General features: G+C 62.8%; 51 protein-coding genes (1 of these 51 only partly in view). 31 read left to right on the forward strand and 20 right to left on the reverse strand.

Going from position 1 to position 50,588, the window contains the following annotated elements:
* The 5 genes from phaC to sthA form a co-directional block, all read left to right on the forward strand.
* Positions 1-1,120, forward strand: partial view of a poly(3-hydroxyalkanoate) polymerase subunit PhaC gene (gene phaC / locus ACFHWW_RS23875; protein ID WP_379941188.1) — the 3' portion only. The gene continues 716 nt to the left of window position 1, outside the view; only the last 1,120 of its 1,836 coding nucleotides appear in the window; the start codon falls outside the window, past its left edge; its stop codon occupies positions 1,118-1,120.
* Between the two features lie 20 nt (positions 1,121-1,140).
* Positions 1,141-1,860 carry a DNA/RNA nuclease SfsA gene (gene sfsA, locus ACFHWW_RS23880; RefSeq protein WP_379941190.1) on the forward strand — a complete coding sequence of 240 codons (720 nt, stop codon included), beginning with the start codon at positions 1,141-1,143 and terminating at the stop codon, positions 1,858-1,860.
* Between the two features lie 28 nt (positions 1,861-1,888).
* Positions 1,889-2,728, forward strand: a complete 840-nt coding sequence (gene map, locus ACFHWW_RS23885; protein WP_379941192.1) for a type I methionyl aminopeptidase — start codon at positions 1,889-1,891, stop codon at positions 2,726-2,728.
* On the forward strand, positions 2,725-3,513 hold the full coding sequence (radC, locus tag ACFHWW_RS23890; protein ID WP_379941194.1) for a RadC family protein: 789 nt from the start codon (positions 2,725-2,727) through the stop codon (positions 3,511-3,513). Before map ends, radC begins: the two co-directional genes overlap by 4 nt.
* Positions 3,514-3,654: 141 nt before the next feature.
* A complete protein-coding gene (gene sthA / locus ACFHWW_RS23895) occupies positions 3,655-5,058 on the forward strand; it encodes a Si-specific NAD(P)(+) transhydrogenase (protein ID WP_379941196.1) in 1,404 nt (467 codons plus the stop codon).
* Between the two features lie 81 nt (positions 5,059-5,139).
* On the opposite strand, the gene sufA is transcribed toward sthA, so the two are convergent.
* The 7 genes from sufA to ACFHWW_RS23930 all read right to left on the reverse strand — a co-directional run bounded on the left by sufA (position 5,140) and on the right by ACFHWW_RS23930 (position 12,198).
* A complete protein-coding gene (sufA, locus tag ACFHWW_RS23900) occupies positions 5,140-5,532 on the reverse strand; it encodes a Fe-S cluster assembly scaffold SufA (protein ID WP_018095040.1) in 393 nt (130 codons plus the stop codon).
* Between the two features lie 94 nt (positions 5,533-5,626).
* The gene (locus tag ACFHWW_RS23905) at positions 5,627-6,007 is read right to left on the reverse strand and encodes an SUF system Fe-S cluster assembly protein (protein ID WP_379941198.1); all 381 of its coding nucleotides are present in this window, start codon (positions 6,005-6,007) and stop codon (positions 5,627-5,629) included.
* Between the two features lie 10 nt (positions 6,008-6,017).
* Complete coding sequence (locus ACFHWW_RS23910) at positions 6,018-7,262, reverse strand: cysteine desulfurase (protein WP_338282945.1); 1,245 nt, start codon at positions 7,260-7,262, stop codon at positions 6,018-6,020.
* A 12-nt stretch (positions 7,263-7,274) separates the two neighbouring features.
* Complete coding sequence (gene sufD / locus ACFHWW_RS23915) at positions 7,275-8,552, reverse strand: Fe-S cluster assembly protein SufD (protein WP_100673174.1); 1,278 nt, start codon at positions 8,550-8,552, stop codon at positions 7,275-7,277.
* 22 nt (positions 8,553-8,574) lie between these two features.
* Positions 8,575-9,330 carry a Fe-S cluster assembly ATPase SufC gene (gene sufC, locus ACFHWW_RS23920; RefSeq protein WP_003531483.1) on the reverse strand — a complete coding sequence of 252 codons (756 nt, stop codon included), beginning with the start codon at positions 9,328-9,330 and terminating at the stop codon, positions 8,575-8,577.
* A gap of 77 nt (positions 9,331-9,407) precedes the next feature.
* Positions 9,408-10,877 carry a Fe-S cluster assembly protein SufB gene (sufB, locus tag ACFHWW_RS23925; protein WP_003531481.1) on the reverse strand — a complete coding sequence of 490 codons (1,470 nt, stop codon included), beginning with the start codon at positions 10,875-10,877 and terminating at the stop codon, positions 9,408-9,410.
* A gap of 154 nt (positions 10,878-11,031) precedes the next feature.
* The gene (locus ACFHWW_RS23930; protein WP_379941201.1) at positions 11,032-12,198 is read right to left on the reverse strand and encodes a cysteine desulfurase family protein; all 1,167 of its coding nucleotides are present in this window, start codon (positions 12,196-12,198) and stop codon (positions 11,032-11,034) included.
* Positions 12,199-12,416: 218 nt separating this feature from the next.
* Here ACFHWW_RS23930 and ACFHWW_RS23935 point away from each other — a divergent pair, with 218 nt between their 5' ends.
* A complete protein-coding gene (locus ACFHWW_RS23935; RefSeq protein ID WP_018095045.1) occupies positions 12,417-13,094 on the forward strand; it encodes an alpha/beta hydrolase in 678 nt (225 codons plus the stop codon).
* A gap of 456 nt (positions 13,095-13,550) precedes the next feature.
* On the opposite strand, the gene ACFHWW_RS23940 is transcribed toward ACFHWW_RS23935, so the two are convergent.
* Positions 13,551-14,753, reverse strand: coding sequence for a GGDEF domain-containing protein (locus ACFHWW_RS23940; RefSeq protein ID WP_379941203.1), 1,203 nt, complete (start codon positions 14,751-14,753; stop codon positions 13,551-13,553).
* A gap of 87 nt (positions 14,754-14,840) precedes the next feature.
* Positions 14,841-15,989 (reverse strand): anhydro-N-acetylmuramic acid kinase, encoded by a 1,149-nt coding sequence (locus ACFHWW_RS23945; protein WP_379941205.1) that lies wholly within the window; start codon positions 15,987-15,989, stop codon positions 14,841-14,843.
* 144 nt (positions 15,990-16,133) lie between these two features.
* Here ACFHWW_RS23945 and tyrS point away from each other — a divergent pair, with 144 nt between their 5' ends.
* Positions 16,134-17,387 (forward strand): tyrosine--tRNA ligase, encoded by a 1,254-nt coding sequence (gene tyrS / locus ACFHWW_RS23950; protein ID WP_275597870.1) that lies wholly within the window; start codon positions 16,134-16,136, stop codon positions 17,385-17,387.
* A gap of 50 nt (positions 17,388-17,437) precedes the next feature.
* Here the strand turns inward: tyrS and ACFHWW_RS23955 are convergent, their stop codons facing one another.
* Positions 17,438-20,854, reverse strand: coding sequence for a DUF3971 domain-containing protein (locus tag ACFHWW_RS23955; RefSeq protein WP_379941207.1), 3,417 nt, complete (start codon positions 20,852-20,854; stop codon positions 17,438-17,440).
* Positions 20,855-21,239: 385 nt separating this feature from the next.
* Here ACFHWW_RS23955 and ACFHWW_RS23960 point away from each other — a divergent pair, with 385 nt between their 5' ends.
* The 5 genes from ACFHWW_RS23960 to ACFHWW_RS23980 all read left to right on the forward strand — a co-directional run bounded on the left by ACFHWW_RS23960 (position 21,240) and on the right by ACFHWW_RS23980 (position 26,118).
* A complete protein-coding gene (locus tag ACFHWW_RS23960; protein WP_379941209.1) occupies positions 21,240-21,707 on the forward strand; it encodes a peroxiredoxin in 468 nt (155 codons plus the stop codon).
* Between the two features lie 17 nt (positions 21,708-21,724).
* Positions 21,725-22,552, forward strand: coding sequence for a ferritin-like domain-containing protein (locus ACFHWW_RS23965; RefSeq protein WP_338282935.1), 828 nt, complete (start codon positions 21,725-21,727; stop codon positions 22,550-22,552).
* A 45-nt stretch (positions 22,553-22,597) separates the two neighbouring features.
* Positions 22,598-24,001 (forward strand): M23 family metallopeptidase, encoded by a 1,404-nt coding sequence (locus ACFHWW_RS23970; protein WP_338282934.1) that lies wholly within the window; start codon positions 22,598-22,600, stop codon positions 23,999-24,001.
* Between the two features lie 199 nt (positions 24,002-24,200).
* Complete coding sequence (locus tag ACFHWW_RS23975; RefSeq protein ID WP_100673166.1) at positions 24,201-25,700, forward strand: DEAD/DEAH box helicase; 1,500 nt, start codon at positions 24,201-24,203, stop codon at positions 25,698-25,700.
* Between the two features lie 10 nt (positions 25,701-25,710).
* Positions 25,711-26,118: an NUDIX domain-containing protein gene (locus ACFHWW_RS23980; RefSeq protein ID WP_100673165.1), complete on the forward strand. Its 408-nt coding sequence runs from the start codon at positions 25,711-25,713 to the stop codon at positions 26,116-26,118.
* Positions 26,119-26,133: 15 nt separating this feature from the next.
* Here ACFHWW_RS23980 and ACFHWW_RS23985 read toward each other — a convergent pair whose 3' ends face one another.
* Genes ACFHWW_RS23985 through ACFHWW_RS24015 form a run of 7 tightly spaced genes read right to left on the reverse strand, consistent with a single transcriptional unit; the run spans position 26,134 to position 31,916 of the window.
* Entirely contained in the window at positions 26,134-26,451 is a 318-nt protein-coding gene (locus tag ACFHWW_RS23985; RefSeq protein WP_100673164.1) for a TfoX/Sxy family protein, read from the reverse strand.
* 3 nt (positions 26,452-26,454) lie between these two features.
* A complete protein-coding gene (locus tag ACFHWW_RS23990; RefSeq protein WP_338282933.1) occupies positions 26,455-28,071 on the reverse strand; it encodes an NTP transferase domain-containing protein in 1,617 nt (538 codons plus the stop codon).
* Positions 28,068-28,775: an XdhC family protein gene (locus ACFHWW_RS23995; protein ID WP_100673162.1), complete on the reverse strand. Its 708-nt coding sequence runs from the start codon at positions 28,773-28,775 to the stop codon at positions 28,068-28,070. Before ACFHWW_RS23995 ends, ACFHWW_RS23990 begins: the two co-directional genes overlap by 4 nt.
* Positions 28,776-28,778: 3 nt before the next feature.
* Positions 28,779-29,111 (reverse strand): XdhC family protein, encoded by a 333-nt coding sequence (locus ACFHWW_RS24000; RefSeq protein ID WP_018095058.1) that lies wholly within the window; start codon positions 29,109-29,111, stop codon positions 28,779-28,781.
* Between the two features lie 55 nt (positions 29,112-29,166).
* Positions 29,167-30,429 (reverse strand): VWA domain-containing protein, encoded by a 1,263-nt coding sequence (locus tag ACFHWW_RS24005; protein WP_338282932.1) that lies wholly within the window; start codon positions 30,427-30,429, stop codon positions 29,167-29,169.
* 5 nt (positions 30,430-30,434) lie between these two features.
* On the reverse strand, positions 30,435-31,364 hold the full coding sequence (locus tag ACFHWW_RS24010; protein WP_100673160.1) for a MoxR family ATPase: 930 nt from the start codon (positions 31,362-31,364) through the stop codon (positions 30,435-30,437).
* A gap of 24 nt (positions 31,365-31,388) precedes the next feature.
* Positions 31,389-31,916 carry a flavin reductase family protein gene (locus ACFHWW_RS24015; protein ID WP_018095061.1) on the reverse strand — a complete coding sequence of 176 codons (528 nt, stop codon included), beginning with the start codon at positions 31,914-31,916 and terminating at the stop codon, positions 31,389-31,391.
* A 159-nt stretch (positions 31,917-32,075) separates the two neighbouring features.
* Between ACFHWW_RS24015 and ACFHWW_RS24020 the strand changes: the two genes are divergently transcribed.
* The 7 genes from ACFHWW_RS24020 to ACFHWW_RS24050 all read left to right on the forward strand — a co-directional run bounded on the left by ACFHWW_RS24020 (position 32,076) and on the right by ACFHWW_RS24050 (position 38,029).
* The gene (locus ACFHWW_RS24020; RefSeq protein WP_338282930.1) at positions 32,076-33,164 is read left to right on the forward strand and encodes a branched-chain amino acid ABC transporter substrate-binding protein; all 1,089 of its coding nucleotides are present in this window, start codon (positions 32,076-32,078) and stop codon (positions 33,162-33,164) included.
* A complete protein-coding gene (locus tag ACFHWW_RS24025) occupies positions 33,161-34,168 on the forward strand; it encodes a P1 family peptidase (RefSeq protein WP_338282929.1) in 1,008 nt (335 codons plus the stop codon). The genes ACFHWW_RS24020 and ACFHWW_RS24025 overlap by 4 nt, the downstream gene beginning before the upstream one ends.
* 62 nt (positions 34,169-34,230) lie before the next feature.
* Positions 34,231-34,911 carry a ribulose-phosphate 3-epimerase gene (gene rpe, locus ACFHWW_RS24030; RefSeq protein WP_275597864.1) on the forward strand — a complete coding sequence of 227 codons (681 nt, stop codon included), beginning with the start codon at positions 34,231-34,233 and terminating at the stop codon, positions 34,909-34,911.
* Complete coding sequence (locus ACFHWW_RS24035; RefSeq protein WP_275599837.1) at positions 34,908-35,645, forward strand: DUF2259 domain-containing protein; 738 nt, start codon at positions 34,908-34,910, stop codon at positions 35,643-35,645. Before rpe ends, ACFHWW_RS24035 begins: the two co-directional genes overlap by 4 nt.
* Complete coding sequence (locus ACFHWW_RS24040) at positions 35,645-36,202, forward strand: hypothetical protein (protein WP_379941215.1); 558 nt, start codon at positions 35,645-35,647, stop codon at positions 36,200-36,202. Before ACFHWW_RS24035 ends, ACFHWW_RS24040 begins: the two co-directional genes overlap by 1 nt.
* A gap of 63 nt (positions 36,203-36,265) precedes the next feature.
* Positions 36,266-37,573, forward strand: a complete 1,308-nt coding sequence (gene purB, locus ACFHWW_RS24045) for an adenylosuccinate lyase (RefSeq protein ID WP_018095067.1) — start codon at positions 36,266-36,268, stop codon at positions 37,571-37,573.
* 150 nt (positions 37,574-37,723) lie between these two features.
* Entirely contained in the window at positions 37,724-38,029 is a 306-nt protein-coding gene (locus tag ACFHWW_RS24050) for a PilZ domain-containing protein (RefSeq protein WP_100673155.1), read from the forward strand.
* Positions 38,030-38,093: 64 nt separating this feature from the next.
* Here ACFHWW_RS24050 and ACFHWW_RS24055 read toward each other — a convergent pair whose 3' ends face one another.
* Positions 38,094-38,903: a DUF2189 domain-containing protein gene (locus tag ACFHWW_RS24055; RefSeq protein ID WP_100673154.1), complete on the reverse strand. Its 810-nt coding sequence runs from the start codon at positions 38,901-38,903 to the stop codon at positions 38,094-38,096.
* Positions 38,904-39,067: 164 nt separating this feature from the next.
* Here ACFHWW_RS24055 and ACFHWW_RS24060 point away from each other — a divergent pair, with 164 nt between their 5' ends.
* A complete protein-coding gene (locus ACFHWW_RS24060; protein WP_100673153.1) occupies positions 39,068-39,622 on the forward strand; it encodes an alpha/beta hydrolase in 555 nt (184 codons plus the stop codon).
* 26 nt (positions 39,623-39,648) lie between these two features.
* Here the strand turns inward: ACFHWW_RS24060 and ACFHWW_RS24065 are convergent, their stop codons facing one another.
* Complete coding sequence (locus ACFHWW_RS24065; RefSeq protein WP_379941218.1) at positions 39,649-40,887, reverse strand: LysR substrate-binding domain-containing protein; 1,239 nt, start codon at positions 40,885-40,887, stop codon at positions 39,649-39,651.
* A 112-nt stretch (positions 40,888-40,999) separates the two neighbouring features.
* Here ACFHWW_RS24065 and ACFHWW_RS24070 point away from each other — a divergent pair, with 112 nt between their 5' ends.
* The 7 genes from ACFHWW_RS24070 to ACFHWW_RS24100 are packed head-to-tail and all read left to right on the forward strand — an operon-like array spanning position 41,000 to position 47,449.
* Positions 41,000-41,734, forward strand: a complete 735-nt coding sequence (locus tag ACFHWW_RS24070; RefSeq protein ID WP_100673241.1) for a PIG-L deacetylase family protein — start codon at positions 41,000-41,002, stop codon at positions 41,732-41,734.
* Entirely contained in the window at positions 41,731-42,405 is a 675-nt protein-coding gene (locus ACFHWW_RS24075; RefSeq protein ID WP_100673151.1) for a 4-carboxy-4-hydroxy-2-oxoadipate aldolase/oxaloacetate decarboxylase, read from the forward strand. Before ACFHWW_RS24070 ends, ACFHWW_RS24075 begins: the two co-directional genes overlap by 4 nt.
* A 41-nt stretch (positions 42,406-42,446) precedes the next feature.
* Positions 42,447-43,331 carry an NAD(P)-dependent oxidoreductase gene (locus tag ACFHWW_RS24080; protein WP_275597858.1) on the forward strand — a complete coding sequence of 295 codons (885 nt, stop codon included), beginning with the start codon at positions 42,447-42,449 and terminating at the stop codon, positions 43,329-43,331.
* Between the two features lies 1 nt (position 43,332).
* The gene (locus tag ACFHWW_RS24085) at positions 43,333-44,850 is read left to right on the forward strand and encodes a tripartite tricarboxylate transporter permease (protein WP_100673149.1); all 1,518 of its coding nucleotides are present in this window, start codon (positions 43,333-43,335) and stop codon (positions 44,848-44,850) included.
* Between the two features lie 24 nt (positions 44,851-44,874).
* Positions 44,875-45,864: a tripartite tricarboxylate transporter substrate binding protein gene (locus ACFHWW_RS24090; RefSeq protein ID WP_379941221.1), complete on the forward strand. Its 990-nt coding sequence runs from the start codon at positions 44,875-44,877 to the stop codon at positions 45,862-45,864.
* Positions 45,861-46,367 (forward strand): tripartite tricarboxylate transporter TctB family protein, encoded by a 507-nt coding sequence (locus tag ACFHWW_RS24095; RefSeq protein ID WP_127710039.1) that lies wholly within the window; start codon positions 45,861-45,863, stop codon positions 46,365-46,367. The genes ACFHWW_RS24090 and ACFHWW_RS24095 overlap by 4 nt, the downstream gene beginning before the upstream one ends.
* Positions 46,368-46,390: 23 nt before the next feature.
* Entirely contained in the window at positions 46,391-47,449 is a 1,059-nt protein-coding gene (locus tag ACFHWW_RS24100; RefSeq protein ID WP_379941223.1) for a 4-oxalomesaconate tautomerase, read from the forward strand.
* 65 nt (positions 47,450-47,514) lie between these two features.
* On the opposite strand, the gene ACFHWW_RS24105 is transcribed toward ACFHWW_RS24100, so the two are convergent.
* Positions 47,515-47,829, reverse strand: a complete 315-nt coding sequence (locus ACFHWW_RS24105) for an ATPase inhibitor subunit zeta (RefSeq protein WP_018095079.1) — start codon at positions 47,827-47,829, stop codon at positions 47,515-47,517.
* 229 nt (positions 47,830-48,058) lie between these two features.
* On the opposite strand from ACFHWW_RS24105, the gene purC reads away from it, so the two are divergent.
* From purC to ACFHWW_RS24125, 4 genes are all read left to right on the forward strand, one after another.
* Entirely contained in the window at positions 48,059-48,823 is a 765-nt protein-coding gene (gene purC, locus ACFHWW_RS24110) for a phosphoribosylaminoimidazolesuccinocarboxamide synthase (protein WP_003531407.1), read from the forward strand.
* A gap of 18 nt (positions 48,824-48,841) precedes the next feature.
* Positions 48,842-49,084, forward strand: coding sequence for a phosphoribosylformylglycinamidine synthase subunit PurS (gene purS / locus ACFHWW_RS24115; RefSeq protein WP_003531405.1), 243 nt, complete (start codon positions 48,842-48,844; stop codon positions 49,082-49,084).
* An 81-nt stretch (positions 49,085-49,165) separates the two neighbouring features.
* Entirely contained in the window at positions 49,166-49,837 is a 672-nt protein-coding gene (purQ, locus tag ACFHWW_RS24120; protein ID WP_338282921.1) for a phosphoribosylformylglycinamidine synthase subunit PurQ, read from the forward strand.
* A gap of 105 nt (positions 49,838-49,942) precedes the next feature.
* Positions 49,943-50,350, forward strand: coding sequence for a hypothetical protein (locus tag ACFHWW_RS24125; protein ID WP_324761824.1), 408 nt, complete (start codon positions 49,943-49,945; stop codon positions 50,348-50,350).
* The last annotated feature ends 238 nt before the right edge of the window (positions 50,351-50,588 follow it).

Below are 50,588 nucleotides of genomic sequence, written 5' to 3' on the forward strand. Positions count from 1 at the left end.
CGCGATCACTCCGGGCAAGGTGATCGCGCAGAACGATGTCTGCCAGGTGCTGCAATACGAGGCGAGCACCGAGACCGTGCTGAAGCGGCCGTTGCTCATTTGCCCGCCCTGGATCAACAAATTCTACGTGCTGGACCTCAACCCGGAGAAGTCCTTCATCAAATGGGCGGTCGACCAGGGCCACACGGTCTTCGTCATCTCCTGGGTAAACCCGGACGAACGCCATGCCTCCAAGGACTGGGAAGCCTATGCACGCGAAGGCATAGGTTTCGCTCTTGATATTATCGAGCAGGCAACCGGCGAGCGCGAAGTCAATTCCATCGGCTATTGCGTCGGCGGGACGCTGCTCGCCGCCACCCTGGCGCTCCATGCCGCGGAAGGCGACGACCGCATTCGCTCCGCGACGCTCTTCACCACGCAGGTGGATTTCACCCACGCCGGCGATCTCAAGGTCTTCGTGGACGACGACCAGATCCGCCACCTCGAAGCCAATATGAGCGCCACCGGCTACCTCGAAGGCTCGAAGATGGCGTCGGCCTTCAACATGCTCCGGGCTTCGGAACTGATCTGGCCCTATTTCGTCAACAATTACCTCAAGGGCCAGGATCCGCTGCCCTTCGACCTGCTTTACTGGAACTCCGATTCGACGCGAATGCCCGCGGCCAACCACTCTTTCTATTTGCGCAACTGCTATCTCGAGAACAGGCTCTCCAAGGGCGAGATGGTGCTTGCCGGCCGCCGCGTCTCCCTCGGCGACGTAAAGATTCCGATCTACAATCTCGCGACGAAAGAGGACCACATCGCGCCGGCAAAGTCGGTTTTCCTCGGCAGCAGCAGCTTCGGCGGCAAGGTGACCTTCGTGCTCTCCGGCTCCGGCCACATCGCCGGTGTCGTCAACCCCCCCGCCCGAAGCAAGTACCAATACTGGACGGGAGGCGCGCCGAAGGGCGACCTCGAGACCTGGATGGGTAAGGCAAAGGAATCGGCCGGGTCGTGGTGGCCGCATTGGCAGGGCTGGGTCGAACGGCTCGACAAACGCAGGATCCCGGCGCGCAAGGCCGGAGGTCCGCTCAATTCCATCGAGGAAGCGCCCGGCTCCTACGTGCGCGTGCGCGCCTGACCGCAGAGAGTGCAATCCCCTTGAATTTCCCTCGCCCGCTCGTCCCTGCGACGCTTGTGCAGCGTTACAAACGCTTCCTCTTCGACGCTATTCTGGCCGATGGAACGGCAATCACGGGTTCATGCCCGAATACCGGCTCGATGCGTGGCCTGACCACACCGGGCTCGCAGGTCTGGCTCTCGGAACACGACAGTCCGACGCGCAAGTATCGCCACATGCTGGAGATCGTCGAGGCGGACGGCACGCTGGTCGGCATCAACACCGGATTGCCGAACCGGATCGCCGAAGAGGCAATCATGGCCGGACAGGTGGGCGATCTTCACACCTACGGCACGCTCCGGCGCGAGCAGAGATACGGCCGCAACTCCAGGATAGACATTCTGCTCAGTGATGCGGAAAAGGGCCTCGCCTATGTCGAGGTGAAGAACGTCCATTTCAGTCGCGTCCGCGGTCTCGCCGAATTCCCGGACAGCCCGACCCAACGCGGTGCGAAACATCTCGAGGAACTGGGCGATATGGTCGAGGCGGGACACCGCGCGATCATGCTCTATCTTATCCAGAGAGGCGATTGCAGTCGCTTCCGCATATGCCGTGAGCTCGACCCGGTCTATGCTCGTGCTTTCGAAAGGGCGAGCGCACGCGGCGTCGAGGCCTATGCGGTCAAATGCGCGGTATCGCCGGCGCAAATCCTGGCGGCAGGACCGATCGTAGTGGACGAACCGGTCCCTGCTGTTTTATGAAAATCGCCTGAAACAACGGAAATCTGGAATGGTAACTTACATCGAGGCCGACGCGGCTCCCTACAAGAACACCGGTGTCATTCGACTTTACGGGCCGGAGGGGTTTGAAGGCATGCGCAAGGCCTGTCAGGTGACCGCGCGCTGCCTCGACGAGCTCGTCGCGCGCGTGAGCCCGGGCGTGACCACGGACGAGATCGACCGCTTCGTCTTCGAGTTCGGCATGGACCACGGCGCGCTCCCTGCAACCCTCAACTATCGCGGCTACACGAAATCCTCCTGCACCTCGATAAATCACGTGGTCTGTCACGGCATCCCCAACGACAAGCCGCTGCGCGAAGGGGACATCGTCAACATCGACGTGACCTATGTGGTCGATGGGTGGCACGGCGATTCAAGCCGGATGTATCCCGTCGGAGAGATAAAGCGTGCCGCCGAGCGCCTGCTGGACGTAACGCATGAATGCCTGATGCGCGGCATAGCGGCGGTTCGCCCGGGCGCGCGCACGGGGGCAATCGGCGAGGCGATCCAGGCCTATGCGGAAGCCGAGCGTTGTTCGGTGGTTCGCGACTTCTGCGGTCACGGCGTCGGCCGGCTCTTTCACGACGCGCCCAATATCCTTCACTATGGCAGCGCCAATGACGGGCCGGAGCTCAAGGAAGGCATGATCTTCACGATCGAACCGATGATCAATCTTGGCCGCCCGCATGTGAAGGTCCTCTCGGACGGATGGACGGCGGTTACGCGCGATCGATCCCTGTCGGCCCAATACGAACACACGGTGGGCGTCACGGCGGAGGGCTGCGAAATATTCACGCTCTCACCGGCCGGCCTCTTCAAGCCCGGCATTCACGTCGCGGGCGACGCGTGACGAAGACCCCGCCCGCCGAACCCGACGACCTTTTCGACGCCGCGGACGAACGCCGGTTTTTCCCGCAGAAGCCGACCCGCGACAGCCACGCAACTGCGCCGGCGCCGTCAACCAATACGCACTATCACGGCCATCGGGACCGCCTGAGAGCCCGCTACCGCGAACACGGGGATGCGGCGCTGGCGGATTACGAACTCCTCGAGCTCATCCTCTTCCGCCTCATACCCCGTCGCGATACCAAGCCGATCGCCAAGGCGCTGCTCGACCGCTTCGGCACGCTGGCGGCCGTCTTCGGCGCTCCCTTGCACCTCCTTCAGGAAGTCAAAGGCGTCGGAGAGTCCGTTGCGCTCGATCTCAAGCTCGTCGCGACCGCCAGCCACCGCATGCTCAGGAGCGAATTGCGCAACAAACAGGTTCTGTCCTCCTGGAGCGCCGTGATCGACTATTGCCACGCTGCGATGGCGCATGAGACGAAGGAGCAGTTCCGCATCCTTTTCCTTGACAAGCGCAACACGCTGATCGCCGACGAGGTTCAGCAGCAAGGAACGATCGACCACACGCCCGTATATCCCCGCGAGGTGGTCAGGCGCGCTTTAGAACTTTCCGCTACCGCCTTGATTTTAGTGCACAACCATCCCTCCGGCGACCCGACGCCGTCACGCGCCGACATCGACATGACCAAGCTCATCGCCGAGGCCGCCAAGCCGCTCGGCATTGCGCTTCACGATCACGTCATCATCGGCAAAGACGGCCACGTCAGCCTCAAAGGGCTTCGATTGTTCTGATGGAAAATATGCAGCAGACGCATCCAGAACAGGGCGCTGCGGCATTGCACGTCATCAAACGGTGCGATTGACGATATAGCTGTGCCTGCGCGAAAGATGCCGCATCGCACAACGATTCTCACACGAGCAGGGGAAGCGTTCATGAACCAGTACGATCTCATCGTTGTCGGCAGTGGTCCGGCCGGGCGCAGGGGCGCCATCCAGGCCGCGAAGCTGGGCAAGAAGGTGCTCGTCATCGAACAGGGAAAACGGGTCGGCGGCGTTTCCGTCCACACCGGTACCATTCCGTCGAAAACGCTGCGTGAAACGGCGCTCAACCTGACCGGCTGGCGCGAGCGCGGCTTCTACGGCCGCTCCTATCGGGTCAAGCAGGAGATCAGCGCCGAAGATCTGCGCCGTCGTCTCATCATAACGCTCAACCACGAGGTGGAGGTGCTCGAACACCAGTTCGCGCGAAACCGCGTGCAGCACATCCGTGGCAGGGCGAGCTTCGTCGGGCCGACGACGCTCGAGATCTCCAAGGATGACGACGAGAGCATGCTCGTTTCCGGCACCAGCATCCTGCTTGCAGTGGGAACGAAGCCCTTTCGGCCTGACTACATGCCTTTCGACGGCAGGACGGTCGTAGACAGTGACGAACTGCTCGACATCCGTGAACTGCCCCGCTCGCTTGTGGTGATCGGCGCCGGCGTCATCGGCATCGAATACGCCACCATCTTCAGCGCCCTCGACATCCAGGTAACGGTCATCGACCCGAAGGACACCATGCTCGATTTCATCGACCGGGAGATCGTCGAGGACTTCACCTATCAGTTGCGCGACCGCGCGATGAAACTGAACTTGGGCCAGAAGGCGGACAAAGTGGAGCGGCTCGACAACGGCAAGGTGCTGCTTAGCCTCGACAACGGCCGCAAGATCACGACGGACATGGTGCTTTTCGCCGCCGGCCGGATGGGCGCGACGGATGCGCTCAATCTTCCTGCGGCAGGTCTCGAGGCCGACGCCCGCGGTCGGCTGACCGTCAATCCGGAAACGTTCCAGACGACCGTTCCGAATATCTACGCCGCCGGCGATGTCGTCGGCTTTCCGAGCCTCGCCTCGACCTCGATGGAACAGGGCCGCATCGCGGCCCGTGTTGCGGTCGGCGCAATCGCCAAGGAGCCGCAGAAATATTTCCCCTACGGCATCTATGCCGTGCCGGAAATATCCACCTGCGGCCTATCCGAGGAAGAAGTCAAAGAGCGCGGAATTCCCTACGAATGCGGTATCGCCCGGTTCCGCGAGACTTCGCGCGGGCACATCATGGGCCTGGATTCGGGACTCTTGAAGATGATCTTCTCGCTCAGGACGAGGCGGCTGCTCGGCGTCCATATCATCGGCGAAGGAGCGACCGAACTCGTCCATATCGGCCAAGCCGTCCTCAACCTGAAGGGCACCGTCGAATATTTCGTCGAGAATACCTTCAACTACCCTACCCTGGCCGAAGCCTACAAGATCGCGGGCCTCGATGCATGGAACCGCATGGGAGAGATCAAGACGGAATGACGGCGGGACTAAGTCCCTTCTTCCCGTCAAAACGGGGAGAAGGGCCGGCAGGCTGGATGAGGGGCGGATACGCCCACGGAATCAGCTGGCGCGGACCACCGCGTCGCCGCGCTCGGCAAGTGCCGCGAGATCGGCCGGCTTCAGCTCCACCGACTCGCCGCAGCCGCAGGCAGAAGTTTGATTAGGATTGTTGAAGGTGAAGCCCGAGCGCAGCGTGGTGGTCTCGAAATCCATCTGCGTGCCCAGAAGGTAAAGCACGGCCTCTGGGGCCACCCAGACCTTCGCCCCCTGGTGCTCGACCAGGTCGTCCTTCGAATTGGGTTCGCTCACGAGATCGACGGCATATTCCATGCCGGCGCAACCGCCCTTCTTGATGCTGACGCGGATGCCTTTGGCCTCGCCTCCGGCATTTTCCACGATCGACCGAACCCGGCTGGCGGCGGCATCGGTCAGGCTCATAACGGCAAAGCCCATAGGCTCCATCTCCTTCGTATCGCCGGGTTAAAGGCCCGGCGCTTCCAGACTGAATGTAATGCCCGCGTGCCGACGGATCAATATCGGCAGGTGCTCAATACCAACCGAGCGCAACCTGCGCCTCTTCCGACATGCGGTCAGGCGTCCACGGCGGATCGAAGGTCATCGACACTTCGACGCCCGAAACGCCCTCGACGGCGCCTACGGCATTTTCGACCCAGCCCGGCATCTCACCGGCAACGGGGCAGCCTGGCGCGGTCAGCGTCATGTCGATCTTCACCATACGGTCGTCTTCGATGTCGATCTTGTAGATGAGGCCGAGTTCGAAGATGTCCGCCGGTATTTCCGGGTCATAGACGGTTTTGAGCGCCGCGATGATGTCATCGCTGAGGCGCGCCAGTTCCTCCGGCGCAATGGCCGAATGAACGATGCCTTCGCGGACGTCGACTTTTTCTTGTGTTTGCTCGAGACCCATGTCCGTCTCCCTAAGCGAAAAACTTGCGTGCGTGTTCCAGGGCGTCCGCCAGCGCATCGACCTCGGCCGGGGTGTTGTAAAGACCGAAGGACGCCCGGCATGTGGAGGTGACGCCGAACCGTTTCAAGAGCGGCTGCGCACAATGCGTTCCGGCGCGCACGGCAATGCCGGCACGATCGATGACCATCGACACGTCATGGGCATGGATGCCGGCGATCTCGAAGGAAAAGATACTCCCCTTGCCGGGTGCGTCGCCGAAAACCCTCAGCGAATTGATCGAGGACAGGCGCTCGCGGGCATAGGCCGTCAGGCTCGCCTCATGAGCCCTGATCGCCTCGCGGCCGACCTTCTCCATGTAATCGAGCGCATAGCCGAGCCCGATCGCCTGGACGATCGGCGGCGTACCGGCCTCGAAGCGATGCGGCGGATCGTTGTAGGTGACGCGGTCCTCGGTCACCTCCTCGATCATCTCGCCGCCGCCCATGAAGGGGCGCATTTCCTTCAACCGTTCGGTCTTGCCATAGAGCACGCCGATGCCGGAAGGACCGTAGAGCTTGTGACCGGTCATCACATACCAGTCGCAATCGATGTCCTGGACGTCGACGGGCATATGCACCGCACCCTGGCTGCCGTCGACAAGCACCGGAATGCCGCGCTCGCGGGCAATGCGGCAGATCTCCTTGACCGGAACCACGGTGCCCAGCGCGTTCGACATGTGCGTGATGGCGATGAGCTTGGTCCGCTCCGTCAGGCATTTGACGAAGTCTTCGATGTGGAACGCGCCGTCGTCGTCGATCGGCGCCCAGACGAGCTTCGCGCCCTGTCGCTCGCGAATAAAGTGCCAGGGAACGATATTGGAGTGATGCTCCATGATCGAGATGACGATCTCATCCCCCTCGCCGAGCTGCGGCATTCCATAACCGTAGGCGACCGTGTTGATCGCCTCCGTCGACGACTTGGTGAAGATGATGTTGTCGACCGAGGGCGCATTCAGGAAACGGCGAACCTTTTCGCGCGCCTGTTCGTAGGCTTCCGTCGCGGCATTCGACAGGAAATGCAGGCCGCGATGGACGTTGGCGTATTCGTTGGAATAGGCATGGGCAACGGCGTCGATAACGAGTTGCGGCTTCTGCGCCGACGCGCCGTTGTCCAGATAGACGAGCGGCTTGCCATAGACCGTCCGTGAAAGGATCGGGAAATCCTTCCTGACCGCTTCGACGTCGTATGCCGCTACCGGCGGCGCAGGATGTTCCATGTCTCTATCCAATCAGGCGTGCTTTTCGAGCCAGGCCGCGACTATGCCTTCCAGCGCCTCGACCAGTGCCTCGTCGTCTTCCAGTTCCTCGACGATCTCGGCGACGAAAGCATTGACGAGCATGGCGCGCGCCTTGTTTTCCGGAATGCCGCGAGCGAGAAGGTAAAAGAGCTGCGTGTGATCAATATCGATGACCGTTGCACCGTGGCCGCACTGCACGTCATCTGCAAAGATTTCGAGTTCCGGCTTCGCAGAGAAATCCGCGTCGTCGGACAAGAGCAGCGTGTTGCACGACATTTTGGCGTCGGTCTTCTGCGCGTCCTGTGCGACCAGGATCTTGCCCTGAAACACGCCCTTCGCCCGATCGAAGACGACGTTGCGGATGATCTCGCTCGACGTCGTGTGCGGCACGTTGTGGCTCAGCGTGAACGTCAGATCCGTGTGGCTGTCCCCGCCGAGCAGGTTGATGCCGCGCAGCGTCAGGTCGGAGCCCTCGCCGCTCGCACGGCCATGCAGTTCCTGACGGACCAGCTTGCCGCCGGCGTTGATGACGAAGAGGTGCAGCTTCGCGTCCTTGCCGAGATCGAAGCGTATCTGGCCGAGATGCGTGTCCGCCGGACCCTGCTGCTGCAGGATGATCCAGATCACGTCGGCGCCGTCTGCGAGCGTCACGTCGCTTACCGAGGAAACGAAGCTCGGCTCCGCATTCGTCGAAAGATGGCGTTCGATTACGGTCGCTTTCGCGCCAGCGCCGAAGGAGACCGGAAAGCGCGTATGCGCCTGACCATGACTCTGAACCACCTGGATTTCGATCGGAGCTTCGATCTGCGCGCCGGCGGCGACGGTGATTTCCAGTCCGCCGCGCACGAGGCCGCCATTGATCCGGCCGATCGCATCATCCGAGCCGAGCACGGAGAGCCCGGCTACCGCCGAGCCATCGAGCAGGCTCTCGGTATAGGAGCGAGTGGTCAGCTCTTCGGGAACGCTCTTGATATCCGCCTGGCCGTTGCGCACGGACAGAACAGACGAGCCCGGGACGACCGGCTCGACGCGCTCGGCAAAGGCGGCCGGATCGGCCGCCGGCACCGCCCGCAGCAGCGTACGCAGGTCGGTATAGTGCCAGGCTTCGACGCGGCGCGTCGGCAGACCTGCCGTCTTCAACTCGTGAACCAGCGTGTCGCGAAGCGACAGCACAGCCCCGTCGCCCGGCAGATCACCGATCTGCGCCGTATAGGCATCGACGAGCGCCGTTTCGGCCGCCGTCATCTTAATGGCCTGTTGCATATTCATTCGAACACTCCTTCGACAGGCGTCAGGCTGCCGCCTCGATGATATCCGCGTAGCCGTTGGCCTCGAGTTCGTGCGCCAGCGTCTTGTCGCCGGACTTGATGACCTGGCCCTTGTAGAGCACATGGACGGTGTCCGGAACGATGTAGTTGAGCAGGCGCTGGTAGTGCGTAATGACGACGACAGCGCGATCAGGCGAGCGCAGTGCGTTGACGCCATCGGCAACGATCTTCAGCGCATCGATGTCGAGGCCGGAGTCGGTCTCGTCGAGAACGCAGAGCTTCGGCTCGAGCAGAGCCATCTGCAGGATTTCCGCGCGCTTCTTCTCGCCGCCCGAGAAGCCGACATTGAGCGGACGGCGCAGCATTTCGGGCGCGATCTTCAGCTCGGCGGCAGCTTCCTTGACGCGGCGCATGAATTCCGGCGTCGTCAGTTCCTCTTCGCCGCGGTATTTGCGCTGTTCGTTCATCGCCACCTTCAGGAACTGCATGGTAGCGACACCCGGGATCTCGACCGGATACTGGAAGGCGAGGAAGATACCCTTGGCGGCTCGCTCCGAAGCGTCGAGCTCCAGGATGCTTTCGCCGTTATAAAGAATGTCGCCTTCGGTCACTTCATAATCTTCGCGCCCCGAGAGGATGTAGGAGAGCGTCGACTTGCCGGAACCGTTCGGCCCCATGATGGCCGCGACTTCGCCGGCCTTCACGGTCAGGTTCAGGCCGCGGATGATCTCGGTGCCGTCCTCGGCGATGCGTGCGTGCAGGTTCTTGATTTCAAGCATGTGTGTTCGTCCTCTTGGGAAACGAAATCTTCTATCGCGCACAAATTCCGTGCGCCGGTTCGGTATTCGGACGGGCCTTAGCCCACGGAGCCTTCGAGCGAGATGCCGATCAGCTTCTGCGCCTCGACGGCGAATTCCATCGGCAATTCCTGGATAACTTCCTTGACGAAGCCGTTGACGATCAGAGCGATCGCCGCCTCTTCCGGAATGCCGCGCTGCAGGCAGTAGAAAAGCTGGTCCTCGGAAATCTTGGACGTCGTCGCCTCGTGCTCGAACTGCGCAGTCGAATTCTTCGCCTCGATATAAGGCACCGTGTGCGCACCGCACCGATCGCCGATCAGAAGCGAATCGCACTGGGTGAAGTTGCGGGCGTTCTCGGCCTTGCGGTGCGCCGAGACCTGACCGCGATAGGTGTTTTCCGAAACGCCGGCTGCAATGCCCTTGGAGATGATGCGGCTCGACGTGTTCTTGCCGAGGTGGATCATCTTCGTGCCCGAGTCGATCTGCTGGTGACCATTGGAAACTGCGATCGAGTAGAACTCGCCACGCGAACCGTCGCCGCGCAGGATGCAGGACGGATATTTCCAGGTGATCGCCGACCCGGTCTCGACCTGGGTCCAGGAGATCTTCGAGTTCTTGCCGCGGCAATCGCCACGCTTGGTCACGAAATTATAGATGCCGCCCTTGCCCTGCTTGTCGCCCGGATACCAGTTCTGCACCGTCGAGTACTTGATTTCGGCATCGTCGAGCGCAATCAGTTCGACCACTGCCGCATGAAGCTGATTCTCGTCGCGTTGCGGCGCCGTGCAGCCTTCGAGATAGGAGACATAGGCGCCTTCGTCGGCGATGATGAGCGTACGCTCGAACTGGCCCGTATTCTTCTCGTTGATGCGGAAATAGGTCGAAAGCTCCATCGGGCACCGAACGCCCTTCGGCACATAGACGAAGGAGCCATCGGTGAAGACCGCGGAGTTCAGCGTCGCATAGAAATTATCCGACTGCGGCACCACCGTACCGAGATACTTCCGCACGAGGTCCGGATGCTCCCGCATCGCCTCGGAGATCGACATGAAGATGACGCCGGCCTTCTTCAGCTCTTCCTTGAAGGTGGTGACGACGGAGACCGAATCGAACACCGCATCGACGGCGATCTTCGACTTCTCGACCCCGGCGAGAATCTCCTGTTCCTTCAGCGGAATGCCGAGCTTCTCGTAGACCTTGAGGAGTTCCGGGTCTACCTCGTCGAGCGACTTCGGCCCGGTCGTGCCCTTCGGCGCCGCGTAATAATGGATGTCGTTGAAGTCGATCTTCGGATAGCGGACGCGCGCCCAGGTCGGCTCCTCCATGGTCTGCCAGCGGCGATAAGCCTCGAGGCGCCATTCGAGCATCCATTCCGGTTCGTTCTTCTTGGACGAGATCAGGCGGATGATGTCCTCGGACAGCCCCTTCGGAGCAAGGTCCATCTCGATCGTCGTCTCGAAGCCGTATTTATACTGGTCCACGTCGATCTGGCGGACCTGATCAATGGTTTCCTGCACGGCAGGCATGTCGTTCTCCAATCTCGCCGGATCCAAGGTCCGGCAGCTTGTCAATACGATGCAAGTATTCGCGCACCGCTTATGTAATGGCTAAAAGGCGCTTTTCACCCCATTTGCCAAGCGGAAAATTGCTTTTCCGCAATTTCATTCAATGCTCTCCGCTTCACGCCGCCTGTCCGGCCGAGCGGCGCCGCGCCGCCACTTTCGCGAATGCTGCCGCGCAGCGCTCGATTTCCGCTTGCGTCGTCGCCTCGCCGATCGAAATCCTGAGCGCACCCTGGCGGGGATCGTAGCCCATGGCGGTCAGGACGTGACTTTGCCCGACCTTTCCGGACGAGCAGGCCGAGCCCGCCGACAAGGCGACGCCCTCGAGATCGAAAGCGATTTGCCCGGTCTCGGCTTTCAGCCCCGGAAGCGTGAAGAAGCAGGTATTTGCCAGGCGGGGCTCGTCGCGCCCGTGGATCACCACATCGGGGGCGCAGGACTGCATTTCCGCCTCGAGGCCGTCGCGCAGCGCGGCTATGGCGGCCATGCGCCCGTCGATATTCCCAGCCGCGGCGCGTGCTGCAGCCGCAAAGCCCGCAAGCGCGGCTGCATTCTCGGTCCCCGAACGATGGCCCCTCTCCTGTCCGCCGCCGCGAATCAGTGGAGAAGGCATCATGATCTCGCCGCGGGCGACGAGTGCGCCCGCCCCCTTTGGGCCGCCGATCTTGTGCGACGACAGGATCAGAAAGTCCGCGCCGAGCGATGAGATCGAAAGCGGCAGCCGGCCGGCCGCCTGGACCGCATCGACGACCAGGATACCGCCATGCGCGCGCACGATCGCCGCAACCTCGGCGACCGGCTGAATGATGCCCGTTTCGTTATTGGCAAGCATGACGGCCACCATCGGCAGACCGGTCTCACGGTCATGGGCCTGAAGCAGATCGTCGAGCGCTGCGCAGTCGACGATCCCGGCATTTGTCACCGGTATCTCGCAAACATCCTCGCGCGCGAAACGCCCGCCCTCGCGCACGGCCGGATGCTCGATCGCCGAAACATAGAGCTTGCCTGCCTTGAGCGGCGTGCGCCCCATGCGCAACTGCGGCGTCAGCACCATGTTCGCCGCTTCCGTCGCGCCGCTGGTAAAGACGACCGCTGCGGGTTGCGCGCCGCACAGATTGGCAACATCGCGTCGGGCGCTCTCGACAAGGGCGCGCACCGCACGCCCTTCGCCGTGGACCGAAGAGGGATTGCCGAGCTGATCGAGCGCGTACAGGAGCGCCTCGCGCGCTTCCGGCAGAAGCGGCGCCGTGGCGTTCCAGTCCATGTAGATGCGCGATCCCGACATCGATTCCTTCGCTAGGCCTGCTGCGACCGCTTCGAACGGCCCGTTGCATTTTCCTTGAATTTTCCGCGCCGCTTGCCTTAAGAGACGAAGCTTATGCGGAGGTCCGCACCAAAGTTTTGAACGGTTCTAAAGTAGGTTCTAGAAAAGCTGACTGGTTTAGTCAAGACAGATCGGCACCAAGAACGACGGAATTGAACCAAAGCACTCCCGGAGAGCCAATGCCCGAAATCATTTTCAACGGACCGGCCGGTCGCCTTGAGGGCCGCTATCAGCCTTCGAAGCAGAAGAGCGCACCGATTGCGATCATCCTGCATCCGCACCCGCAGTTCGGCGGCACGATGAACAATCAGATCGTGTACCAGCTCTTCTACATGTTCCAGAAGCGCGGCTTCACCACCTTGCGCTTCAATTTTCGGGGCATCGGCCGCAGCCAGGGCGAATTCGACCATGGTGCCGGTGAGCTTTCCGATGCCGCGTCCGCGCTCGACTGGGTACAGAGCCTGCACCCCGATTCCAAGAGCTGCTGGGTCGCCGGCTACTCGTTCGGCGCCTGGATCGGCATGCAGCTGCTGATGCGGCGTCCGGAAATCGAGGGCTTCATGGCGGTGGCACCGCAGCCGAACATCTACGATTTCTCCTTCCTGGCGCCCTGCCCCTCTTCCGGTCTGATCATCAACGGCGATTCCGACAAGGTCGCGCCGGAAAAGGACGTCAATGGGCTCGTCGAGAAGCTCAAGACGCAGAAGGGCATCCTGATCACGCATAAGACGGTACCGGGCGCCAACCACTTCTTCAACGGCCAGGTCGAGACCCTCATGGCCGAATGCGAAGACTATCTCGACCGCCGGCTCAACGGCGAACTGGTACCCGAGCCCGCGGCAAAACGCATCCGCTGAACCGCACCATTCCATGAGGCAGCCCGGGAATCCTGCACGTTCCCCGGGCTGTCGCTTGCCGTGCGTCTAGTGCCTGTTGAGATTCATTTTGAGTTTATGACGGCTGCGAGATGGATAATGGCGTTGAAGCTCGGGTCGGTTTTGTCGGCACGCATGGCAATGCGCTTGAATTCCTTGAGTACCGAGCGTGCTGTTCCGTTGATCGTAGCCGATCAATGGCAAAAAGATGCAGCAACTCAAAGTGCTACAGCGACCTTTGCGCGTCTGATAAGACGCGCGGCGCTGTAGGAAAATTTTTCGGCGGACTGCAATCTCTCCTCGCCTCATCCCTGTGCTTGACACAGGGATCCAGCAGCGCCGCGTCTGCGGCGCGGAAGAGCCTTTTCAGCCCAAGGACTTGGTCTGGCTGGATTCCTGTGACAAGCACAGGAATGAGGGACCGGGGATGTGCGGCCCCTACAACTTTCGCTTGATCCACTGGGAAACAGCGGGGGTCACGACACGCGCGGACGGCTCTGCGGATTCGACACGATTGCGCCCCGCGGCTTTGGCAGCGTACAGCGCCTTATCCGCCCTCTGTAGCGCCGTTTCCAGCGGCTCTCCCGGTTCGATCGCCGCCACACCGAAGCTTGCGGTGATCGTCGCCGTCTCCGGGAGCCCGGGGATAGGCGTTGAGGCGGTGGCGGCACGCATTCCCTGAGCAACGACACGCGCATCGCTCAGGCCCACGCCGGGAAGAAATACCGCAAACTCCTCGCCCCCCAGGCGTGCCGCCGCAGCACGGCTGGGCATGAGTTCGAGAAGCACACGCGCGAACTGGCGGATTACCTCGTCGCCCGTGTGGTGGCCATAGGTGTCGTTGACGCCCTTGAACCGGTCGAGATCCGTAAGGATCAGCGCGCCCGGACCCTCGGCGTTGCGGGTCGGCAGCAAAGGGGCGACGCGCTCGATGAAGCCGCGCCGGTTCAGGAGACCCGAAAGGGCGTCGGTCTCGGAGCTGGCGCGTGCCTTGTCGACGATGTCCTTGACCATGACGCCCAACATCGCGACGCCGGTCCCGACGATCAGCGCGGCGCCGAACGCCTGCGAAATCAAGGCGAAGGGGCTCTGAAGATAGTCCGAAGCCGTGGCGCCCGCCCCCGCGGCGACGGCCGCATAGATCTTGACGAGGAAATGGAGCGCATTCATCGCGAGGAAGCCAATTAGGATCCAGTCCGCGTAGGAGCGGCGCCGGGAACGGATAACCGCGGCTGCGGTCCAGGCCTGGATGAGGAAGAACGGCGCCTGGTAGAAGAAGGCGTGCCGCAACGTTCCGCGCGGAAGATCGTAGATAAACAGATCGAGGATTACCGAAGCGGCGAAGAAAGCCGCAAGGGCCCACGGCTTTGACGGTACGCCATAAAAGAGCCCGAGGCCGAAACGCAGGAGACAAAAGCCGGCAAGGACACTTGCGAAAGCCCCGACGGCGAAGAGCTTGGGTACAGGCGTAAACGGCAGAACGGCTTCACAAATCGCAGCCAGAGAGGCTATGGCAAATCCAGCGGCGCACCAGGCTGCCGGCCGCCCCGGACGTCGTTTCGCGGCGATGACGAGAAAAGCCGCCGCGAATATCTGGGCAATGACGAAATTCACCGCCAGAAGTGAAAGTGCACCACCCATCGAAGTTCCGAAAGTCCTTCCGCGGTCAACGAGCCCACGGCTCTCCGCTGTCGTGGCGTAGATTAGCGAAGGCGCGCGAAGAAATCATTAAGCCGACTCGGCTTGTGCGGGTTTTGCGGCCTGCCGACCTCCGCTTACCGGGCGGCTGACGCCGGTCGTCCCCGGATAGGTCAAAGGCAATCCGTACCGCGATCTCACGGCGAGGTAGGCCCAGGCCTCCGCTTCCATCGAATCCCCGTTGAGACCCGCCGCTTCCGCGGCAAGCACGCGCGCGCCCTCCGCTTCCGCAAGCGCGCGAAGGTCGCTCATGATTACGGAATTCAGGCGGCCGCCGCCGCAGACAACGTAGGTTGCCGGACTTGCCGGAAGATGGCGTGCGGACCGGACGATGCCGGCAGCCGTCACATGAGCGAGGGTACGCGCGCCATCCTCGAGGCTGGCATCGCTTGCCGCCGGAGGCGCGAAGTCGTTACGGTCGAGCGAGCGGCGTTTCTCAGCACTGAAGAACGGGTGAGAAAGATAACGGTCGGCGAGTTCCGGCAGGACGCCGCCCTCGCTCGCGATCATGCCGCCCTGATCGTAGGGAATGCCGGCGTGAGCCTCTACCCACTGATCGATCAGCGTATTGCCGGGTCCGCTGTCATAAGCGACGATTTCTTCGCCTGCGCCTATGTAGGTGAGATTGGAAATGCCGCCGATATTGACGAAGACGACGGGAGTGGCGAACGCCCCGATCTCGGAGAGACCGCGCGCCAGGGCGGCGTGATAGGCGGGAATGAGTGGCGCGCCCTGGCCTCCATTGGCCATGTCATTGGCCCGCATGTCATAGACCACGTCGAGCCCGGTCTCCCGCGCCAGCAGATCGCCATCGCCAAGCTGTACCGTCAAGGCTTGGTCAGGGCGATGCAGGACGGTTTGACCGTGAAAACCTATTACATCAACATTATCGGGTAAAATATTGTTTTCATGCAGAAACATCCGGACGGCCAGTGCGTGCCGCAACGTCAGGTCGCGCTCAAGGTCTGCGAGAGTACCCGGCCGCTCTTCTCGTTTGACAATCGACCGGGCATCTTCGAGGCCCTGTTTCAGGCGTTCCCGGAACTGCGGATCATAGGCATATCCGGCGGACGGGCCGCGATCGACGATGGTGTCACCGTCCGTTCGCACGACTGCGATATCTATGCCGTCCATGCTCGTGCCGCTCATCAGGCCGATCGCCGCCAATACCTTGCCCATGCATTATCCTCCGCCGAACGCGCGCCGCTTCCTACCCGCGTCTGCGTTCATAGCAAAACACCCGCCAAGCAAAAACGTGCACTTTCGAAGAAACAGTGATAAAGGCCCGGCGCACACGTTCTACCCAGCCGAAAGAGACAGGTTATGTCCGAGTTCAAGTCCGATTTCCTTCATACTCTCAGCGAACGCGGTTTCATCCATCAGACATCGGATGATGCCGGCCTCGACCAGCTGTTCCGGACGGAAACCGTGACCGCCTATATCGGCTTCGACCCCACGGCTGCGAGCCTGCACGCCGGCGGGCTCATTCAGATCATGATGCTGCACTGGCTGCAGGCGACCGGACACCGTCCTATTTCGCTGATGGGCGGCGGCACGGGCATGGTCGGCGACCCGTCCTTCAAGGACGAGGCGCGGCAACTGATGACGCCCGAAACGATTGCCGCCAACATAGCGAGCATCAAGACGGTCTTTTCGAACTACCTGAGATACGGCGACGGCCCCAGGGACGCGCTGATGATCAACAATGCCGACTGGCTGCTCGGCATCAATTACCTCGAATTTCTGCGCGACGTCGGGCGGCATTTCTCGGTGAACCGCATGCTGTCTTTCGACAGCGTCAAGATGCGGCTCGAGCGCGAGCAGTCGCTGTCCTTCCTTGAATTCAACTACATGATCCTGCAGGCCTACGATTTCGTCGAGCTCTATGAGCGCACCGGATGCCGGCTCCAGATGGGCGGTTCGGATCAGTGGGGCAACATCGTCAATGGCATCGATCTCGGCCACCGGATGGGAACGCCGCAGCTTTACGCCCTCACCTCGCCGCTGCTGACCACGGCCTCCGGCGCGAAGATGGGCAAGTCCTTGAGCGGTGCCGTGTGGCTCAATCCGGATATGCTCGGACCCTACGAGTTCTGGCAGTACTGGCGAAACACCGAGGACGCCGACGTCGCACGCTTCCTCAAACTCTACACGACGCTGCCGATGGCTGAAATCGACCGGCTGTCGAAGCTCGGCGGTTCCGAGATCAACGAGGTCAAAAAGGTTCTGGCAACCGAGGTCACCGCCATGCTGCATGGGCGGGCGGCGGCGGAGCAGGCCGCCGAGACGGCGCGCAAGACCTTCGAGGAAGGTGCGCTTGCCGAGAACCTGCCCTCGGTCGAGGTCCCGGCTCCCGAACTCGAATCGGGGCTTGGCCTGCTGACGCTTCTGGTCCGCGCCGGTCTGGCCGCTTCGAACGGCGAGGCGCGCCGCCATGTTCAGGGCGGCGCCGTCCGGATCAATGACGATCAGGTCAGCGACGAACGCCGCATCATCGGAAGCGGCGACGTGACCGGCGACGGCGTCATCAAGCTCTCGCTCGGCAAGAAGAAGCACCTGCTCGTTCGGCCCGTGTGAGCGGGTGACAAGGCAATGGGAACCTGAGGCCGGCCGCAGCGCCGGCCTTTTTATTGAAACTCGAAAATGTTGCGGAAGACGCCCGGCGCTATGATCGACAGCGGGTTGATCGTCAGATTCGGCTGGCTGAACGGACCGGTGAGTTTGAACGTGATGCCGAGCAGACCGCGGTCACGGCCATTTCCGAGCAGGACACCGATCAGCGGCAGCTCGCCGAAGAGCCGGTTCAATCCATAGGCCGGCATGAACGTTCCCGTCATGTCCATGCGGCCGTTTGAGTCGCGGACGGTACCCTGGAACGTCGCGCCGACGTCGACGCCGCGGACGACCCCGCTGCCGACGCGGATCGCGCCCTGATCCAGCAGGAGTTGCGCGTAACCACGCTCGAACTGAGCCGTACTCACATCGATATCGCGCCGGACCGCCTCATTGAGGCTGCGCCCGTCCTGCCCCGCCCGCGTCGAGACCATCGATTGCAGCCTCTGCTCCCCGACGAGCGAGAACTTGCGGATATCCACGGTCCCACGCCAGGAATTTGCCCCGCGATCACGCAGTCGCAGATTGAGGAGGCCGCCGCGCATATTGCGATAGATATCGATGAAGCGCGCGAAAGCCCCGGCATCGCTTGTCGTCAGTTCCAGTGTGTTGTCCGCCCCGGCCTTTACCAGTCTGGCGACGACGGCCTGACCGCTTGCAGTCAATGCAGAAAGATCGACATCGTCGATCTGCTGGCCGCGGCTCGAATAGGCCAGGTTTACATTCGAGAGCACTTCGCCATTAAAGCCGGTAACCCGATCGAGCCGCGCATTGATCTTCACATTGCCCGACCCTTTCGACCCCGATCCGCTCTTCACGCGGGCGAGCGCCGGCCGGATGTCAGCCGCAGTGCCGGTCAGGTCCACCGAATAGCCTCCATTGCTGCGCCCGACCGTGACGGCGAAATCGTCTCCGCTTGCGAGGCGCACGCCGCGCAGCCGCGCAGCCGCAAGACCCGATTCGTCGACGCGCAATTCGCCGGTGCCGCCAAAACCCTCACCGGTGAGCCGGAGGTCGTTTATTTCCGTGATGCTGCCGACGGGCCGGATTGTGAACGCCGCCTGTGCGGCGATGCCCGCCCCCTTGCTCCAGCCGATCCAGGGAAGCGACAGGACGGCCTTGCCGAGATCGGCCTTCACCGCCTGACTGCCGTCTTCCGCAAGCGATACGTCGATGCCGACGGGCCCCTTGACGATGCCGGACAGCGCCGGGGCGATTTTCGCCCGCGCCGCATCGTCGAGCGTCCCCGAGATTTCTCGCGTTCTCGTCACGCCGGCCGAGCCGTCCACCGGTTCGGTGAGCGCGACACGCATCTTCGCACCGTCGATGAGGGCATTCGCCTGAAGCACCGCACGCTCGTTGTCGATCCGCATCTTACCGTCGAGATTGGCGATCGATCGTCCCGCTATGGGCCGCTTTATCGTGACGTCCTCAAGCTGCATTTCCACCTGCCACAGCGGTGGCGGCGGCGTCTGGTCGGATATGAGGCCAAACCGCGCGCCCACCAGTGCCGTCATCGGCCCGGCGAAATCCTCCGGCGCGAAGGGCGTCTTCTGAAGGGCCTGGATGGGCTTGTAGCGAACGAGCTCCGCTATCGCGTCCGCCTGTCCGGCGACCTCGATCTTCATTTCCGCCATCAGCGGCTTCTCATAGACGTCGGCGATAACGAAATCCCCGCCGTTCAAGGCGACGGACCGCCCGGACGGGAAAAAGGCGGCACCCTTCCGGACCGCAACGGACATGCGCTCGCCGCTCAGGCTGAAGTGCCCGGCCGTGTCGCGCAGCGGCGGGATCTCACCGGCGATGTTGATGCGCGTCTCGTCGATCGCGAAGTTGATGTTGAGCTCCTTTTCGTCGAGCCTCAACTCACCGCCGCTGCTGGCGATGCGCCCCTCTGGTATCGAGACCTCGATGCGTGCATCGCTCACCGTCCCGCCGAAGAGATTGCCGATCGCCCAGCGGCGAGCCCCCTTCGCGAGCCACCATGGCCACAGCTGCTTCACCGCCCGGGCATGCAGCCTGTCGCTGAGTGCGGCGAAACTGATCCTTGGCGACGTCTTGCCGAAGGCGACCGAGAGCGAGCCCGCCATGGAACCGAGCGGGCTCGATATTGCCAGCTGATCGAAGATCAGCCGGTGCGCGTCGGACTCGAATCGGCCGCTCGCCTTGGCGTCAAAGGCAAGCGGCCGCTCCTGAATGTCTTCGGGATCGGAACTGGCGTTCTTGAGCAGAAGATCGACCGCAAAGCCCTTGCGATCGGCGCCGGCGATCTTGTCGAGGTCGATCAGGGCGCCGGTAAAAGGGAAGCTCGAACGGCCGATCCTGATCATCGACGATAGAATTTCGACGGAGGCCCGCTCGAAATCGTAGGAGAGGTTCAGGTCAGAGGAATTGAGAGTCGAGACGAGACCGCCGGCGTGGAATGAACCCTTGGAAGTCTTGACGGTTGCCGTAAGTGCAGGCTTCCTGCCGTCCGTCGCGCGAGACGCGTTGAGCGTCACATCGGCGGTGGTCTCGATGCCGAAGGCCTCCTCCCTGGCCGATTTCCCGTGATAGAGGAACGGCGAGAGCGAGAGCGCGTCGAGGCGGGCCTCGAAGGCAGCAATGCGCCCATTGTTGCCGAGAGCCTTTGCCGTCAGCAGCGACTCTGTCCCATCGACTGCGATCGTACCGGCAACGCGCATCGAACTGTCCGGATCGTGGCTGAATTCAAGCGTCTTGATCTCGACGGGAACAACGCGCCCCCGGACGCCGCTGACTTTCAGGCTGAAATCCGAGAGCACGACGGTCTGCGTCGCCCGCCCCGCGGTCAACCGTGACATCCGGTCGCCCTGCGCGAACAGCTCCTCAAGCGCGTTACCCACATCTGCGATGCGGATGGCGGTGAGATCGATCGGCTCGCCGCGCGGCAAGAGGCCGGTGTCGAGTTCGCCTCCTTCCGCTTCGAGCCTTGAGACGTCGATGCGGCCGGTCGCCAGCGCGAAGGGATCGAGGGCGATCGAGATCGCACCGAGCTTGGCGAGGTGCCGGCCCGAACCGCTCTCCTTCAGAGTCACGCCGCGCGCCTTGAGCGCAATTGCGCCGCCGCCTGTCAAGCGGATGACCGTGCTTTCGACATCGGCGCGGTAACCCTGGCCGAGCGCGGCGTTGAGCGCGTTGCGTGCCCGGGCATTCAACGGTCCGTCGACGACCCCGCTTTCTATGATGGCGACGAGCGAAGCAACGGCGATGAAGACAAGGAGGGAACAGCACAGGAAAAGCCGTGCGCAGAAGCGCCACGCCCCGCCCGGGCGGGGCGTGTGCACAATGACCGGGTCGTGCGCCTGGGCCGAGGGCAACGCGTGCAGCGCGACGATGTCCTCTCTGCGAAAGTCGACTTTTTCGCCGCGGATTTCAGTCATCGGCCCGAGCGTCCGACCTGATCGCCCCATTGCGTGTTTCCCATCGGGCCGCTGCCACGTGAGCGATGGCCGGGTCTTTCATTCGCCCCATTTAGATCGATACTCGTCCAACCAAATCAACATGCTTCGTCTCTCGCGGGAGCGAGAGGACTAGTCATTTCCCCTTTCGCGCAAGATCGCTTGTGGCATTGAGCCAGCACGATTTCACCTCCACTCGAATCCGAGTTAAAGGATCATACAGTAGCTACGAAGCCGTCCGGCACCTGTCAAATCTATCACAACTCTTCTGGACGGACTTCGGCGATCTCCGATATGCCTCAAGCGCACTGCATTCGATCCCGAAGACGCTGCACGATTTTGGGACATGCATTAACCGCGGAATGCCCACAAAACGTGACGTAAGAAAGGTTTGATCATGGCAGGATTGGGACAAGGCGATATCGCCCCGGAGTTCGAACTTCCTCGTGATGGCGGCGGTTCGATCTCGCTCGCTGCGCTGCGCGGAAAGCCGATCGTTCTGTTCTTCTACCCGAAGGACGATACCAAAGCCTGCACGGAGGAGGCTATCGCCTTCTCGGCTCGGCAGAAGGAATTCCAGGAAGCGGGGATTGCGCTCGTCGGCATATCGCCCGATTCGGCCAAGAGCCACGATCGTTTCACCAAGAAACACGACCTTACGGTCGCCCTTGGCGCCGACGAGGACAAGGCTGTGGCAAACGCCTACGGCGTCTGGGTCGAGAAGAGCATGTACGGCCGCAAATACATGGGCGTCGAGCGGACCACCTTCCTGATCGATCGGCAGGGCGTGATCAGCCGCGTCTGGGAAAAGGTCAAAGTCCCCGGCCACGCCGACGAGGTTCTGGCCGCCGCAAAGGCGCTTTGAGCAGATACGGCAAGACCATGACGCGACTTCCGCAATTCCACAGCCTGCGCGGCGCCGCCGTCGAAGCGATCCGTGCCGCCGATCTTACCGTCAAGACCGAGCTTGCGCAGGAGGCGGCGCGGCGCTGGCAGGCGCGAACGCTGTCCCTGCGCTCGCCTTTGGACCGCGCCGTGCCCGAACGGCCCGGCCGCCCGGAAAGACCCGTTCTGACGCCACCGACCCAGGTCAAGCGGCGCTCGCTCGGCTCGCTGAAAGGGCGGATCGCTCTGCTGCACGCCATCGCCCACATCGAACTGAACGCCGTCGATCTGGCCCTGGACATCATCGCCCGCTTTGCATCCGAGCCGGTGCCGAATTCCTTCTTCGACGGTTGGATGCAGGTTGCCTTCGAAGAGGCCAAGCATTTTCGCATGGTACGGCAAAGGCTGAACGACCTCGGCGCAGATTATGGCGACCTTCCCGCCCATGACGGCCTCTGGCAGGCGGCGCACGACACGCGCAACGACCTGACCGCCCGCCTGGCCGTCGTTCCGCTGATTCTCGAAGCCCGCGGCCTTGATGTGACTCCGGCACTGCGTGCGAAGATGCGGGAGACCGGCGACGATGAGAGCGCTGCCGTCCTCGACGTCATCTACGAAGACGAGAAGGGCCACGTCGCGGTCGGAGCGAAATGGTTCCGCTTTCTCTGCGCCCGGCAGAAGAAGGACCCCGCGGCCACCTTTCAAACGCTCGTGCGGGCGAATTTCCGGGGACCGCTCAAACCCCCGTTCAACGACATTGCCCGGGCGGAGGCGGGATTGACCCCCTCCTTCTACCGATCGATGACCGCCTCCACCAACATCTGAGATAGCGTCTCGCACACACGCTTTATTAACCCTAACAAAGTGTAATTGCCGTCGAGCAACGCGAACTACGGCGCAGCGCGTCTACTGACGCGCAAACTGGGGCGCATCGGCGGGGGTGATGTGGTGTCTGTTGGTTCGGTAAACGCCTTCGGCAAACGCAGGCAAAGTCACGTCCTGATCCTGGCGAGCGGCGACAGGGTCCGGCACATGACTGTCCGCCCATGGATGGCAACCCTGGCCATCTGTTTCCTGGGAATGTTCGGCACAGGATATCTTGCCGCAACCACGTATCTGGTGCTTCGCGACGATCTGATCGGCGGAACGATCGCACGGCAGGCGCGCATGCAGCATGAATACGAGGACCGGATCGCTGCACTGCGAGCGCAGGTTGACCGTGTCACGAGCCGGCAATTGCTGGATCAGCAGGTTGTCGAGCAGAAGGTCGAGAAGCTTCTGCAGCGGCAGCTGGCACTGACCTCGAGAAGCGGCCAGTTCGGCGCACTCCCGGAAAACGGTACGGCCCTTGATCATGCCGGACAGCAAAACACTTTGCCGGCGACGGAACCGCTGGCCTATGACGGGCGCGCAGAAGCTCGGAGCGGCGTCAAGGCCATCGAGACGATCATGGGCATTGCCGGCAAGGATGATGACCGGCCTCCCCGCTCCGCCGTACTCGGCTATGCACCCGTCTCCTCCGGGAATGTGGATGGCGAAAGCGCTTCCGACCGGGCCGACCGGGTGTTTTCCAATGTTACGCTTTCGCTTAAGGGCGTGGAGCGCGAACAGATGGCGCATCTCCGGCAGATGACGGACAGCGCACTAAGGACGTCCGCGACGATCAGGGCTATCGTGGAGGATACCGGCTTCACGCTTCCCGCAGCCGACGAAGCGCTCGCCACGGATACGGCCGCGGAAGCCGGTGTCGGCGGTCCCTTCGTCGAACCGCAGGACGGAGACGTATTCGATCGGTTCCTGGTCGGTCTCGACACTGCTCTCCTTGAGCTCGAGCAGACCCGTGACGCAGCAAAAAGACTTCCTCTCGCCAGCCCGGCACCGGCAGCCGATGTCTCCAGCGGCTTCGGAAATCGGCTGGATCCGTTTCTCGGCCGTCCGGCGCTGCACGCGGGGACGGACTTTCGCGCACCGACCGGCACGCGAGTCCGCGCGACCGCCGATGGCACCGTAACGGCCGCGGGTTCTGCGGGCGGCTATGGAAACATGATCGAAATCGATCACGGCAACGGCGTCTCGACCCGCTACGCACATCTGTCGGCAATTCTGGTCGATGTCGGAGATGTGGTGAAGGCAGACGCGGTCATTGCCAAGTCGGGAAGTACCGGACGGTCGACGGGACCGCATCTTCACTACGAGGTTCGCCTGAACGGGCACGCCGTCGATCCGGCGCGCTTCCTGAGGGCCGGAACGGAGCTCGCCGGCTATCTCGATTGACAATGGGCGTGCGGGCCGCTACCTCTCCCGCGCCTGACGCGAAAAGCATGAGAATCGGGCGGATTCAACTTCCAGTGTTTCAACGTGCTGGATTTCTTGACTTTCGGCGCCTTTGGTCGTATGAGCGCCGCCACATGCTGCTGCATTTTCCAACGATCGATCAGAGTTCATCAGAACCGGAACGGAAACAGTTTCCCCTTTGACCAATTTCGCTGACCTTGGCCTGAGCCAGAAAGTTCTCTCCGCAGTTACCGATGCGGGCTACACGATACCGACACCGATTCAGGTTGGTGCCATCCCGCCGGCGCTTCAGCGCCGCGACATTCTCGGCATCGCCCAGACCGGAACCGGCAAGACCGCATCCTTCGTGCTGCCGATGCTGACCCTTCTGGAAAAGGGACGCGCACGCGCACGCATGCCGCGTACGCTGATCCTCGAGCCGACGCGCGAACTCGCTGCGCAGGTTGCCGAGAACTTCGACAAATACGGCAAGAATCACAAGCTCAACATCGCGCTTCTGATCGGTGGAGTTTCCTTCGACGAGCAGGACCGCAAGCTCGAGCGTGGCGCCGATGTGCTGATCTGCACGCCCGGCCGCCTGCTCGACCATTGCGAGCGCGGCAAGCTCCTGATGACCGGAGTCGAGATCCTCGTCATCGACGAAGCCGACCGCATGCTCGACATGGGCTTCATTCCCGACATCGAGCGAATCGCGAAGCTCATTCCCTTCACGCGCCAGACCTTGTTCTTCTCCGCGACCATGCCGCCCGAAATCCAGAAGCTTGCGGATCGCTTCCTGCAGAATCCGGAGCGGCTCGAGGTGGCGCGCCGGTCCTCGACGGCCATAACCGTTACGCAGCGTTTCGTAGCCGCACACGGCAAGGATTACGAGAAGCGCGCGGTGCTTCGTGAACTCATTCGGTCCCAGGAGGACCTGAAGAACGCGATCATCTTCTGCAATCGCAAGAAGGATGTCGCCGAACTCTTCCGCTCGCTCGATCGCCATGGCTTTTCGGTCGGCGCGCTGCACGGCGACATGGATCAGCGTTCACGCATGGCCATGCTCGCCAATTTCAAGGACGGCAACATCAAGCTTCTGGTCGCCTCCGACGTCGCGGCGCGAGGGCTCGACATTCCCGACGTCAGCCATGTCTTCAATTTCGACGTGCCGATCCACGCTGAAGACTATGTCCACCGCATCGGCCGAACGGGCCGTGCTGGCCGCTCCGGCGCCGCTTTCACGATCATCACAAAGCGCGAGACGAAGTTTTCCGATGCCATCGAGAAACTGATCGGCCAGAAGGTCGAATGGTTCAACGGCGACCTTTCGGAATTGCCCGAGCCGATGGAGAGCCACGACAGCCGTCGCGACCGCGGCAGCGACGGGCGCAAGGATCGGAAGAGGGAGCGTCCCGGCAAGGTTCACGCCGATCGCAAACCTGTCACGGCTTCAGGCAATAATACAGAAGAACTCGAAACAGTCCCGGAAAGGGTCGACGCGGTGAAGATCGAACGCAATGCCGACAGCAAGGATCGTCATAACGGCCGTAGCGACCGTCCCGGCCGCGCGCAGAATGCAGCCAATGACGACAATCGCGACCGTCGCCAGCGCAACCGCCGCGATCATGACGACGGTCCGACGCCGGTCGGTTTCGGTGACGACATTCCGGCCTTCATGCTGATCATGGGCAAGGCCTGATTCTCCGCTGATGGCACTGCCCGGTATCGATTTCCCCGGTCTCGGCTGCGGTCTGGCAATCCTGCGGGATGGAAAGATCCTCCTTTGCCGACGCCTGAAGGCGCCGGAAGCCGGTCACTGGAGCATCGTCGGCGGTAAAGTCGATCATATGGAGCTCGCGCAGGATGCGGCTCGACGCGAGGCGGAGGAGGAAAGTGGCCTTTCCATCCATTCGACCCGCTTTCTATGCATCAGCGAACAGATGATCGAAGCCGATCGGCAACATTGGATCTCGCTGATCTATGTGACGGAAAATTTTTCCGGCGAGCCGCGTCTCACCGAGCCGGACAAGCTCTCCGACATCCGCTGGTTCGACCTGACCGCCCTGCCCCAGCCTCTCTCCCGATTTGCGGCTGATGCGGTGCGGGCGCTCGCCTGAACCCCGCCACTCACCCTACTTTTTCGCCCTGAGCGCGGCCGCATAGGCAAGTCCAACCCAGCGCGCCATTTCATCCGGGTCGTCCCAAGCCGGCTCGGGGATGCTCCAATAGGGCATTTTCACCGGCTTGCCCTTGCCTTCATAGGTCCACTGCCGCGCGCCTGCTTCCTCGAGCGCCGGCGCCGATTCGGCATCGCCCTTCAAAAGAATTTCGCCGTTCACTTCCAACGCAAGAATGATGCCGTCGAAATAGATGCCCTTGCCGCCGAACATGCGGCGAATCTTGACCGGGCCGAGTGTTTCGAAAATCTCCTCGATTGCCGCATTGTCCATCGCTCAATCCCTCAATAGCCCGCCGGCAGCCACTATCGCCTCCGGCGTGTCGAGATCAAGACGCGCCGCAGCACCGAGTTCGACGTCGATCACCGGCAAGCCGCAGCGCTCGACGATGTGCCTCGCCCCGACGTCGCCGACGAGCTGACGGACGGCATGGAAGGTCTCCTTCGGCAGAATGACCGGGTTGCCGCGCTGCCCGTCGGCGACGGCACGCACCACGGCACGGCCGGATTCGGATTCAAAGGCAGCGATCAACTTCGCCAGGTGTGCCGAAGTGATGCCCGGCATGTCGGCAAGCATGACGAGCATCCCGCCGGCGTCGGCATCGAGGGCGGAGAGACCCGCAATCAGCGAAGCCGCCATCCCGCTCGGGTAATCGGGGTTCGAGACGAATGTGGCCTGCAGCCCCGCGAGTGCCGCCCGGATCTCCGCCTCCCGATGCCCTGTTACCACGATCACTCTGCCCGGAGCCGCGGCGATGGCGGTTTCCACCGACCGGCGCACGAGCGGCATGCCCTCGAACTCCGCAAGCAGCTTGTGGCGGCCATCCGGCCCCATCCGGCTCGCCTGGCCGGCTGCGAGCACCACGATCCAGACGGGACCCGGCCGCTTGCCGCCGGTGCCTTCCCGAGGCTGCGGACGCGTCGGGATTTCCTTGAGCAATCCGCCGACGCCGAGCCCGGTAATGTCGGCATTGCTCGGCCACTCGCCCGCGATCAATCGATCGAGAATCCAGTCGAAGCCGTTTTCTCGCGGGCTTCGTGCACATCCGGGAGCACCCAGGACCGGAATATCCCCTAGCCGCCCGAGCACGAGCAGATTGCCCGGGTCGACCGGCATTCCGACGTGTTCTACGACGCCGCCCGCGCGCCGGATGGCGGCAGGGATCACATCGTCCGGATCAGCCACGGCCGAAGCGCCGAAGACGATGATCAGGTCGTGCGAAACGGCAGCGTCCGAGATCGCGGCGGCGACCGCTTCGGTGGTGTGGGCCACGCGTTGCTCGCTATCGAGGCGGCTGCCGGATTGCAGGAGCCTTGCGGTGAGAACGGCGCGCGTCTTGTCCATCACCTGGCCCTTCAACGAAGGCAGCTCGGTCGCCACCAGGGCCGCGCGCCGCGGCGTGAACGGCTTGACTTCGAAGGCCAGATCCGCCCGAAGCAGTGCCTGCGCTCGCTCCACGAGCGCTTGCTGTACCGCCAGCGGGATGATCTTGATCGTAGCCACCATGTCGCCCGCGTCGACGGCAACATGATCGGCAAGGCAGGCGAGCGTGATCGCCGGATCTATACGGTTCAGCTGATCGACGACGGCGCGATTGGCAACGAAAAGACCGGCAACGGTAGCATAGACGTTGACCCGGCCCGTGGCAGCCCGCGAGAATCGCAGATGATCCGGGGCGATTGCCGCAGCTATGCGCGCCGCGGCTTCGTCCTCCGCCAGGTCGTCCGGCTCGAGCCTCGCGACAATGACTTCCGTAAGATCCGCTTCGGCAAGTGCCGCGACATCGTCGGCGCTCAGGCGATGCCCCTTCGCCAGTTTCATGGTGCCGATCTTTACCGAATGGCCCAGGAGAGCGCCTTCGGCATCGGCGAGCCGCACGGGTCCGAACCTCACTTGGCCCCCTCCACCGGCAGGTTCACGTCGCGACGCCGCAGCGCCCCGATGATTTCCGCCAGCACGGCAACCGCAATCTCGGCCGGGCTCGCGGCACCTATATCGAGGCCGATCGGGGCCTTGATACGTGCGATCGCCTCCCCCTGCACCCCTTGCGCCTGCAGGCGTTCGGTCCGAGCCGCATGGGTTTTGCGGCTGCCAAGCGCGCCGACATAGAAGCATCCCGCTTCCAGCGCCGCGCTGATCGGATAGTCATCGATCTTCGGATCATGCGTGAGAGCGGCGAGTGCCGTATAGCGGTCGAGCGGTCGAGCGGGCAGAACGTCTTCGGGCCAGTCTGCAAGAAGCTCGACGCCATGGAAACGCTCGGCCGTTGCAAAGGCGGTACGCGGATCGATGACCGCCATGTCGAAACCTGCGACCGGCGCCAGACGCGCCAATGCCTGCGAAATGTGAACCGCGCCGATCGCGACGATACGTGGGGGCGGCAGATGAACGTTGATGAAAAACGCCCTTTCCTCGACCTTCAGAAGACGGGGCCGGCCCGAGTGCAGCGCTTCGGAGACGGACGCGACCCATTCGGGCGGAATGCGATCGCCTTCGACAAAAGCCTGACTGCTGCCGTCCGAAAGATCGCCGACGACGACGGCGGCGCGCCGCGACGCACGGGCGAGATTAAGTGTCTGCAGTGTGCTCAGTTCCATCGTTCAGCCGTCAATTCGTTCGACATAGACGCGGATTCGGCCACCGCAGGAAAGGCCGACGCGCCAAGCCGTCTCATCGGCCACTCCGAATTCGAGAACCCGCGGCGTACCGGACGCAATCACCTCGGCCGCCTCCGCAATAACCGCGCCCTCGACGCAGCCGCCGGAAACGGAACCCTGAAAATTGCCTTCGCCGTCGATCACCAGATGGCTGCCGACGGGACGGGGCGCCGAACCCCAGGTTTCGATCACGGTCGCGAGAGCCACGGAGCGACCTTGGCCGTGCCAGGTCTCGGCCACCTCCAGAGGATCGAGGATGTTCGGCTCGTTCTGCATGCTGCAACTCCGAAAATTGCACTCAGGCGATGATCCTGCATCGGATCAAGTCACATCACTGTGACGCATTCGCCGGCGCGCGGTCAACGGCCGGCCGTCCATGGTTCAGGAAGCGCCGCGGATCGGCATCGCGCGCTCCGCGCCCGGACAGCGATTTCACCAGATCGGCGACGGATTCCAGGTTGTGGATCGGGCGGAACTCGTCGACATGCGGAAGCATGGCCCTGACGCCTCGGGCGCGCGCCTCGAAACCGTCGAAACGCAGCAACGGATTGAGCCAGACGAGACGGCGGCAGGAGCGATGCAGGCGATCGATCTCGATCTCCAGTTCGGCCGTATCGTCGCGCTCGAGCCCGTCGGTCATCAAGAGGACAACGGCCCCCTGCCCGAGCACCCGGCGCGACCAACGGCGGTTGAATTCGTGAAGCGTCTCTCCGATACGCGTGCCGCCCGACCAGTCCTTGACCGCCGCGATGCAGTCGTCCAGCGCCTCGTCGGGGTCGCGGTTGCGCATCTGCCTCGTGACATTCGTCAACCGCGTCCCGAAAAGGAAAGTATGGACGCGATGGCGCTGTTCGGTCAGGGCGTGCAGAAAATGGAGGAATATCCGGGTATACTTGCTCATCGATCCGGAAATGTCCGCAAGCACGACCAATGGCGGATGGACGAGCCGCGGCTCGCGAAAGCGCGGCAGGATGAAGTCCCCGCCGAACCGCATGGCATCTCGCATGGTGGAGCGCGGATCGATCCGCACCGGGCGGTGGGACCGTCGATAGCGGCGCGTGCGTACCCGGTCGAGCGGCAGCAGGATTGCGGACAATGCCTTTCTTGCCTCCGCGATCTCCGCGGCCGTCATCTGGCCGAAATCCGCCTTGCGGAAGAGTTCGCGCCCCGAGACCGTGTAGCGTGCGTCGACCTCCACCTCCGGCGCTTCGCTTGGCTGCTGCGCGCCATCCCGGCCGGCAAGAAGCGCATCACGGACGCGTTCTTCGCCGGCGCGCCGACGCCGATCCTCCCCGGAACGGGGCATGGCAATGGGGGACATGAGCGCGATCATCTTGTTCACCAGATCCGGCGAGCGCCAGAACAGCCGGAAAGCCTCGTCGAATACGGCCTGGTCTTCATGCCGCTTGACGAAGGTGCATTGGAGCGCTGCATAGAATTCGCCGCGGGAGCCGATGCCGATCAGCTTCACGGCACCGATCGCATCGGCGATGGCGGCCGGACCGATCCGCAGTCCCGTCCGCCTGAGGGCACGGGCGAAGAAGACGATATTATCGGCGAGCCTTCCATCATTCGCATGGGCTCCGGCGGTCATCCTGCTCAGCCCTGCGCCAGCAATTCGGCCTTCACCTCGGCAAGCAGGCGGCGGCCTTCGGCACCTTCGATCCGGGCGATGTCGTCCTGATATTTGAGGAGCGTCCCGAGCGTATCGGCGACCGTCTCGGGATCGAGCGCCAGCGCGTCGAGCTCCGTGAGTGCCGTGGCCCAGTCGATCGTTTCCGCGACGCCGGGGTTCTTGAAGAGGTCGAGCGCCCTCAACCTCTGAACATAGGCAACGATCTCGCGCGAAAGCGCCGCGTTGCAGCCCGGGACCTTGCGGCGGATGATCTCCAGTTCCTGCGCCGCCCTGGGGTAGTCGACCCAGTGATAGAGACAGCGCCTCTTCAAGGCGTCGTGGATTTCGCGCGTCCGGTTGGTGGTGATGATGACGATCGGCGGCTCGTCGGCCCTGATCGTCCCGAGCTCGGGGATCGTGACCTGGAAATCGGAAAGCACCTCCAGGAGAAAGGCCTCGAAAGCTTCGTCGGTGCGGTCGAGCTCGTCGATCAGGAACACCGGCGCCCGCCCGGCCGTCGTCGATATCGCCTGCAGCACCGGCCGTCTTATGAGGAACCGCTCGGAAAAGATGTCCCTTTCCACTCTCTGGCGGTCGACGGTGCCCGCCGCTTCCGACAGGCGGATTTCCAGCATTTGGGCGGGATAGTTCCATTCGTAGACGGCCGAGGCGACGTCCAGTCCCTCGTAGCACTGAAGCCGGATAAGGGGTCGGTCGAGGGCGCGCGCCAGCACCTTGGCGATCTCGGTCTTGCCGACGCCGGCCTCGCCTTCGAGGAATAGCGGGCGCTTCATCCTGAGGGCCAGGAAGAGAACGGTCGCAAGCGCGGTTCCGGCGAGATAATCCTGCGCCTCCAGCATCGCCCTCGTCTCGTCGATGGACTGAGGCAGCTTTCCTGTCACCTGTCTCGCCATGCTTCCTCCCGCGTGGACGAAAACCTATAGCGTGTGATATCCGCGGTCCACATAAATGAGCGGTGGCTGCTTCGGGCCGAGCTGCACATCCACGACCTCGCCGATAAGGATGAGATGTGTGGCCACTTCCTTGACTTCGATCAGGCGGCAGTCGAAGGCAGCGATCGCCTCGACGAGGATGGGTGCACCGGTCGTGCGCTGCGTCCACCGGCCGAGGGCAAAACGTCGTTCCATGTCGAGCTGGTCGCGGCCAGAAAAGGCGTGAGCCAGGGCGTGATGCTGGGAGCCGAGCAGGTTCAGCGCGAAACTGCCGCCACGCGAAAAGATGTCGTTGCGCCGGTTGGCTGCGTTGAGGCAAGCGAGCACTGTCGGCGGATCGTCCGATACCGAACAGGACGCGGTGATCGTGACGCCACGCCGCTCCTTGCCATCGGCCGCCGTGATCAGCTGCACATGCGACGACATGCGGCTCATCGCATCACGGTAGGTTATCGGGTCCAGCCGGGTCTTCTCCAACACATCTCGCTCCGGAACGATATCTCGCACATACATAGACTCTCGCGGAAAATATGAAACCCGGCGATGCGAGAATCTTGCGGATCAGCGGCGCTTGCAATCGATGCGGCGACAAAGCCTCGTTATACCTCGATCTTTTCCTTTGACGGGCGCGCCCACATCCTTAAAACATGGCGGTCGATAGCGGGAAATGACATGCCTAGATCAATCGCCACCAGCCTCTTTGTCGCTGCACTTGCGCTGACCGGTCCTGCTTTCGCCGCCGGCGTTAAGGTCGCGGTCGTGGCTCCCGAGGAAGGGCCTTTCGCCTCCCTCGGCAGGCAGATTTCTGCCGGGGCAGCATTCCAGGCCGGCGACCGCGGAAGCCAGGTGATCCCGATCAACGAAACCTGCGATCCTGCCGGCGGCGAGGCGCTGACGAAGGCCCTGCTCGCAAGCGGCGCTGAAGCGGCGATCGGCTTTCTGTGCACCGAGAGCCTTGAGGCCGCGCTCCCGGCCCTGGCCGAAGCCGGCATTCCAGCGATCACCGTCAGCGTCCGTTCCGACATCCTCATGGAGGACGCACTCAAGAAGGAGTGGCCGTTCTATCGCCTGGCGCCGGGCGGCAACGCTGAAGCGGCGGCGATCACCGATGCCATCGTCGCGAACTGGAAAGGCAGGCCGCTCGCTCTGATCGACGACGGGACGATCCACAGCCGCGAGCTTGTCGAAAGCGTGCGCAACGGGTTGGCCGAGATCGGCATAACGCCGGTTTTCACCGACACCTACCGCCCCTCGCAGGAGCAGCAGGTGAGCCTCGTTCGGCGACTGGCGAAGAGCGGTGCAACGCATGTCTTCACCGGAGGCGATCGCAACGATACGGCGGTGATTGCGCGTGACGCGAAAGCGGAAAACGTCCCGATAACCCTTTTTGGCGGCGACACGCTGAACGCTGCCGATCTCGACGTGCCGCTCGAGAACGGCGTCCTTGCCATGACGATACCCGACCCCGCACGATCGTCGGAGGCTGCGGCGGTGGCAAAGGCCATGCGCGCCGCCGAGATCGAGCCCGAGGGATATGTTCTGCCCGCCTTTGCCGCAGTGTCGCTCCTCGAGCAGGCAAAGGACCAGGCGGCAAAAGACGGCAGCTCGCTTGCCGATGCCCTGACGAAAGGACCCTATTCGACGGTGCTCGGGCCGATCGGGTTCAACAATGCGCACGAGCTTGCCGAAACCCCTTACAGGCTGATGCGATGGCAGGACGGGCGTTTCGTCGATGCAACCGCTACGGACAATATGGAATGATGCGGAAAGGGGCCAGAAATCTCATCACGGACGTGCCCGGATTGCTGGTCGGCAATGCTGAGGATGTCAGGCTGAAATCCGGGGTTACGACCGTGCTTTGCGATCCGCCGGCGACGGCCGCCGTTCAGGTTCTCGGTGGCGCTCCCGGTACGCGCGAGACCGAGCTGCTTGCGCCCCACAATACGGTCCAGGTGGTCGATGCGATCGTGCTCTCCGGTGGCTCGGCCTTCGGCCTCGATGCCGCCTCGGGCGTTCAGGCGGCGCTGCGCGAGATGGGGCGCGGTTTCGCCGTCGGCCCGCATCGTGTGCCGATCGTGCCCGCGGCGATCCTCTTCGATCTGGCAAATGGCGGCGACAAGGATTGGGGACGCTACGCTCCGTATCGCGATCTCGGCTACGAAGCGGCGCGAGCGGTATCGGCGGACTTCGGCACCGGCAGCACCGGCGCAGGCACGGGCGCGCTTACGGCGACCTTCAAGGGCGGTCTCGGCTCCGCGTCGACGGTGCTGGCCAATGGGATCACTGTCGGCGCCCTCGTGGCCGTGAATGCCGTCGGCTCCGCGACCGTCGGCGACACACCTCATTTCTGGGCTGCACCCTTCGAGATGGACGACGAGTTCGGCGGGCTGGGCCAGCCCACGCCCTGGCCGCAGGACGCCGCTACCCCGCGCTTCAAATTTCGGGAGCGGCAAGCGTCGGGGACGAACACGACCATCGCAGTCATAGCCACCGATGCGCTGCTCACCAAGGCGGAGGCCAAGCGTCTGGCGATCGCGGCCCATGACGGCTTTTCGCGTGCCCTGTGGCCGTCTCATACGCCCCTTGACGGCGATCTGGTCTTCGCGCTTTCGACGGGCACGAGCGGAAAGACGCCGCTGCTTCAGGACTTCATCGATCTCAGCGCCGCGGCAGCCGCCACGATGGCCCGTGCGATCGCGCGCGGCGTCCATGATGCACGAGATGCCGGAGACGATCTGATACCTGCCTGGTCCTCACGCTCCTGATCTTCGCGCCGGTTGTTCGGGAGGCCCGAGAATGCTATGGCGCGGGAAAGAGCCGGAGCCCGATGATGACCCACCCAATTCGCATTGCCCCGTCGATCCTGGCGGCCGACTTCTCCAAACTCGGCCAGGAGGTTCGCGACGTCGCCGAAGCCGGCGCAGACTGGATCCATCTCGATGTCATGGATGGACATTTCGTACCGAACATCACCTTCGGGCCCGACGTCATCAAGTCGCTGCGCCCGCACACCCGGGCCACCTTCGACTGCCACCTGATGATCGCGCCGGCCGATCCCTTCCTCGAAGCCTTCGCGAAGGCCGGTTGCGACATCATAACCGTCCATGCCGAAGCAGGCCCGCATTTGCACCGCTCACTGCAGACTGTGAAGTCGCTCGGAAAGAAAGCCGGCGTCTCCATCAATCCGGCGACGCCGGAAAGCGCCATCGAATATGTCCTCGACACCGTCGATCTCGTTCTCGTGATGACGGTCAATCCTGGCTTCGGCGGCCAGAAGTTCATCGGCGCGACGGAGGAGAAGATCCGGCGGATCAAGGCAATGATCGGCAGTCGCCCGATCGAGATCGAGGTGGACGGCGGTATCGCGCCGGATACGGCCGGCGTCGCAGCGAAAGCGGGCGCCAATGTGCTGGTCGCCGGCTCCGCCATCTTCAAGGGCGATTCCGTCGATGCGTATCGAAGCGCCATCGAATTGCTCCGCACACAGGCGGAGAAGGCACGCGGATGAAGGCGCGCGCAGCCACTGCCGGCATCATGGTGGCGATGCTTGCCGCGTCCGGTGCCGCGGCCGGTGACTATGCCGCCTTCCAACCGATCGGCTTTTCATCGGATGGCGATGTCTTCGCCTTCGAGGAATACGGTATCCAGGACGGCTCCGGCTTTCCCTATTCGACGATCTACGTTCTCGACACCAATACCGACGCCTTCCTGCCAGGCGCTCCCGTGCGCGCCGTTGCGGAAGAGGACGGAGCCGATCTGCACACGGCGCGCGGTGAAGCGCACAGGCGCTCTGCGCCGCTCATCGATGCCTATCGTCTCCACCACACGCCGGGAGTGCTCGCCGCCTATAATCCTGTGACCGAGCTCGATGCAGAGCCGCGCACACTGACCTATTCCTCATTTCCCGCCGATGCATCGTTCCGCAAGGTTTATACGCTGAAGCTCGAAGAGAAGGTCTTCGAACCGGAAGGGATTTGCGAGGGCTTTCTGAAAGAGGTCAAAGGCTTCCGTCTGACGATGACCGAGAAGGCCGGAAAACCCGCAGCGGAAATACTCGAAGACGATCAGCGGATCCCACTGAGCCGGCGTTGCCCGACGAGCTACCGCATCGGCGGCGTCGTGACCCATGTCAAGGCCGATGGCTCCGAGGTCCATGCAGTGATGATCCTGGTCGAGTCGCTCGGCTTTGAGGGCACCACCGACGGCCGCTGGATCGCGGTACCGGTGCGGATTCCCGGTTGATGGAGGGGAAGGCCGCGGTCCGGGCAAAGGTGCTCATAGCAGACCTGGACCGGCCCAAGCGCTTCCGTCTCGCGCATTCGGTTCCGAGCCTGCGGGAAGCGATCCTGGGCGCGCTCTGCTGGGGCTTCGCGATGGCGCTCTCGGCGTGGCTTGCACTTTGGTGGCGGGAAAATGACGCCACCTTCCACCTGAAAAGCATCCTCGCGCTTTACGCGTGGGGCGGCCTCATCGCATGGCCGCTCTCGCTATTTGCCGCCCGTTGCCTGTCGCAGAACCGACCGGTCGAGACACGCTTTTCGGCCTTTTTCCTGTGTCTCACCGCCGGCACGATCGGAACGACGGCATTCCTGTTCGCGCTCGACTACCGCGCTTTCTATGCGCAGTGGCATGCGACGACCGGCACTCCCACCTGGATGTTCCAGTTCGCGTTCACGTCGCTGGCCGCCTTCTACCAGTTTCTGGTCCTTGGCGTTCGCCTTTATCTGCCGCTCGGTGCCGTCGCGCTCGTGGCAACGAGTCTGCTGCTCGCGCGATCGGACGCGCGGCAACGGCGTTGAGCTTCACCGCCATCTTTGATAGAGGCACAGCCATCCTCCACTCTCGACGAAAGCTTGAAGCCCATGATCTCCCGTTACTCCCGGCCGGAAATGGTGGCCATCTGGTCGCCGGAAACCAAGTTCCGCATCTGGTTCGAGATCGAGGCGCATGCCTGCGACGCCTTGGCCGAAATCGGCGTAATCCCCAAGGAAGCTGCAAAGACCATATGGGAAAAGGGCGGCGCGGCAACCTTCGACGTCGCCCGCATCGATGAGATCGAAGCCGTCACCAAGCACGATGTCATCGCCTTCCTCACCCATCTTGCGGAATTCGTCGGCCCCGACAGCCGCTTCATCCATCAGGGCATGACCTCTTCCGACGTGCTGGACACCTGCTTCAACGTTCAGCTCGTCCGCGCGACCGATCTCCTGCTCGCCGATCTCGACAAGCTGCTCGAGGCGCTGAAACGGCGTGCCTTCGAGCACAAGGACACGGTAACCATCGGCCGTTCGCACGGCATTCACGCCGAGCCGACGACCTTCGGCGTCAAGCTCGCGCTTGCCTATGCGGAGTTCGACCGCTGCAAGCAGCGCCTTCTCGCTGCACGCGAGGAGATCGCGACCTGCGCCATTTCCGGAGCGGTCGGCACCTTCGCCAATATCGATCCCCGCGTCGAGGAACATGTGGCAGAAGCACTCGGCCTCAAGGCTGAACCCGTCTCGACCCAGGTGATCCCGCGCGATCGCCACGCGATGTATTTCGCAACGCTCGGCGTCGTCGCCTCCTCCATCGAGCGTCTCGCAACCGAGATCCGGCATTTGCAGCGCACCGAGGTCCTGGAGGCGGAGGAATATTTCTCTCCGGGCCAGAAGGGCTCTTCCGCCATGCCTCACAAGCGCAATCCGGTGCTGACGGAGAACCTGACGGGACTCTCCCGCATGGTCCGCGCCTTCGTCGTTCCGGCCATGGAAAACGTCGCCCTGTGGCACGAACGCGATATCTCGCATTCGTCGGTCGAGCGCATGATCGGTCCGGATGCGACGGTCACGCTCGATTTCGCGCTGGCCCGGCTGACCGGCGTCATCGACAAGCTTCTCGTCTACCCGGACAATATGTTGAAGAATATGAACAAGTTCCGCGGACTTGTTCACTCGCAGCGTGTTCTTCTCGCCCTCACCCAGGCCGGTGTTTCGCGCGAGGATGCCTACCGGCTCGTACAGCGCAATGCCATGAAGGTCTGGGAACAGGGCAAGGACTTCCTCGAAGAACTGCTCGCTGACACGGAAGTCCGTGCAGCTCTTTCCGAAGAGGACATCCGGGAGAAATTCGACCTCGGCTATCATACCAAGCACGTCGACACGATCTTCCGGCGGGTTTTCGGTTCCGTCTAGGTAGAACGGAAACCGCTGATCCCGGAATGGCGCACGTTTTCCATGGCCCGCATTTGACGTCCTTCGTTCAAATGCGGGCGAAGTCTTTAGCGGTCCTTTAGGTGCTCCATGTGAAGCTTGCGCCTGTCGCAATCAGGTTTCGAGAAAACCATGGTTTACAAGGACAGCCTTCAGCGCGCCTCTTCGCGCGAAAAGACGAAGATAACCGGGACCGTCACGTGCAAGACAGGTTCGACCAACGGGATTGTGGTCGATCTTTCCGACGAAGGCATCTGCTTCAGGCTGTTCTTCGATATCGGCGCGCGCACCGGTCAGGAAGTGACGATCCGGAGCGAGGAGCTCGGCTTTCTCTCCGGCATGGTGCGCTGGGTCCGCGGCGACAGGATCGGCATCAAGCTGAACCTGTCCTCGAACACGGCAGCCCAGATCTCATCCTATTACAAGTTCTTTCGCTGATCAGTGGCGATCCGAGCGGGATGTTGAGGCGGTCGCTCCCAACCCCCCGCTCGAGCGGGAGACGCTATCGCGCCGGACCGGCCGGTTCCACCAGCTTGCGGTAGAGATGCCACGTCGCGTGGCCGAAGATCGGCATGATGACGGCAAGACCGACGAAGACCGGGATGGAGCCGATCACCAGTCCGGCGGCGATGATCAAGCCCCATAGGGCCACCGGCACCGGATTGGCGAGCGTCGCTCTGACCGATGTTTCCATCGCCGTCAGCGCACCGACGTCGCGATCTAGGAGCAGCGGGAAGGTGACGACGCTTATCGACAGCACGACGACGGCAAAGACGAAGCCGACAAGATTGCCGACCAGGATCAGGTTCCACCCCTGCTCGGTGGTGGTCACACTGGTCCAGAACTCCGAGATCGAAGCCGGAGGCGTCGAACCGAAGATGGTTAGATAAAGACCCTGGGCGACCAGCAGCCAGACGACGAAGATGACGAAGAGGACAGCGGCAACCGCGAGGATCGAGGGAATTGCCGGATGGCGATGCAGCCGCATTGCGTGCGGCCACCGCGCGTCCATGCCGAGTTCGCGACGCCTGCTGACCTCGTAGAGGGCGATGGCGGCAACAGGCCCGATGAGGGCAAAGCCGGAAGCGAGCGGATAGAGCAGCGGCAACATGTTCGCTCCCGCACTCCACGTCATCAGCACGACGCCGGCGATTGGATATATGAGGCACAGAAAAACATAATGCGACGGCTTTTCCCGGAAGTCATCCAGCCCGAGACGCAACGCGTCGAACACATCCGCAATGCCAATCTTTCGTATGCCGGGATGCGCGACGGTCGGATCTGCCCCCGACAGAACATGGAAGGTTGTCATGGCTCACACTCCTCAACGAACCAGAGCAGCCACGGACCCGCGACAGTGGTGTTAAAAGATGGGCCGCTGTCGAACCGCGACTGTGAGTGTGATTATACAGAAAATGCCGCCTCTGTCGCCTCCGCCTTGACTTCGGCCTTTTTCGACTTCAAATCGCGACGATCATGAAGGTTTCCGAAACACATATCCTCATCGTTCCCGGCTACACCAACTCGGGCCCGAACCATTGGCAGACCCGATGGGAGCGTAAACTGTCGACCGCGCGCCGCGTCGAGCAGGCAGAATGGTCGAAGCCGGTGCGGGAGGATTGGGTGGCGCGCATGATCGAGGAGGTCAATGCCGCAGAGAAGCCGGTCGTCATTGTCGCGCATTCGCTCGGCGTTGCCACGGCGATCCACGCACTGCCTCACTGCACGCGGCAGATTGCCGGCGCATTCCTGGTTGCGCCGCCGGACGTCGCCAACCCGAATATCCGGCCGAAGCACCTGATGACCTTCGGCCCCTATCCGCGCGATCCCCTGCCCTTCCCGTCGATCATGGTGGCCAGCCGCAACGATTCCTTCGGCTCCTACGAGCACGCCGGCGACATCGCCAACGCCTGGGGATCGCTGCTCGTCGATGCCGGCGACGCCGGCCACATCAATACGGAGTCCGGCCACGGCCCCTGGCCGGAAGGTTCGATGGTCTTCGCCCAGTTCCTGAGCCGCCTGCGGGCGTAGGACACGTCAGCGTTGGACGCCGCAACTCACGCCTGGCGGAGACCCGCTGCCGCCACACGCAGGTATTCGAGAAAGGTCTTCTGAAGCCTGCTCGGCAACCAGTTCTCCCGAACGGTGACACCGATCGTGCGCGTCCGGAGCCGGCTGCGCACCTCATCGGCGACCGGAATGCAGCCAAGGAGATTTTCTCTTTCCTCGATGGCGATCTGGCGGCGAGAGAGCATCGACAGCCGGTCGCTTTCCAGAATGATGGCACGCGTGAGAACGAGCGAGCTCGTCTCGATACTCGCCCTTGGCGCGTCCCCGCAACCAGCAAAAAGCGCATCGAAGGCGGCGCGTATAGGCGTGCCGGGACGCTGGGCGACCCATTGCTGGGCGGCGAGCTGGTCAAGTGATGCACCCTTTCCGCTGCTGTTGAGAAGCGGGTGCCCGAATCGTCCGACCACCGCGTAGGGGTCCTCGAAAAGGGGCTCCGCCCGCAACCCCTCGAGGTCGTTGCCCGAACGCAGCGCTCCGATCAGAATGTCGCTCGCGCCGGTGCGCAACTGCTGCGACAGAGCCTCGTAGGAGCCATCCATGACTTCCACCCGGGCATTCGGGTGCTCCGCCATAAGGGGGTTGACGGCGCGCGCAATCAACAGGGTGCGCGCAAGCGGAAGACTTGCAATCTTGATCCGCCCCTCCATTCGCCCCTCGATTTCGCGGATTTCATCCAGCGCCTGCTCCAGTTCGGTGAGGGCCACCTGCCAGCGCATCGCGAGGCGGCGGCCTAGTGTATTCGGCCCAACGCCGGCCGGGCTGCGCATGAGGATGGTCCTGCCGATATTGGTCTGCAGGTCATGCAATGCCCGGTGCAGCGCCGCCGGCGAGCCGCCGCCGCTGCGCGCCGCCTCGGTGATGGAACCGTTGCCGGAAAGGGCGATCAGCGCCTCGATCTGCCGAAAGGTTATTCGCGCGATACATTTGGCGACCAGCGTCGGATCGCGCTGCGAACTCATGCCGAAGAGCTCGGCCAGCGCCAATGCGATCTGGTTCTCCATGCGGCGTATCCGCGTCAAGAGAACCTCGCCGGCCGCCGTCGGCTGACTGCCGGCAGCATAGCGCGACAGGAGTTTCGCGCCGAAGCGGCGCTCGATCCCCGCGAGCGCCACCGAGACGGCGGGTTGTGAAATGTGCAGCTCGGCGGCCGCGCGGTTGAGGCTGCCCGTCTCGCAGACCTGCATGAAGACCCGCAGATGCCGGATGTTGATATCCATTGCGATCATCTGTGCTCCGGAGGCAGATTCGAAAAAAACTATAGCTCGGCTCGGCTTTCGTATTAGCACTCGGGCCCTGTCGGATGCCAGTGTCCACTCCGAAGAATGAAGGAGCATGGATATGCATCAAAAGACCGGACTCGTCGTCAGCGCTCATTCGGCCGACTTCGTCTGGAGGGCTGGCGGCGCGATCGCCGCCCACGCAAGACAGGGTTATGCAGTCACAGTCGTTTGCCTGTCCTTCGGCGAGCGCGGCGAGTCGGCGAAGCTCTGGAAGAAGTCGGGAATGACTCTCGAGGCCGTGAAGGCGGACCGTCGGCGCGAGGCGGAAAACGCCGCGAAGGCGCTCGGCGTTCGCGATATCCTGTTCTACGATCTCGGCGACTACCCCATGCAGGTGACGCCGGAAGCCTTCGATCGGCTGGTGGACCTCTACCGCGAAATACGCCCGGAGTTCATGCTGACGCACTCGCGGCAGGACCCTTATAACTTCGATCACCCGATGGCGACCGACTTTGCGCAGCATGCGCGTGTCATAGCCCAGGCGCATGGGCACAAGCCCGGCACGCCCGTACTCGGCGCCCCGCCTGTCTATCTCTTCGAGCCGCACCAGCCGGAACAATGCAATTGGAAGCCAAACTTGCTGCTCGACATCACCGATGTCTGGGAGAAGAAACTGGCGGCAATCAAGTGCATGGAGGGACAAGAGCATCTCTGGGAATATTATACCCGTGTCGCCCTCCAGCGAGGCGTCCAGGCCTCGCGCAATTCCGACTACAAGATCACCTATGGAGAGGCCTACGAGGCCGTCTTTCCGCATGTCACCGGTACACTAGGACATGGAGCGCTGGCATGAGCGTCGTTCACCGAAATATCGAGCGGACCGGTCAGAGCCTTGTCGATGCCCTGGCGGAGTGCGGCGTCGCGACGGTCCACGAGGCGATGGGCCGCACCGGCCTGATGCAGTCCTATATGCGCCCCGTCTGGCGCGGGGCGCGCGTGGCGGGTACGGCGGTGACGGTCTCGATACCGCCTGCCGACAACTGGATGATCCATGTGGCGGTCGAGCAGTGCCGCGAAGGCGACATTCTCGTGGTCGCACCGACCTCGCTGTGCGACGCCGGCTATTTCGGCGAATTGCTTGCAACCTCCCTTATGGTGCGTGGCGTGCGCGGTCTGATCATCGAGGCCGGGGTCCGGGACGTCAGCGAATTGGAGGAAATCGGCTTTCCCGTCTGGTCACGGTTCGTCTCGGCACAGGGAACGGTGAAGGCGACGCTTGGTTCGGTCAACGTGCCGATCGTCTGCGCAGGCGCCACCGTGGCCCCCGGCGATGTCGTCATCGCCGACGACGACGGGGTCATGGTCGTGCCGAAAGCGCAGGCAGAACAAGCCGTCGCGGCCTCGCGCGCGAGGCTTGAGAAGGAGCGCAAGACGCGTGAGCGGCTGGCCGCCGGCGAACTGGGACTGGACATCTACGACATGCGCGGCGCACTCGCAGCCAAAGGACTGAAATACATCGATTGAAGCGGGAGATGGCGCAGGAGCCATTTCCGCAGGGAGGACGAATGACCACGATTGCATTCATCGGCTTCGGCGAGGCTGCGCAGTCCATCGCCGGTGGGCTTGGCGGCCGGAACGCCGCACGGCTCGCCGCTTACGATTTGCGCTTCAACGACCCGGCTGCTTCCGACGCCCTGCGCGCACGGGCGGCGGAACTCGGTGTCGAACCGCTCGACGACGTGGCCGGCATTGCTTCCGCGGATGTCGTCCTGTCGCTCGTCGTCGGTGCCGCGACGAAGGCCGTCGCCGCCTCGGCGGCGCCGCATCTTTCCGGCGAGGCGGTCTTCATCGACCTCAACTCCGTCGGGCCGGACACCAAGGCCCTCGCAGCCGGCGCGATCGCTACCGGGAAGGGCAGCTTCGTGGAAGGCGCCGTCATGGCGCGCGTGCCACCCTATGCCGAGAAGGTTCCGATCCTCGTCGCGGGCAAGCGTGCCGTCGAGGTGGCGGGGCGCCTGAACGCGCTCGGCATGAACCTCGAAGCGGTCGGCGATACCCCGGGCCAGGCTTCGTCGCTGAAGATGATCCGTTCGGTGATGATCAAAGGTGTCGAGGCCCTGCTGATCGAAGCTCTGTCCTCGGCGGAGCGGGCCGGCGTTACCGAGCGCATTCTTGATTCGGTCCAGGAGACCTTTCCCGGCCTCGACTGGCGGAATGTGGCCGACTATTACCTGTCCCGAACCTTCGAGCACGGCGCCCGTCGCGTGACAGAGATGACCGAAGCAGCCGAGACGATCGAATCGCTCGGACTGAACGCCCCCATGTCGCGGGCTGCCTGCGAGACGATCGCTGCCGCTCATGCGGCGATGAAGGATCAGGGGCTCTCCGTAAATGACGGCTATCGCGGTTTCGTGCCGGTGCTCGCACGCCGCCTGGCGAAGGACAGTTGAGATGGACGGTATCTTACAGTCGCTCGGCGTCATCTTCAGCCTTTCCGGCGTTGCCGTACTCGTCACCGGGGCCCTGCTCGGGATCGTCATCGGCGCCCTGCCCGGGCTTGGTCCGTCGATCGGATTGAGCCTGCTCATCCCGTTCACCTACAATCTCGGCCCCGAGCTCAGCATGCTGCTGATGATCTCGCTCTATACCTCAGCCGAATATGGCGGCTCTATCAGCGCGATCCTCCTGTCGACCCCGGGCACGGCCGCCGCTGCGGCGACCGCGATCGACGGCTATTCCATGGCTCGACAGGGCAAGGCGAATGAGGCGATCTCGATTTCGCTGACTGCCTCCACCGTCGGCGGGGTTCTCGGCGGGCTTGCGCTGCTGCTGCTGGCCATGCCGCTCGCCTCGCTGGCGTTGAAGTTCGGACCGGCCGGGTACTTCGCCGTCGGCGTGTTCGGCCTGAGCTCGGTCGCGGCACTGTCCGGTGGTTCGCTGGTGAAGGGTCTTGCCTGTGCCGCCTTCGGTCTTGCGCTGGCGACGGTGGGCATAGATCCGATCGCCGGCACGCCGCGCTTCACCTTCGGACTTTTCCAGCTCTATGAGGGCGTACCGTTCCTGGCGGCACTCATCGGCCTCTTCGCCGTGTCGGAAGCGCTCGCGATGGTCGAGAGCCGCGTGGTGTCTGCGCCGTCCATCAAGGACAAGGTCGGCCACGTGTTCATGTCAGCGGCCCTGTGGAAGGAAACCTGGCGCTCCATGCTCTCCGGTTCGGTCATCGGCACCCTGCTCGGAATTCTTCCCGGTGTCGGCGGCAACATCGCCTGCTGGGTCGCCCGCGATTATGCCCGCGCCCGCGACCGTCATCCCGAAGAGTTCGGCAATGGCTCCGCAAACGGCATCGCGGCACCTGAAGCCGCCAACAACGCCACGGTCGGCGGCGCACTCGTGCCCCTCCTTGCGCTCGGTGTCCCCGGTTCCCCGACGACCGCGATCATGGTCGGCGCACTCATTATGCACGGACTGCATCCCGGTCCGCAGCTCTTCAACGAGGCGCCGTCGCTGGTCTATGCGATCCTTTTCGGGACAATCATCGCGTCGCTGGTGCAATATGCCGCGGGCTCTCTTTTCCTGCCGCTCATGGCCCGGGTGATGCGGCTGCCCGACGCGGTGATCGCCGTCGGCATCATGGCCTTTGCCGTTCTCGGCGCCTTCGCCATCCGCAACCTGATGTTCGACGTCTACCTGATGCTCGGCTTCGGAGTCGTCGGCTATCTGATGAAGAAGCTCCGCTTCCCGGTCGCCCCCGTCATTCTGGCTATGGTACTCGGCTATCTGGTGGAGTCGAACTATCGTACCGCGCTCGTGTCCTCGCAAGGCGACTACACGATCTTCGTCACCGATCCGATCAGCCTGATCTTCCTCATCCTGAGCCTCGTCAGCCTGCTGACGCCGCTTTGGCGACGGATCCAGGCGCGCCGCGCCAGTGCGCGGACCGAAGAAACGGCGGACTGCACTGTCCGTTGAAAGCATCCAACTGGAGGAGAAGACATGAGTATTACAAGAAGAACGTTCGGCGCGCGCATGGCAGGCGCGGCTGTGGGGCTGGCCCTCGTCCTGTCGGGATTTGCAGCACCGGCGAACTCCCTCGCCGCGGAATTTCCGGAAAAGCCGGTGACGCTGGTGGTTTGGGCGGGTGCCGGGGGAGCGCTCGACACTTACGGCCGCAAGCTCGCCGAGCTCCTGGAAAAGGAGGCAGGGTGGACGGTGAAAGTGGACAACAGGCCGGGCGGCAGCGGCGCCGTCGGCGTCTCGCAGATCATGACGCAGCCGGCCGACGGCTACAACATCCTCGTCCTCACCGGGACACTGACCTTCGGCATCGCCCAAGGCCTCATTCCCTTCGAACTCGAGGATTTCCGCCTGCTTCGGGCCATGCAGTCGGAGCCGTCTTCGCTTGCAGTGCTTTCCGACAGCCAATTCAAGACCGTCGACGATTTCATCGGATACATGAAGGGCAATCCGAACGGCCTGAAAGTCGGCGGCCATGCGCCCGGAGGCTTTCATCAGTACATGCTGTACCAGCTCATGAAGAAGGGCGGCTTCGAAAGCGGCTGGATCCCGCATGACGCGTCGGGCAAGGTGACGCTCGGCCTCCTCGGCAAGCACCTCGATGCTGCCATGATGACGCCATCGACCGGCCTTGCGCAGGTCAAAAGCGGCGAAATCAAGCTGCTTGGCGTTTCGACCGACGAGCGTAGCGCATTCCTGCCCGACGTACCGACGTTCAAAGAGCAGGGCTACGACATCGAGGGGGCGGTCTGGCGCGGTATCGCGGTAAAGGCGGGAACACCCGACGACGCCGTCGGCGCCATCCAGGCTGCAGTGGACAAAGTGACTGCATCCGAGGACTGGAAGAAGTTCCAGACCGAGCAGTTCCAGGATAGCCCCGACTGGAAGGAAGAGGATTTCACCAAACGGGCGCAGAGCGATCTCACCAACCAGCTCGAATTCCTCAAGGCCAACGGATACGTCGAATGAGCGGTCACGCATCGGGTGCTCCGGAACATGATCTCTCCGCCGGCCACGGCGGGGAGGCACCTCACGGGCACTATTGGCAAAACCTCGTCGCGGCTCTTGTGTGCATCGGCTGGAATGCGGGCTTCCTGCTGTTGAGCCTCGGGCTGCCGGCTGGACATTCACGAGGCGATGTCGGGCCGGGTTCGCTGCCCATTCAGGTTGCTGTCTTCGGTACGGCGGTGTCGGCTGTCTATCTCGTTCAGGTCCTGAGGGGAGTCGATCTCGGCGGAACGCACGGCAGGGTCGACATTGCGCGCGTCAGCGGCCTGATGGCCCTCTTCGTCGCCGTGTGTCTCGGCGCGAACTGGATCGGGCTGGCCCTTTGCCTCGGAATCGGCGCGGGCGTGGCGACGCTGCTCTTTCCGGGCGAGAAGCCGCTCGTCCGAGCCGCAGCAACCGGGGCCGGCTTCTGGGCGATCGCCTATCTGGTATTCGGCAAGCTGCTCGCGCTTCCTCTTCCTTGAAACGACCTGACAGGAGTGAACACATGACGCCAGACGGTATTGCGTGCATGATGATGAGAGGCGGCACGTCGAAAGGCGCCTATTTTCTCGCGGACGATCTTCCGACCGACGCTGGGGAGCGCAACCGGCTCCTGCTGCGCATCATGGGGTCGCCCGACCAGCGTCAGATCGACGGCATTGGAGGGGCCGATCCGCTGACAAGCAAAGTGGCCGTAGTCCGCGCCTCGGCTCGGCCCGGTTTCGACGTAGATTTTCTTTTTCTCCAGGTCTTCGTCGATCAGGCACTGGTAAGCGACAGCCAGAATTGCGGCAATATCCTTGCCGGCGTCGGCGCTTTTGCCGTCGAGCGCGGGCTGGTCGAAGCCGCGGAAGGCGAAACCGCCATCCGCATCTACATGGAGAACACGTCCCAGTCTGCTGTCGCGCGCATCCGCACCGCGAATGGCCGACCCGTCTATACGGGCGACGCGTCGATCGACGGGGTGCCGCATCCCGCCGCCCCCGTCTATCTGACCTTCACGGACGCCGCCGGCTCAAGCTGCGGCGCATTGCTGCCCACCGGCTCGGCCGCAAACGAGATCGAGGGTGTTGCCTGCACGCTGATCGACAACGGAATGCCGGTCGTGGTCATGCGGGCGGCGGATTTCGGCCTGACGGGATATGAGAGCCGCGAAGAGTTCGAGGCGAACGAGTCTGTCAAGGCGCGTATCGAGCGCATCCGCCTCGCCGCAGGACCGCTGATGAATTTGGGTGACGTCACGAAAAAGTCGGTCCCCAAGATGACCTTGGTCGCCCTTCCGGTGAATGGCGGCGCCATCATGACCCGCAGCCTAATTCCCCACCGCGTGCATGCTTCGATCGGCGTCTTTGGCGCGCTCAGCGTGGCCACGGCATGCCTGCTGCCAAACAGTCCCGCAGCGTCCCTCGCCACCTTGCCGGAGGGCGAGGAAAAAACCCTGGCCGTCGAGCACCCGACCGGCCGCATGGAAATCCTGCTTCGGCTCGACGACGCCGGCAGCGTGGAGGAATGCTCGTTTCTACGAACCGCGCGAAAACTCTTCGATGGTCGCGTCTTCGCATGACAGCGGGGGCGCTGCTCAAAAAAACACCGCCCGGTCTCTGCCGGGCGGCGGCATGCAGGTGTCGTTTAGTTTTTCTGTAGCTGTGCAACCGCTTCCGAGAGCAATTCAATCATGCGGACGCGAATGTCGTCCTCGGATATGGCAACGCCAGCCGCGTCGAAATCGGCCTTGATCTTGCGCACGACGTCCTCGTGCCCGGCCTCTTCGAAATCCGCGGCGACGATCTCGCTCGCATAGGCTTCCGGGTCCGACTTGGCGAGAAGACCGGCGGCCCAAAGGCCAAGCAGTTTGTTGCGGCGCGCGGTGGCCTTGAACCTCAATTCCTCGTCCAACGCGAACTTCGCCTCGAAAGCCTTCTCGCGATCCTGCATCGTCGTCATCAATCGATCTCCCTGAAAAATATGCTGCCCGAAGCACCGTCGCCATAAACCAAAAGGCTCTCGAAAGTGCAATGCGCCTTTTCGCCTTCGGCGACTTTCATGATAGCCTAATCTAATCCGGGGATGGAAAGACACGCCGATTGTTAATTGTCTTCTTTTCGGATATGGACCCGCTGAGAAAATTCCCAATGCGCCTCCCAAGAGCGCCAACAACCACAGAGACAGATCCATGAATCGTCGCCGCCGTATCTACGAGGGCAAGGCCAAGATCCTTTACGAGGGTCCGGAACCGGGCACGCTGATCCAGTTCTTCAAGGACGACGCCACCGCCTTCAACAAGAAGAAACATGACGTCATCGACGGCAAGGGCGTACTCAACAACCGCATTTCCGAGTACATCTTCACGCATCTGAACAAGATCGGCATCCCGACCCATTTCATCCGCCGCCTCAACATGCGCGAGCAGTTGATCAAGGAAGTGGAGATCATCCCGCTGGAGATCGTGGTGCGCAATGTTGCCGCCGGCTCTCTCGCCAAGCGCCTCGGTATCGAGGAAGGCACCGTCCTGCCGCGCTCGATCATCGAATTCTATTATAAGGCCGACGCCCTCGACGACCCGATGGTCTCCGAGGAACACATCACGGCTTTCGGCTGGGCGAGCCCGCAGGAACTCGACGACATCATGGCGCTCGCCATCCGCATCAACGATTTCCTTTCCGGCCTCTTCCTCGGCGTCGGCATCCAGCTGGTCGACTTCAAGGTCGAATGCGGCCGCCTCTATGAGGGCGACATGATGCGCATCGTCCTGGCCGACGAGATCTCCCCCGACAGCTGCCGTCTCTGGGACATAGAGACGAAGGAAAAGATGGACAAGGACCGGTTCCGCCGCGATATGGGCGGACTTGTCGAAGCCTATCAGGAAGTGGCCCGCCGCCTCGGCATCATCAATGAAAACGAGCCGCCGCGCGGTTCGGGTCCGGTGCTGGTCAAGTAATCTCGGGGATAAGCAAAAGTGATCAAGGCACGCGTAACCGTGACGCTGAAGAACGGTGTTCTCGACCCGCAGGGCAAGGCGATCGAAGGCGCTCTCGGCGCTCTCGGCTTTGACGGAATCGGCCAGGTGCGACAGGGCAAGGTCTTCGATCTGCAGCTGGAAACCGCCGATAAGGCCAAGGCTGAAGCCGACCTCAAGGCCATGTGCGAAAAGCTGCTCGCCAACACCGTTATCGAAAACTACAGCATCTCCCTCGCCTGACGGCGGGGGCGGCCATTGCACTGCGTTGAAACAGCCCCGGAAATCCTTATATGCCGGGGGCAAAGGCAAGATAGGTACGTCATGAAGTCCGCCGTCGTTCAGCTTCCTGGTCTCAATCGCGACCGCGACATGATCGCGGCGCTGACGAAGATTTCCGGCAAGGCGCCTGTCACCGTCTGGCAGACCGAGACCGAAATCCCGGATGTGGATCTGATCGTCATTCCCGGCGGCTTTTCCTACGGGGACTATCTGCGCTGCGGCGCGATCGCTGCACGGATGCCGGTGATGCAGGCGATCAAAGCCAAGGCGGAGCAAGGCGTACGCGTCCTCGGCGTCTGCAACGGTTTCCAGATCCTCGTCGAAGCGGGCCTCCTGCCCGGCGCGCTGATGCGCAACGCCTCGCTGAAGTTCGTCTGCCGCGAGGTGAAGCTGGAAGTCGTCAACGCCGACACCGCTTTCACCCGCGCCTACGCCAAGGGTCAGGTAATCCGCAGCCCTGTCGCCCACCATGATGGCAACTATTTCGCCGATGCGGAAACGTTGAAGGCAATCGAAGGCAGCGGCCAGGTCGTGTTCCGCTATGCCGAAGGCACCAATCCGAACGGCTCCGTCAACGACATCGCCGGCATCCTGAACGCGAAGGGCAATGTGCTCGGCATGATGCCGCATCCGGAAAATCTGATCGAGTCCGCCCATGGCGGCGCGGACGGCCGAGGACTCTTCGCCTCGGCGCTGGACGTAATTGCTGCTTAAGTTTTGTCATGTAGCACTACGGGCGGAAAACCACTTCGTACTTATGAAATTGCTCCGGTCGCCGCTGGAAGGCGGCATTCGCCACCAGTTCCCGTGAGACCTCCTATGTCATCCATTGTTAACGGACGTTCCTTTGCGCTCGCCTGCGTTGCCGCCAGCCTGACGCTTGTCGCCGGTTGCCAGTCGGGGCGCCCCGCCGCACCGGCCGCGAGTTCCGCCGCGCTGCCGACCATGGAGCGCATCGCTCTCGGCGCGAATGGCTGTTGGTTCAAGTCGGGCGATGCGGCGTTCAAAGCCTATCGCCTCGCCCCCGAACTCAACTCCTTCTCCGGACGCCCGCGAATCCTGATAGTCCCGCGCAAATCACCGGAATCGCGCCCGCTTGCCGTGGTCGAGGCCGAGGGTCAACCAGCCCGCCTGCAGGCCTTCGGCCCGCTGATGAGCGAGCCCGTAGGGACGCGCATCGCCGCGGATGTGCGCCGCTGGGCCGCCGGCGGCAAAGGCTGCAGCTGATCCGACCAACTTCGGCAACGCGCCCTTCCGCGGGGCGATGCTCTCACGGAGGAGTCCAGCCAATCTATGGTCTGGAAAGACTCTTCCGCGCCGCAGACGCGGCGCTGCTGGATCCCTGTGACGAGCACTGTTGGGGTGGACGGCTCCCAACGGCATCGCAATGTGCCAGAGTGAGTCGTTAAGATATCAATCGAGGGAGACCGTCCGTGGAGCAGATTATCCGAATTGGCATGGATAC

Origin of the sequence: Sinorhizobium sp. P24N7 (genome assembly GCF_042436655.1) — a bacterium.
Lineage (GTDB): Bacteria > Pseudomonadota > Alphaproteobacteria > Rhizobiales > Rhizobiaceae > Sinorhizobium > Sinorhizobium meliloti_A.

Coding starts and splice junctions, on each gene's coding strand:
- ACFHWW_RS24000 (WP_018095058.1), bottom strand. CDS start 29,111: ATGCAGAACGAGCCGAACATCCTCGATCCTCTGGAGGTGGCCGAGACC.
- ACFHWW_RS24070 (WP_100673241.1), top strand. CDS start 41,000: ATGCATCAAAAGACCGGACTCGTCGTCAGCGCTCATTCGGCCGACTTC.
- ACFHWW_RS24020 (WP_338282930.1), top strand. CDS start 32,076: ATGCCTAGATCAATCGCCACCAGCCTCTTTGTCGCTGCACTTGCGCTG.
- purQ (WP_338282921.1), top strand. CDS start 49,166: ATGAAGTCCGCCGTCGTTCAGCTTCCTGGTCTCAATCGCGACCGCGAC.
- ACFHWW_RS24060 (WP_100673153.1), top strand. CDS start 39,068: ATGAAGGTTTCCGAAACACATATCCTCATCGTTCCCGGCTACACCAAC.
- purC (WP_003531407.1), top strand. CDS start 48,059: ATGAATCGTCGCCGCCGTATCTACGAGGGCAAGGCCAAGATCCTTTAC.
- ACFHWW_RS23995 (WP_100673162.1), bottom strand. CDS start 28,775: ATGGAACTGAGCACACTGCAGACACTTAATCTCGCCCGTGCGTCGCGG.
- rpe (WP_275597864.1), top strand. CDS start 34,231: ATGATGACCCACCCAATTCGCATTGCCCCGTCGATCCTGGCGGCCGAC.
- ACFHWW_RS24105 (WP_018095079.1), bottom strand. CDS start 47,829: ATGACGACGATGCAGGATCGCGAGAAGGCTTTCGAGGCGAAGTTCGCG.
- ACFHWW_RS24125 (WP_324761824.1), top strand. CDS start 49,943: ATGTCATCCATTGTTAACGGACGTTCCTTTGCGCTCGCCTGCGTTGCC.
- ACFHWW_RS23955 (WP_379941207.1), bottom strand. CDS start 20,854: ATGGGGCGATCAGGTCGGACGCTCGGGCCGATGACTGAAATCCGCGGC.
- sufD (WP_100673174.1), bottom strand. CDS start 8,552: ATGAATATGCAACAGGCCATTAAGATGACGGCGGCCGAAACGGCGCTC.
- ACFHWW_RS23905 (WP_379941198.1), bottom strand. CDS start 6,007: ATGGGTCTCGAGCAAACACAAGAAAAAGTCGACGTCCGCGAAGGCATC.
- ACFHWW_RS23960 (WP_379941209.1), top strand. CDS start 21,240: ATGGCAGGATTGGGACAAGGCGATATCGCCCCGGAGTTCGAACTTCCT.
- tyrS (WP_275597870.1), top strand. CDS start 16,134: ATGTCCGAGTTCAAGTCCGATTTCCTTCATACTCTCAGCGAACGCGGT.
- ACFHWW_RS23945 (WP_379941205.1), bottom strand. CDS start 15,989: ATGGGCAAGGTATTGGCGGCGATCGGCCTGATGAGCGGCACGAGCATG.
- ACFHWW_RS24040 (WP_379941215.1), top strand. CDS start 35,645: ATGGAGGGGAAGGCCGCGGTCCGGGCAAAGGTGCTCATAGCAGACCTG.
- sthA (WP_379941196.1), top strand. CDS start 3,655: ATGAACCAGTACGATCTCATCGTTGTCGGCAGTGGTCCGGCCGGGCGC.
- ACFHWW_RS23985 (WP_100673164.1), bottom strand. CDS start 26,451: ATGGACAATGCGGCAATCGAGGAGATTTTCGAAACACTCGGCCCGGTC.
- ACFHWW_RS24025 (WP_338282929.1), top strand. CDS start 33,161: ATGATGCGGAAAGGGGCCAGAAATCTCATCACGGACGTGCCCGGATTG.
- ACFHWW_RS24090 (WP_379941221.1), top strand. CDS start 44,875: ATGAGTATTACAAGAAGAACGTTCGGCGCGCGCATGGCAGGCGCGGCT.
- ACFHWW_RS24015 (WP_018095061.1), bottom strand. CDS start 31,916: ATGTATGTGCGAGATATCGTTCCGGAGCGAGATGTGTTGGAGAAGACC.
- ACFHWW_RS23935 (WP_018095045.1), top strand. CDS start 12,417: ATGCCCGAAATCATTTTCAACGGACCGGCCGGTCGCCTTGAGGGCCGC.
- ACFHWW_RS24095 (WP_127710039.1), top strand. CDS start 45,861: ATGAGCGGTCACGCATCGGGTGCTCCGGAACATGATCTCTCCGCCGGC.
- ACFHWW_RS24055 (WP_100673154.1), bottom strand. CDS start 38,903: ATGACAACCTTCCATGTTCTGTCGGGGGCAGATCCGACCGTCGCGCAT.
- ACFHWW_RS24085 (WP_100673149.1), top strand. CDS start 43,333: ATGGACGGTATCTTACAGTCGCTCGGCGTCATCTTCAGCCTTTCCGGC.
- ACFHWW_RS23965 (WP_338282935.1), top strand. CDS start 21,725: ATGACGCGACTTCCGCAATTCCACAGCCTGCGCGGCGCCGCCGTCGAA.
- ACFHWW_RS24050 (WP_100673155.1), top strand. CDS start 37,724: ATGGTTTACAAGGACAGCCTTCAGCGCGCCTCTTCGCGCGAAAAGACG.
- ACFHWW_RS23940 (WP_379941203.1), bottom strand. CDS start 14,753: ATGGGTGGTGCACTTTCACTTCTGGCGGTGAATTTCGTCATTGCCCAG.
- sufB (WP_003531481.1), bottom strand. CDS start 10,877: ATGCCTGCCGTGCAGGAAACCATTGATCAGGTCCGCCAGATCGACGTG.
- sufC (WP_003531483.1), bottom strand. CDS start 9,330: ATGCTTGAAATCAAGAACCTGCACGCACGCATCGCCGAGGACGGCACC.
- ACFHWW_RS23980 (WP_100673165.1), top strand. CDS start 25,711: ATGGCACTGCCCGGTATCGATTTCCCCGGTCTCGGCTGCGGTCTGGCA.
- ACFHWW_RS23910 (WP_338282945.1), bottom strand. CDS start 7,262: ATGGAACATCCTGCGCCGCCGGTAGCGGCATACGACGTCGAAGCGGTC.
- ACFHWW_RS24075 (WP_100673151.1), top strand. CDS start 41,731: ATGAGCGTCGTTCACCGAAATATCGAGCGGACCGGTCAGAGCCTTGTC.
- ACFHWW_RS23930 (WP_379941201.1), bottom strand. CDS start 12,198: ATGTCGGGATCGCGCATCTACATGGACTGGAACGCCACGGCGCCGCTT.
- ACFHWW_RS24080 (WP_275597858.1), top strand. CDS start 42,447: ATGACCACGATTGCATTCATCGGCTTCGGCGAGGCTGCGCAGTCCATC.
- map (WP_379941192.1), top strand. CDS start 1,889: ATGGTAACTTACATCGAGGCCGACGCGGCTCCCTACAAGAACACCGGT.
- ACFHWW_RS24035 (WP_275599837.1), top strand. CDS start 34,908: ATGAAGGCGCGCGCAGCCACTGCCGGCATCATGGTGGCGATGCTTGCC.
- purB (WP_018095067.1), top strand. CDS start 36,266: ATGATCTCCCGTTACTCCCGGCCGGAAATGGTGGCCATCTGGTCGCCG.
- sufA (WP_018095040.1), bottom strand. CDS start 5,532: ATGGGCTTTGCCGTTATGAGCCTGACCGATGCCGCCGCCAGCCGGGTT.
- ACFHWW_RS24100 (WP_379941223.1), top strand. CDS start 46,391: ATGACGCCAGACGGTATTGCGTGCATGATGATGAGAGGCGGCACGTCG.
- ACFHWW_RS24065 (WP_379941218.1), bottom strand. CDS start 40,887: ATGATCGCAATGGATATCAACATCCGGCATCTGCGGGTCTTCATGCAG.
- ACFHWW_RS24010 (WP_100673160.1), bottom strand. CDS start 31,364: ATGGCGAGACAGGTGACAGGAAAGCTGCCTCAGTCCATCGACGAGACG.
- ACFHWW_RS24005 (WP_338282932.1), bottom strand. CDS start 30,429: ATGACCGCCGGAGCCCATGCGAATGATGGAAGGCTCGCCGATAATATC.